This is a genomic window from Burkholderia cepacia (assembly GCF_001039005.1).
Lineage (GTDB): Bacteria > Pseudomonadota > Gammaproteobacteria > Burkholderiales > Burkholderiaceae > Burkholderia > Burkholderia theae.
Window position 1 is genome coordinate 1 of the sequence record NZ_LDWR01000100.1, and the last position, 40,514, is coordinate 40,514.

41 protein-coding genes are annotated in these 40,514 nt (G+C 67.4%); 20 read left to right on the forward strand and 21 right to left on the reverse strand.

Annotation, left to right across the window (positions count from 1 at the left end; genetic code table 11):
• Window positions 1-1,118 (forward strand): cytochrome-c peroxidase (locus VL15_RS37550; protein WP_048251966.1); only part of this gene is annotated, 1,118 nt, incomplete at its 5' end.
• A gap of 24 nt (window positions 1,119-1,142) precedes the next feature.
• On the opposite strand, the gene VL15_RS37555 is transcribed toward VL15_RS37550, so the two are convergent.
• The 4 genes from VL15_RS37555 to VL15_RS37565 are packed head-to-tail and all read right to left on the reverse strand — an operon-like array spanning window position 1,143 to window position 3,158.
• The gene (locus VL15_RS37555; RefSeq protein ID WP_048251967.1) at window positions 1,143-1,880 is read right to left on the reverse strand and encodes a class I SAM-dependent methyltransferase; all 738 of its coding nucleotides are present in this window, start codon (window positions 1,878-1,880) and stop codon (window positions 1,143-1,145) included.
• Window positions 1,877-2,059, reverse strand: coding sequence for a hypothetical protein (locus VL15_RS42415; protein ID WP_155420398.1), 183 nt, complete (start codon window positions 2,057-2,059; stop codon window positions 1,877-1,879). The genes VL15_RS37555 and VL15_RS42415 overlap by 4 nt, the downstream gene beginning before the upstream one ends.
• A gap of 32 nt (window positions 2,060-2,091) precedes the next feature.
• Window positions 2,092-2,544 (reverse strand): type VI secretion system amidase immunity protein Tai4, encoded by a 453-nt coding sequence (locus VL15_RS37560; protein WP_048251968.1) that lies wholly within the window; start codon window positions 2,542-2,544, stop codon window positions 2,092-2,094.
• Entirely contained in the window at window positions 2,541-3,158 is a 618-nt protein-coding gene (locus VL15_RS37565; RefSeq protein ID WP_230684618.1) for a type VI secretion system amidase effector protein Tae4, read from the reverse strand. Before VL15_RS37565 ends, VL15_RS37560 begins: the two co-directional genes overlap by 4 nt.
• Window positions 3,159-3,347: 189 nt before the next feature.
• On the opposite strand from VL15_RS37565, the gene VL15_RS37570 reads away from it, so the two are divergent.
• The 4 genes from VL15_RS37570 to VL15_RS37585 all read left to right on the forward strand — a co-directional run bounded on the left by VL15_RS37570 (window position 3,348) and on the right by VL15_RS37585 (window position 7,469).
• Window positions 3,348-4,058, forward strand: coding sequence for a GntR family transcriptional regulator (locus tag VL15_RS37570; RefSeq protein WP_048251970.1), 711 nt, complete (start codon window positions 3,348-3,350; stop codon window positions 4,056-4,058).
• Window positions 4,059-4,143: 85 nt separating this feature from the next.
• The gene (locus VL15_RS37575; RefSeq protein ID WP_048251971.1) at window positions 4,144-4,950 is read left to right on the forward strand and encodes an SDR family oxidoreductase; all 807 of its coding nucleotides are present in this window, start codon (window positions 4,144-4,146) and stop codon (window positions 4,948-4,950) included.
• Window positions 4,951-4,985: 35 nt separating this feature from the next.
• Entirely contained in the window at window positions 4,986-5,918 is a 933-nt protein-coding gene (locus VL15_RS37580) for a 3-keto-5-aminohexanoate cleavage protein (RefSeq protein WP_048251972.1), read from the forward strand.
• Between the two features lie 222 nt (window positions 5,919-6,140).
• Window positions 6,141-7,469 (forward strand): MFS transporter, encoded by a 1,329-nt coding sequence (locus VL15_RS37585; RefSeq protein ID WP_048251973.1) that lies wholly within the window; start codon window positions 6,141-6,143, stop codon window positions 7,467-7,469.
• Between the two features lie 51 nt (window positions 7,470-7,520).
• On the opposite strand, the gene VL15_RS37590 is transcribed toward VL15_RS37585, so the two are convergent.
• Window positions 7,521-8,843 (reverse strand): TIGR00366 family protein, encoded by a 1,323-nt coding sequence (locus tag VL15_RS37590; protein WP_048251974.1) that lies wholly within the window; start codon window positions 8,841-8,843, stop codon window positions 7,521-7,523.
• Between the two features lie 362 nt (window positions 8,844-9,205).
• Here VL15_RS37590 and VL15_RS42420 point away from each other — a divergent pair, with 362 nt between their 5' ends.
• Entirely contained in the window at window positions 9,206-9,721 is a 516-nt protein-coding gene (locus tag VL15_RS42420) for a hypothetical protein (protein WP_155420399.1), read from the forward strand.
• Window positions 9,722-9,875: 154 nt separating this feature from the next.
• Here VL15_RS42420 and VL15_RS37595 read toward each other — a convergent pair whose 3' ends face one another.
• Together VL15_RS37595 and VL15_RS37600 are read right to left on the reverse strand one after the other, a co-directional pair.
• Complete coding sequence (locus tag VL15_RS37595; RefSeq protein ID WP_048251975.1) at window positions 9,876-11,210, reverse strand: chloride channel protein; 1,335 nt, start codon at window positions 11,208-11,210, stop codon at window positions 9,876-9,878.
• Window positions 11,211-11,501: 291 nt separating this feature from the next.
• Window positions 11,502-11,963, reverse strand: a complete 462-nt coding sequence (locus tag VL15_RS37600) for a VOC family protein (RefSeq protein ID WP_048251976.1) — start codon at window positions 11,961-11,963, stop codon at window positions 11,502-11,504.
• A gap of 310 nt (window positions 11,964-12,273) precedes the next feature.
• On the opposite strand from VL15_RS37600, the gene VL15_RS37605 reads away from it, so the two are divergent.
• Together VL15_RS37605 and VL15_RS37610 are read left to right on the forward strand one after the other, a co-directional pair.
• Entirely contained in the window at window positions 12,274-13,416 is a 1,143-nt protein-coding gene (locus VL15_RS37605; RefSeq protein WP_048251977.1) for a porin, read from the forward strand.
• Window positions 13,417-13,646: 230 nt separating this feature from the next.
• Window positions 13,647-13,949: a DUF4148 domain-containing protein gene (locus tag VL15_RS37610; RefSeq protein WP_048251978.1), complete on the forward strand. Its 303-nt coding sequence runs from the start codon at window positions 13,647-13,649 to the stop codon at window positions 13,947-13,949.
• 98 nt (window positions 13,950-14,047) lie between these two features.
• Here VL15_RS37610 and VL15_RS37615 read toward each other — a convergent pair whose 3' ends face one another.
• Entirely contained in the window at window positions 14,048-14,995 is a 948-nt protein-coding gene (locus VL15_RS37615; protein ID WP_048251979.1) for a LysR family transcriptional regulator, read from the reverse strand.
• A 201-nt stretch (window positions 14,996-15,196) separates the two neighbouring features.
• Between VL15_RS37615 and VL15_RS37620 the strand changes: the two genes are divergently transcribed.
• Window positions 15,197-17,380 (forward strand): FUSC family protein, encoded by a 2,184-nt coding sequence (locus VL15_RS37620; RefSeq protein ID WP_048251980.1) that lies wholly within the window; start codon window positions 15,197-15,199, stop codon window positions 17,378-17,380.
• Between the two features lie 137 nt (window positions 17,381-17,517).
• The gene (locus VL15_RS37625; protein WP_047903348.1) at window positions 17,518-17,730 is read left to right on the forward strand and encodes a hypothetical protein; all 213 of its coding nucleotides are present in this window, start codon (window positions 17,518-17,520) and stop codon (window positions 17,728-17,730) included.
• Window positions 17,731-17,859: 129 nt separating this feature from the next.
• Here the strand turns inward: VL15_RS37625 and VL15_RS37630 are convergent, their stop codons facing one another.
• Both VL15_RS37630 and VL15_RS37635 read right to left on the reverse strand, forming a co-directional pair.
• Window positions 17,860-18,969 carry a P1 family peptidase gene (locus VL15_RS37630; protein WP_048251981.1) on the reverse strand — a complete coding sequence of 370 codons (1,110 nt, stop codon included), beginning with the start codon at window positions 18,967-18,969 and terminating at the stop codon, window positions 17,860-17,862.
• Window positions 18,970-19,033: 64 nt separating this feature from the next.
• Entirely contained in the window at window positions 19,034-20,440 is a 1,407-nt protein-coding gene (locus VL15_RS37635; protein ID WP_048251982.1) for an APC family permease, read from the reverse strand.
• A 124-nt stretch (window positions 20,441-20,564) separates the two neighbouring features.
• On the opposite strand from VL15_RS37635, the gene VL15_RS37640 reads away from it, so the two are divergent.
• A complete protein-coding gene (locus VL15_RS37640; protein ID WP_048251983.1) occupies window positions 20,565-21,365 on the forward strand; it encodes a helix-turn-helix transcriptional regulator in 801 nt (266 codons plus the stop codon).
• Between the two features lie 146 nt (window positions 21,366-21,511).
• Window positions 21,512-21,895, forward strand: a complete 384-nt coding sequence (locus VL15_RS37645; RefSeq protein ID WP_048251984.1) for a hypothetical protein — start codon at window positions 21,512-21,514, stop codon at window positions 21,893-21,895.
• Between the two features lie 29 nt (window positions 21,896-21,924).
• Here the strand turns inward: VL15_RS37645 and VL15_RS37650 are convergent, their stop codons facing one another.
• The 3 genes from VL15_RS37650 to VL15_RS37660 form a co-directional block, all read right to left on the reverse strand.
• The gene (locus VL15_RS37650; RefSeq protein ID WP_048251985.1) at window positions 21,925-22,776 is read right to left on the reverse strand and encodes a dienelactone hydrolase family protein; all 852 of its coding nucleotides are present in this window, start codon (window positions 22,774-22,776) and stop codon (window positions 21,925-21,927) included.
• Window positions 22,777-22,955: 179 nt separating this feature from the next.
• The gene (locus VL15_RS37655) at window positions 22,956-23,261 is read right to left on the reverse strand and encodes a hypothetical protein (protein ID WP_048251998.1); all 306 of its coding nucleotides are present in this window, start codon (window positions 23,259-23,261) and stop codon (window positions 22,956-22,958) included.
• A 188-nt stretch (window positions 23,262-23,449) separates the two neighbouring features.
• Window positions 23,450-24,889 (reverse strand): cytochrome P450, encoded by a 1,440-nt coding sequence (locus VL15_RS37660; RefSeq protein WP_048251999.1) that lies wholly within the window; start codon window positions 24,887-24,889, stop codon window positions 23,450-23,452.
• 87 nt (window positions 24,890-24,976) lie between these two features.
• Between VL15_RS37660 and VL15_RS37665 the strand changes: the two genes are divergently transcribed.
• The 5 genes from VL15_RS37665 to VL15_RS37685 all read left to right on the forward strand — a co-directional run bounded on the left by VL15_RS37665 (window position 24,977) and on the right by VL15_RS37685 (window position 29,856).
• Window positions 24,977-25,912, forward strand: a complete 936-nt coding sequence (locus VL15_RS37665; RefSeq protein WP_048251986.1) for a helix-turn-helix domain-containing protein — start codon at window positions 24,977-24,979, stop codon at window positions 25,910-25,912.
• A 218-nt stretch (window positions 25,913-26,130) separates the two neighbouring features.
• Complete coding sequence (locus tag VL15_RS37670; RefSeq protein WP_048251987.1) at window positions 26,131-27,015, forward strand: LysR family transcriptional regulator; 885 nt, start codon at window positions 26,131-26,133, stop codon at window positions 27,013-27,015.
• Between the two features lie 173 nt (window positions 27,016-27,188).
• A complete protein-coding gene (locus VL15_RS37675) occupies window positions 27,189-28,121 on the forward strand; it encodes an AEC family transporter (RefSeq protein WP_048252000.1) in 933 nt (310 codons plus the stop codon).
• Window positions 28,122-28,253: 132 nt separating this feature from the next.
• Window positions 28,254-29,186: a DMT family transporter gene (locus VL15_RS37680; protein WP_048251988.1), complete on the forward strand. Its 933-nt coding sequence runs from the start codon at window positions 28,254-28,256 to the stop codon at window positions 29,184-29,186.
• 295 nt (window positions 29,187-29,481) lie between these two features.
• On the forward strand, window positions 29,482-29,856 hold the full coding sequence (locus VL15_RS37685) for a hypothetical protein (RefSeq protein WP_048251989.1): 375 nt from the start codon (window positions 29,482-29,484) through the stop codon (window positions 29,854-29,856).
• A gap of 146 nt (window positions 29,857-30,002) precedes the next feature.
• Here VL15_RS37685 and VL15_RS37690 read toward each other — a convergent pair whose 3' ends face one another.
• The gene (locus VL15_RS37690) at window positions 30,003-31,520 is read right to left on the reverse strand and encodes a CoA-acylating methylmalonate-semialdehyde dehydrogenase (RefSeq protein ID WP_048251990.1); all 1,518 of its coding nucleotides are present in this window, start codon (window positions 31,518-31,520) and stop codon (window positions 30,003-30,005) included.
• A 49-nt stretch (window positions 31,521-31,569) separates the two neighbouring features.
• Window positions 31,570-32,928: an aspartate aminotransferase family protein gene (locus tag VL15_RS37695; RefSeq protein WP_048251991.1), complete on the reverse strand. Its 1,359-nt coding sequence runs from the start codon at window positions 32,926-32,928 to the stop codon at window positions 31,570-31,572.
• A 105-nt stretch (window positions 32,929-33,033) separates the two neighbouring features.
• On the opposite strand from VL15_RS37695, the gene VL15_RS37700 reads away from it, so the two are divergent.
• Window positions 33,034-33,984, forward strand: coding sequence for a LysR family transcriptional regulator (locus VL15_RS37700; protein ID WP_048251992.1), 951 nt, complete (start codon window positions 33,034-33,036; stop codon window positions 33,982-33,984).
• A 153-nt stretch (window positions 33,985-34,137) separates the two neighbouring features.
• Here VL15_RS37700 and VL15_RS37705 read toward each other — a convergent pair whose 3' ends face one another.
• From VL15_RS37705 to VL15_RS37715, 3 genes are read right to left on the reverse strand one after another with little or no spacing between them, the layout of a single operon-like run.
• Window positions 34,138-35,394, reverse strand: coding sequence for an MFS transporter (locus VL15_RS37705; RefSeq protein ID WP_048251993.1), 1,257 nt, complete (start codon window positions 35,392-35,394; stop codon window positions 34,138-34,140).
• A complete protein-coding gene (locus VL15_RS37710; RefSeq protein ID WP_048251994.1) occupies window positions 35,391-35,726 on the reverse strand; it encodes a hypothetical protein in 336 nt (111 codons plus the stop codon). Before VL15_RS37710 ends, VL15_RS37705 begins: the two co-directional genes overlap by 4 nt.
• Before the next feature lie 36 nt (window positions 35,727-35,762).
• A complete protein-coding gene (locus VL15_RS37715) occupies window positions 35,763-36,251 on the reverse strand; it encodes a MarR family winged helix-turn-helix transcriptional regulator (protein WP_419188712.1) in 489 nt (162 codons plus the stop codon).
• Between the two features lie 159 nt (window positions 36,252-36,410).
• On the opposite strand from VL15_RS37715, the gene VL15_RS37720 reads away from it, so the two are divergent.
• On the forward strand, window positions 36,411-36,902 hold the full coding sequence (locus tag VL15_RS37720) for a 2,4'-dihydroxyacetophenone dioxygenase family protein (protein WP_048251995.1): 492 nt from the start codon (window positions 36,411-36,413) through the stop codon (window positions 36,900-36,902).
• 83 nt (window positions 36,903-36,985) lie between these two features.
• Here VL15_RS37720 and VL15_RS37725 read toward each other — a convergent pair whose 3' ends face one another.
• Together VL15_RS37725 and VL15_RS37730 are read right to left on the reverse strand one after the other, a co-directional pair.
• Window positions 36,986-37,819, reverse strand: coding sequence for a hypothetical protein (locus VL15_RS37725; protein WP_048251996.1), 834 nt, complete (start codon window positions 37,817-37,819; stop codon window positions 36,986-36,988).
• Window positions 37,819-38,670, reverse strand: coding sequence for a class I SAM-dependent methyltransferase (locus VL15_RS37730; protein WP_048252002.1), 852 nt, complete (start codon window positions 38,668-38,670; stop codon window positions 37,819-37,821). The genes VL15_RS37725 and VL15_RS37730 overlap by 1 nt, the downstream gene beginning before the upstream one ends.
• Before the next feature lie 131 nt (window positions 38,671-38,801).
• Between VL15_RS37730 and VL15_RS37735 the strand changes: the two genes are divergently transcribed.
• Window positions 38,802-39,773, forward strand: a complete 972-nt coding sequence (locus tag VL15_RS37735) for a LysR family transcriptional regulator (protein WP_080971090.1) — start codon at window positions 38,802-38,804, stop codon at window positions 39,771-39,773.
• Window positions 39,774-39,801: 28 nt separating this feature from the next.
• On the opposite strand, the gene VL15_RS37740 is transcribed toward VL15_RS37735, so the two are convergent.
• Window positions 39,802-40,260: an MEKHLA domain-containing protein gene (locus tag VL15_RS37740; RefSeq protein ID WP_048251997.1), complete on the reverse strand. Its 459-nt coding sequence runs from the start codon at window positions 40,258-40,260 to the stop codon at window positions 39,802-39,804.
• Window positions 40,261-40,514 lie beyond the last annotated feature (254 nt).

Consider the following 40,514-nt stretch of genomic DNA (forward strand, 5'->3'; position numbering starts at 1 on the left):
CGTGCGCGTCGTGCCACAGCCCCGATCATGCGTATGGCCCGCCGAATGCGCTCGACGTGCAGCCGGGTGGCCTCGCGATGACGCAGCAGGGCTATCGCCCGCCGCCGTCGCTGATGTACCTGTACCGTCAGCCGAATTTCAGCATCGGCCCCGATGCCGGTGAAAACGACGCCGCGCCGAGCGTCGCGCAGCAGGCCGCGTCGGCGGCCGGCGTCGTCAAGGCGCAGAAGGTGGCCGGCACGTCGGCCGCGCCGCAGCTCGTGCCGCAGGGCGGGATGTTCTGGGACGGCCGCGCCGATACGCTGCAGCAGCAGGCGTTCGGCCCGCTGCTGAATCCGGTCGAGATGGCGAACGCGAGCATCGACGACGTCGCGCACAAGCTCGCGCAGTCGTCGCACCGTACGCAGCTCGAGCAACTGTTCGGCGCACGCGTGTTCGACAGCCCGCAGCTCGCGGTGTCGGAGGCGATGTTCGCGATCGCGCGCTACCAGGTCGAGGATCCGTCGTTCCATCCGTACGACAGCAAGTACGACCGCTGGCTCGAAGGCCGGGCGCGCCTGTCGCAGGCCGAGTTGCGCGGGCTGCGCCTGTTCAACGATCCGGACAAGGCGAATTGCGCGGGCTGCCACCTGTCGAAGCCCGGCAAGGACGGGCTGCCGCCGATGTTCACCGATTACCAGTACGAGGCGCTCGGCGCGCCGCGCAACAAGGAGCTGGCGCAGAACCGCAACCCGGCGTTCTACGATCTCGGCGTGTGCGGGCCGTTCCGCGACGACCTGAAGGATCAGACGCAGTATTGCGCGATGTTCCTCACGCCGACGCTGCGCAACTCGGCGACGCGCCATGTGTTCTTCCACAACGGCGTGTTCCACACGCTCGACCAGGTGATGGCGTTCTACAACGAGCGCAGCATCTCGCCGCAGAAGTTCTATTCGCGCGGCGCGGACGGCAAGGTCGACGAGTACGACGACATCCCGCCGAAATATCGCGCGAACGTCGACGTGACCGATGCACCGTTCGATCGCAAGGCGGGCGACAAACCCGCGATGACGGCGCAGGATATCAAGGATATCGAAGCATTCCTCGGCACGCTGAACGACGAGCCGGTGCGGCACTAAGCGCCGCTTGACCGCTGCGCCTCGTCAGCGGCGCGCGCGGATGCAAAGAAAGGCCGGCGCCAGCGACAGCGACAGCTCCGCATGGAGCCGTTCCGACGCGGCCTTCATCTCCGGCAGCGGCTTCGGTTCGACGAACCGGTCGAGCCGCCAGCCACCGTCGGCGACCGCGTTCAGGATGTCGGCGAGCGGTCGACGCCAGGCTTCGACATAAGGCCTCGGCTCGCCGAACCCCGACCAGTGGAAACCGAAGCGGCACGTGTCGAAATACGTGCCCTCACCGCGCGTGCGCTCGTCCATCCAGTCGCGCATCGGATGCGCCATCGAGAACACGAGCGTTGCACCGGGCCGCGCGACGCGCCGGAATTCGCGCAGCGTCGGCGCGAGATCGCGCACGTAGTCGAGCGCGAGCGAGCACAGCACCTTGTCGACGGCCTGGTCGGGCAGCCAGGCGAGCGGCGCCTCCAGATCCCCTTCCGCCACATCAACCGTAAGGCCCGCGCAGCGCGCTCTCGCGAGCGCGACCATCTCCGGCGTGACGTCGAATGCGCGCACGGTCGCGCCGTGGCGCGCGAGGTGCTCGCTGCAGATGCCGGGCCCGCAGCCGGCGTCGAGCACCGTCAGGCCGTCGACGTCGCCGAGCAGCGCCATCGTCGCCGGACGCTCGTAGAGTGCGTTATGCGCCTTGGTCGGCGCGATGTCCGCATAGCGTTGCGCGAAGCTCGCGTACGCGCGGCGGCCGGGGGGATCGTTGGGGGCGGTCATGCGGCATCTGTCTGCGGAATCCGGGAGTGTCGATTCTGCCCGATCGGATGGCGGATGGCGATCCGCAGCCGCGCACCGTCGGGAAAGGTTGTCGAGCGGCCGCGGCCGTTGTTCAGCGCGAAGCGGCACCCGATGACGCTTGCGGAAGTGGCCGATGCGGTGGGGATGACGACAAGCACGGCTCTATCTGCAAGCCAACGGCGCTTGTTCGCTATTGCGGCTGCCGCGGGTTCTCCGTCCGATAAGTACTGTTCGGGCGCAATACGAGTTGCTTCGCCGCGGCTTCCAGTTCCTTGCCGTGATACAGGTCGACGCACTTCAGGAAGTCGAACTTCACATCCCTGACTTCCGATTCGACAACCGGATTCCGGTAATCGCGTGCAAGATACTTCGCCACCAGCGCATGAATGACGTCCGGGGCGCGCTCCATGTCGTAGTAGGTCCAGTCGCGCAACGCACTGGTGCTGCTGCCGATATCCTTGCTCACGCCGGGCTCCTGCCGGTAAGCGGTCGCCAGACACTGCGCCAGCACCATGTCCTTGAAGTTCTGGATGTATGTCCGTGAGCCGGCCTCCGGCGAGGCTTGTGCCGTGTCCTTCGCTGAAACCACCGCGGGTTGAAGTGCAACGCACGTCAGCACGACCGCGATCCAAACTCCCCTCATGACAGACTCCAAAAATTCGCGCGATCCGTACGATACCGTGCGCCCGGCTCGTTGAAATAGCAGTGGTCGTAGCAGGTACGTCCATTGAACAGCGTGGCGTGCCCCTGCGCATCGCTCCACCCCGATACCTCGAACAGGATGACGCCCTGCCGGCCCGCCAGTGGCCCCCCGTTCGAAGGCGGGTATGTGACGCCCTCTGCCTTCCCCCACCGCTGTTCAAGAAAGCGAATCAAATCCCTGACACGAAAGAAGTATTGTCGATTGTCTCCGCCCGATACCGTTTGCCCGGGGATTCGGGGAATCACCGTGCCGGCCTCACCGAGGATGTAGCTCATCCTCACCGCGCACGTATTGCTCCATCGCTCCGTCGGGCTTGGATTGTTGACGTTCTTTTCGACATATCCGCCTATCACTTTCGCGACGCGCTCGCCGGAATTCGCCGGATCGTAGATTCGCTGGGATGCCGCCCAGGCGACGGTAAATGACGGTCGTTTCACTTTGGCTCCTTGTTGTTCCTTGTTGTTGAAATGAATTCGATCGGTGGAAACACATCGGAAAATCGCAGCTGCGCGCGTTTTCCGAATCCCTTCGAGGCCCTCGAACCCGAGCGTCATGATGCACGAATGGAAATGATTTTGTAAGAATTGCGGTGGCGCTGGCACGGCACTTCAATCCTCTCGCGTGACACTTCGTCCTCGTTTTCCCCGATCCCGTTCGCCTTGACTCCGTTCTGCCGATCGGCAACACTTCGCACCTATTAAGTGTGATCACAGATCGCAGATCAAACCCAGGAGAACCCCGCCGTGGCGCCTCGTATTGTCCCGCCCGCACTGAAAGCCATCGAGCAGGAAACGATGGCCGACAAGGTCTACCAGCAATTGCGCGAAGCGCTGATGAGCGGCCGTTTCGCGCCCGGCCAGGCACTGAGCCTGCGCAGCGTCGCGGAAGCCGTCGGCTCGTCGACGATGCCCGTACGCGCCGCGCTCACGCGGCTGCGCGCCGAACGCGCGCTGGTCGACGGCCCGAACCGCGCGCTCGTCGTGCCACCGATGACGCTCGACATGCTCGACGAACTGCGCGACGTGCGGATCGCGCTCGAAGGCTGCATCGCCGAGCGCGCTTGTACGCGGATGACCGACGCGCAGATCGCCGCCGTGCGCAAGACCTGCGAGACGATGCAGGCCCATGTCGAGGCCGGCCGCTCACGCGCTTACCTGCAGAGCAATTTCGCATTCCACAGCGCGATCTACGCGCACGGCGCGAGCGAAAACACGCTCGCGATCGTCGAGAACCTGTGGATGCGCGTCGGGCCGTTCCTCAACATGGTCGCGCTCGATATCCCGCACATGCGGCGCTCGATGGACGCGCACCGCGCGATCGTCGATGCGCTCGAACGGCGCGACGGCGCGGGCGTGCGGGCCGGCATCGCACTCGACATCGGCGGTGCCGCGCACGATCTCGCCGAGACGCTGCGGGCCGAACAGACGCCGCGGACCGTGAACGCGAAACCGTAGCGGCCGCTTGCCGCGGTCGCCCGATCGAGAGCGGCCGCATCCGCGCGGCCGCATCCGACAACATCAACGATGGAGACAACCCGGCATGACAGCTTCCGACCTGCTGAAACCCTATGACGGCCTGCGCGTTCTCGTGACGGGCGGTGCCTCGGGCATCGGTCTCGAGATCGCCGACGCGTTCGCGGAGTGCGGCGCGCGTGTGCATGTATGCGACGCGTCGCAAGCCGCGATCGCGGTGCTCGCCGACCGACCGCCGCGCACCGGAGCCGGCACGATCGGCGCGACGCTGGCGGACGTATCCGATCCGGCCGCCGTCGAACGCGTGTTCGCCGATGTGTCAGCCATGCTCGGCGGCCTCGACGTACTGGTCAACAACGCGGGCATCGCGGGCCCGACCGGCGGCATCGACGAGATCGACCCGGTGCAGTGGGAGCAAACCGTCGCGATCAATCTGAACGCGCAATTCCGGTTCGCGCGCCTCGCCGTGCCGCTGCTGCGTGAATCGAAGCACGGCGGCGCGATCATCGCGCTGTCGTCGGTCGCGGGCCGGCTCGGTTACGCGTTCCGTACGCCCTATGCGGCGACCAAGTGGGCCGTGGTCGGCCTCGTGAAGAGTCTTGCGATCGAACTCGGGCCGCTCGGCATCCGCGTGAACGCGATCCAGCCCGGCATCGTGCGCGGCCCACGGATGCGCCGCGTGATCGAGGCGCGCGCGCAGCAGCTCGGCATCGGCTACGACGAAATGGAACAACGTTATCTCGAGAAGATCTCGCTGCGGCGCATGTCCGATCCGGCCGAGATCGCCGCGACCGCGCTGTTCCTGTGCTCGCCGGGCGGGCACGGGATCACCGGGCAGGCGATTTCCGTCTGCGGCAACGTCGAAGTGCTCTGACGCCTCCTGCATCGCTCACCGAAAGGAATCCATCCGTGGCAAACGCTCGCAAAGTCATCATCACCTGTGCGCCGACCGGCGCGATCCATACGCCGTCGATGTCGCCCTACCTGCCCGTGACGCCGCACGAGATCGAGACGGCCGCCGTCGCGGCCGCGCAGGCCGGCGCAGCAATCCTGCACCTGCACGCCCGCAACCCGTCGGACGGCAAGCCGACGCAGGATCCGGCCGTGTTCGCGGAATTCCTGCCGCGCATCAAGGCGCAGACCGACGCGGTCATCAACCTCACATCGGGCGGCAGCCCGCACATGACGGTCGACGAACGGCTGCAGCCCGCACTGCATTTCCAGCCCGAGGTCGCATCGCTGAACATGGGCTCGATGAACTTCGGGCTGTACCCGATGCTCGAGCGCTTTCGCGAGCTGAAGCATCCGTGGGAACGCGAGCATCTCGAGAAGAGCCGCGATCTCGTGTTCAAGAACACGTTCGCCGACATCGAGACGATCCTCACGCGTTGCGGCGCGAACGGTACGCGTTTCGAATTCGAGTGCTACGACATCTCGCACCTGTACAACCTCGCGCATTTCGTCGATCGCGGGCTCGCGAAGCCGCCGTTCTTCGTGCAGAGCGTGTTCGGCCTGCTCGGCGGGATCGGCGCGCACCCGGAGGACCTGATGCACATGCGCCGCACGGCCGACCGCCTGTTCGGCGGCGACTACGTGTGGTCGATCCTCGGCGCCGGCCGCAACCAGATTCCGCTCGCGACGATCGGCGCCGCGCAGGGCGCGAACGTGCGCGTCGGGCTCGAGGATTCGCTGTGGATCGCGCCGGGCAAGCTCGCTGAATCGAGCGCCGCGCAGGTACTGAAGATGCGGCAGGTGCTCGAAGGCCTGTCGCTGGAGATCGCGACGCCGGCCGAGGCGCGCGCGATGCTCGCACTCAAGGGCGGCGACGCGGTGAATTTCTGATCGCCGGGTAGCGCCCCAACACCAGGACCCGCAAGCGCAGTGACAAGGCGCCGGCCCGAGTCGGCCGGCGCCAGGACGCCCATCATCGCCCCGCTCCGTTCGAGCGCCGCCGGCGCGGCTCCGTCGTCTGCCCATCCGCTGCGCGCGTCGCAGCGGCATCTGCCGAACGCGGCGCGCCGTGCTTGCCGTGCGCGCCGGTTCGCCTTTACCGGAGTCGTCCGCATGTCCACTCAACACGCTCAGGCCCTGCCCTCTGCCGCCGGCGACGCGAGCGCGTCGCTGAACCGGCTGCTGTTCCGCAAACTCATGCCGCTGCTGATCGCCGCGTACGTGATCAGCTTCCTCGACCGCACCAACATCGCGTTCGCCAAACACTCGATGGGGGTCGATCTCGGTATTTCATCCGCCGCATACGGGCTCGGCGCGGGTCTGTTCTTCCTGACCTATGCGCTCTTCGAGATCCCGAGCAACCTGATCATGCATCGTGTCGGCGCGCGCTTCTGGATCACGCGGATCATGATCACGTGGGGCACGCTGTCGGTCGCGATGGCGTTCGTCAGCGGCGAGACGTCGTTCTACGTGATGCGCCTGCTGCTCGGCGCCGCCGAAGCGGGCCTGTTCCCCGGCGTGATGTTGTACCTGACGTACTGGTTCGGTCGCGAGGAGCGTGCGCGCGCAACGGGCTTTTTCCTGCTCGGCGTGTGCATCGCAAACATCGTCGGCGGTCCGCTGGCCGGCGCGCTGATCGAACTCGACGGCACGCTCGGCTTCCACGGCTGGCAATGGCTGTTCGTCGTCGAAGGCATTCCGGCGATCCTGCTCGCGTTCGTCGTGTGGACGCGCTTGCCGGACCGCCCGAGCACCGCACCGTGGCTCTCGCCTGAAACCGGTCGTGCGCTCGAGCGCACGCTGGCCGCCGAACAGGATGCGGGCGTCGCCACGCACGGCGACCACGCGTTCGGCGCCGCGCTGCGCGATCCGCAGATCTTGCTCGCGATCTTCGTGTACTTCTGCCACCAGTTGACGGTCTACACGGTGATCTTCTTCCTGCCGGGCATCATCGGCGCGTCGGGGCGCTTCTCGCCGTTCGCGGTCGGGTTGCTGACCGCGCTGCCCTGGCTGGCCGCCGCGTTCGGGGCGGCGACGCTGCCGCGCTTCGCGCGCGAGTCGCGTCATGCACGCCGGATACTGTGCGCGGGGCTGGTCGTGATGGCGACCGGGATGGTCGGCGCCGCGCATACGTCGCCTGTCGCGGGGCTCGTCTGCGTGTGCGTGGCCGCGTCGATGTTCTTCGTCGTGCAGTCGATCGTGTTCACGTTTCCCGCGTCGCGGCTCGCCGGCAGCGCACTGGCCGGCGGGCTCGGGCTCGTGAATACGTGCGGGTTGCTCGGCGGCTTCGTCGGACCGACTGTCGTCGGTGCGATCGAACAGGCAACCGGCAATGCGAAGAACGGGCTGACGCTGCTTGCGGCCGCGCTCGTCGTCGCGGCGTTTGCGAGCCTCGCATTGCGTCACGGACACGAGCGTTCCGAAGCGCGGTCGCACGGTTGACGGCCGGCGCGATGCAGGCGTCGAATCCCGCCCGCATCGCGCCTTGCTTCGTCAGAACAGATACATCCCCGCGACAAACACCACGCCCGAGAACAGCAGCGTCGTCACGCAATACCCCATGATGTCGCGCACGCCGAGCCCGGCGATCGCCAGCGCGGGCAGCGCCCAGAACGGCTGCGCCATGTTGGTCCATGCCTCGCCGTATGCGATCGCCATCGCGGCCTTGCCGAGATCGGCGCCGAGCGCCTGCGCGGCCGGCATCACGAACGGGCCCTGCACGACCCAGTGGCCGCCGCCCGACGGCACCGCAAAATTGATCACGGCCGAGCTCAGGAACGCGAGCAGCGGGAACGTATGCACGTTCGCGATATCGACGAACCATTTCGTGATCACGCCCGCGAGCCCCGAGTGATCCATCAGCGCCTGGATGCCTGCATAGAACGGGAACTGGATCATGATCCCGGATGCGCCGCGCGCCGCGCCGGCCACCGCGCGCGCATAGGCCATCGGCGTACGGTGCAGCAGGATGCCGGCCGCGAGGAACGCGAGGTTCACGGTGTCGATGTCGAGCGCGAAACCCTTCTGCACGAAACGCAGCACGAGAAATGCCGCGCACAGCGCCGCGACGAAGACCGACAACACGCGGCTCTCCTCCAGCCGTTCCGCAAACGTCGCGTCGGGCCCGAGCTGGCGTTCGACGCTCGGCGGCTCGGCGAGCAGCGCCGGATCGACGCTGACGACGTCGCCGGGCTTCGGCATCATCATGCGCGCGAGAAACGGCAGCATCACGATCAGACCGATCGTGATGAACGCGTTGTAGCCGGTGAAGATCGTGTGCGACACGGGAATCAGCCCGATGGTCTTCTCCATCGGATTGCCCTTCGTGGCCGCGACGAGCGGGACCGAACCCGACAGCCCGCCGTGCCAGCTCAGGAAGCCCATGTAGGCGGACGCGACGAGCAGCCGGTAATCGCTGCCGGCCACGCGGCGAGCGACTTCGCGCGCGAGCATCGCACCGAGCACAAGACCGAAGCCCCAGTTGATCGCACAGGCAAGTGCGCCGACGAACGCGACGAGCATCACGCCCTGCCCCGGCGTGCGCGCGGTGCTCGCGAGCGCGACGAGCATGCGCTTGACGGGCGGCGAGCTCGCGAGCGCATGACCCGTGACGAGAATCATCACCATCTGCATCGAGAACGCGAGCAGGTTCCAGAAACCCGAACCCCACATCGTCGTGAGCTGCACCGGTGTATTCGGCGTGAGGCTGAACGCGAGCGCGAACGTGACGATGGTCAGCAGGATCGCGAAAATCAACGGGTCGGGCAATACGCGGTGAACCACCTGCGTGAAGAAGCGGGAAATGCGCTGAATCAAGTTGTGCTCCTCGTTTCCTGATAGGGACGTCCGCGCGTGTCGTTGTTGGTGGGTGCGCGGAAACGCGCGGATTCTTGCACAGAACCGAAGAGTTTGCTTTGATGCGCGCGCCGGTATTCGCTGTAGGACATCGTCCAAAACGATGTCGGCAATACCCGCCGATCGTGCGTGGGTGTTTCGGCCTCGAGCCGGTGAGGTCCATTGGACTGCGGCGCAATCATTTCGTCACAGGCGATCTGGATCGAGCGCAATATCTCAGCCTGTGACGGGTTCGCAATCCGGTCGGGTGGTTCGCTTTCAGCCTGACATGCGGTCCATGCGCAATGTAAGTTGATGCGCTTACCCTTTGCGACGGAAACGCCATGTCATCAGATCGCCCCTCTTTTCCGAAGTCATACGCGTACTCGCAAGACGCATATCTTCCACCTGGGCATGACGGCGCCATCCCACCCCCGCGAACGGTTCATTCCGGAAACCGCGAACAGTACGTTCCGCCTGCGCTCGGCGGGCTTCAACGCCGCAACAGCAACCAGGCATCGGCGGCTTTTGCAACGCAGGCTCCGCAGGGACATGCGCTGATCACCGGGACCAATGCGGAATTGGTAGAGGAATTCAAAAGAAGAACGGGCGGGAAATATCACACCCACCAAAGCATCGTTCGCCACTTGGGCCGGTGGCTTGAGCAGAATGGGCTGGGCACGCTTGCCGATATCCTCAATTCTCCATATTCAGCGTATGGAAACGATCAAGTGCGCGACTGGCTCAATCTTCCTACCGATCAGAACCCCTACGGGAGTGCCAGTGCCCGCGGCAACCACGGAGGAGGAGGCGGCGGCGCTGTCACGGCGTTCCGGAGAGCGTTCGGGAGGGACGATTGAACGGTTCTGTCGCCATAACGGCGGACGGATGTGCGTGATAGGTGAGTGCCATTTTTCGCCTGCATCCGGGCTTGCCGAATCATAGGCATGACCTCGATGCGCGACACCATGATGTGCGCGCGCACCGAAAATCCTTGAAGCCCGGCATCCGTTGTCAGTGCGTCGCCGCCGCGCGTTCGCTGACCATCGCAACCGCACTCGCCCGCCCCTCGGCCAGCCGCTGCGCGAACCGGTACGCGACGAGCGAGCCGGCCACGGCAAGCAGCATCGGCACCAGGCTGTCGTGATCCGCGCGCGTGAATTCGAGCAGCAGCACGACGGCCGTGATCGGCATCTGCATCGACGCAGCGAGAAACGCAGTCGCGCCGACGAGCGCGCATCCGCCGATCGACGCGCCCGGCCACACGAGGCTCCACAGCCCGCCGAGCACGACGCCGAGCAGCGCGCCGTTCGCGAGGCCCGGCGTCAGCAACCCGCCCTCCGCGCCGGCCCGCAGGCTGCCGGCCTCGATCAGCACCTTCAGCACGAGCAGCGCCGCAGCGAGGCCGATCGTCAGCGTGCCGTCGAAGCCCAGCGATGCCGGGCCCTTGCCGTTGCCGAGCAGTTGCGGAAACCGCATCGCGAGCACGCCGATCACCGCGAAGTTGACGAGCGCGAACACCGGCAGCCGCCAGTCTTTCGGCGCGTTCGCCCGCGCTCGGGTCGTGAGCCGCACGAAGCCGTACGCGGCGAAGCCGAACAGCGGCCCGCAGACGATCGACCATGCGACCAGCGGTGTGCTCAGCGCGAAGGCCGGCACCGTGTACTGATGTTCGTTGCCGAGGCCGATCCACGCGACGGCTGCGGCAATTGCCGACGTCACGACCGCGACGATCAGCGCGCGCAGTTCGAACGTACCGAGCAGCACTTCGAGCACGAAAATCGCACCGCCGAGCGGCACGTTGTAGACCGCCGCAAGGCCCGCGCCGGCGCCGCACGCGACCATCAGCCGGCAGTCGTCGGGCGTGAGCCCAGCTTGATGCGCAAGCCGCCCGGCGAGCAGCGAGCCGATCTCGCGCGGCGCGACTTCGCGGCCGAGCGGCGAGCCGAGCGCGACGGTCACGATCTGCAGCAGCGCGTGAATCGTCGTGCTGACGAACGGCATCCGCGGATCAGCCGCGCGCACCGCGCGGCGGATGCTGACCAGCGGCCGGCCGTACCGGTAAAGCGCCCACCAGCCGCCGCCGGCAACGATCCCGCAGACGATCAGCACCGCGAGCCGGCGCAGCGGATCGGCGCCGGTCACGCCGGTGAGGAAGCTCTCGGTGCCGATTACGTGCGCGACGCTGTAGCCGTACGCAACGTGCTGGATCGCATGCAGCAGCAGCGCGAGCAGCATGCCGCCGAGGCCCGCGCCGACGCCGGTCAGGATCGTGACGACGGCCACGCGCGCGAACGGGCTGGCAGGCGGCGGAGAGGATGCGGGAGCGGACGGGAGATCGAGGCGCATGGGGTCGGCGAACGGGGATCGAAAAGACGGCGCGCAACACGCGCGCCGTCGTCAGGACCGCATCGTAGGCCTGAGCCTCTCATGAGACAAACGTATTTTTCGAATCGACTCATGCGTTTCTAGAATACTCGGTGGCAGACAGCGGTTGGCCGCCCACCTCCCGCATCAACCCGGATACGTGACGCGCTCCGGTTCGCGCCGAATGATCAACTTCGACTGCCTGCGCACGTGCTGGATTCCGTGGCCGTGCGATCCGATCGACGAGCATGGATAGGCAACACGCGTCGCGCTTCAGGACCAGCCTTCGAACGTCAGGCCGGTTTCGGCGGCCGCTTGCTCGGGCGTCACGTCCCGCACGTGCTGGCCGAACGTCCACACGTGTTGCTCCGGATCGCGTGCGCGATACGTGCGGTCGCCATAGAACTGGTCGGCCGGTTCCTGCAGGATTTCCGCGCCGGCCTGCCGCGCGTGTTCGCAATGCGCGTCGAGGCCGTCGGCAAGCTGCACGTGCACGCTTTGCGTGTTCCTGCCGCCGATCTCCTGCGGGCTCGCGACGAAATCGGCCCAATGCCCGCCGATCATCACGACGCCGCCGCGATGCGTGAGCTCCGCATGCGTGACCTGGCCGTCGGGGGTACGGACGACGACGCCGCGCGCGAATCCGAACGCGCGCTCGAGCCATTCGAGTGCGGCATTCGGATCGCGGTAGTACACGGCGACGCTGATCGGCGGATGGCGGTCGGGCTGGGACATCGTGTGTCTCCGGTCGTGGGCGCGAGCGACTCATTCTCCGCGCGTCGGCCGTGCCGATCAACCGCCGCGCCCCGCCCCGCGCATGTTGCAACGACACGACAGCCGGCGCGCATCGATCGGATGCCGCCCGTGCGCGATCGCGCAAAAACAGCCGGCGTCCGGCGCGCTCGGCGCGTCGTGTCAGTTATGTGAAGGACTCTTGCCAGATCCGGAAAGGTGCGCTCGCAACGTCAGGCGGCCTTGAGCACGCAGTGCATTCCTATACTTGCGCCGATCTTTTGACCCCGGTCCCACACGCAGGAGCCTTTCCATGAAAAAAACCTTCATCGCCGGCGCATGCACCGCCGCGCTGTTCGCCCCGCTCGCCCACGCGCAAAGCTCGGTCACGCTGTACGGCCTGATCGACGCCGGCATCGCGTACACCAACAACGCGGGCGGCGCATCGCTGTGGCGCCTGAGCACCGGCACGATCAACGGCAGCCGCTTCGGCCTGCGCGGCACCGAGGATCTCGGCGGCGGCGTGAAGGCGTTGTTCGTGCTGGAGAACGGCTTCAACGCGAACAACGGCGCGCTCGGCCAGGACGGCAAGCTGTTCGGCCGCCATGCGTATGTCGGCCTGAGCGGCAATGGCTACGGCACGCTGACGCTCGGCCGCCAGTACGACACGATGGTCGACTTCGTCGCGCCGCTGTCCGCGACGGCCGGCGACTTCGGCGATGCGGGCTTCGCGCATCCGTTCGACAACGACAACCTGAACCATTCGCTGCGCATCAACAACGCGGTCAAGTACACGAGCGACACGGTCGCGGGCTTCAAGGCCGGCGCGATGTACGCGTTCTCCAACTCGACGAACTTCAGCGCCAACCGCGCATACAGCGTCGCGGCGAGCTACACGAACGGCCCGTTGAAGCTGGCCGGCGCGTACCTGCAGATGAACGGCACGAAGGGCTCGACGAGCGCCAGCCCCGGCGCGACCGATTCGGCCGAGGCGAAGAGCGTGAACCAGGGCGGCTGGTCGATCGGCTCGGACCGCATGCGCACGTACGGCGGCGGCATCAGCTACGTGTTCGGCCCGGCGACCGTCGGCTTCGTCTATACGCGCTCGCAGTACGACAACACGGGTTCGTTCGGCTCCACCGGCCAGATCGCGTTCAACAACTACGACGTCAACGTGCGCTATGCGGTGACGCCGGCGGTCAGCCTCGGCGCGGCCTACGTCTACACGGACGCCAGCGTGTCGAACCCCGACAGCAAGCACGGCACCGATCCGAAGTGGCACCAGGTCGACCTGCAGGCCGTGTACAAGCTGTCGCGCCGCACCGACGTGTACGCGGAAGCGATGTATCAGCATGCGTCGGGACGCGGCTACCAGGCGTTCATCAACGGGTCGGGCGGCGCGTCGAGCACGCCGAACCAGATCGTCGGCGCGATCGGCATGCGCACGCGGTTCTGATTCGCGTGGCGCAGCGTTGCCCGCCGGCTATGAACCCGCGTTCGCAGGCGGGTTCGTTAGCCGCGGGCGACTCGCGCCATTGTCCTTGCGCCAATGTTGTTCCATCTGGAAGGCAGCCTGCCTGGAATCGGGGTTTTTACGCGCGCGGGCGCTGCGTAGACTGCCATCGAAGGTCGGGGCCACGCATCGCGCGTCGACCCGGCCACCTACCCCGTACCCAGGAGAAACTCGTGAAATCGCTCGTCGTTACCGCCGCCGCTGCCGTCCTGCTTGCCGCACCGGCCCTGTCGTTCGCCCAGTCGGCAAAGCCGCCCGTCACGCGCGCGCAGGTGCTGCAGGAACTGATCGATCTCGAGTCGGTGGGCTTCAACCCGGCGCGCGGTGAAGTCGGCAACTATCCGGAGGACATCATGGCGGCGCAGGAGCGGCTCCAGACGAAGCGTCTCGCGGAGCAGAAAGCCGCGCAGGCCGCCTACGGCCCGGCCGGCGAGCCGGCCGCCGAATCGGGCGCGGCGGCGAAGCCCGCGCTTTGATGACGTGACGAAGCGCCCCTCCCGCGTGAATGATGTGCCGCGAGCGAGGCGCGAGTCGCTGTTCCTTGAAGAAGAAACCGGTGGCGCGCCGACGTGCGTCAGGCGGCCTGTGGTTCGCGGTCGATCGCGTTCAGCATGTCGACGTCGCGCGCGATCATCCCCGGCACCTGCGCGCGCAGCATCTCGACCCAGGTCCGGACCTTCGCGTCGACGAAGCGGCGCGACGGATACAGCGCATACACGTTCATCTTCTGCAGGATATGCGCGGGCAGCACGCGCACGAGCGTGCCGTCGTGCAGCGCGTCGATCGCCGAGTACAGCGGCAGCATGCCGATCCCGATGCCGTCGCGGATCGCGAGTGCGAGCGATTCGGCCGTATTGGTCTGCACCGGCCCGGCGACATGGATCTGCTCGACGCCTTCGGGCCCTTCGAGCACCCACTCATGCGTCGGGAACGCCGGCGTGCACAGCGTCAGGCACGCGTGCGCGGCGAGATCCTGCGGACGGGTCGGCACGCCGTGCCGTTTCACATAGTCGGGCGACGCGCACAGGATGCTGAACGTCGAGCCGAGCAGGTGCGACACGAGTTCCGAATCGGGCAGCGACGACGCGGTCACGACGGCCATGTCGCTCGTGCCGTCGAACAGATCGGGCATGCGCTGCGACAGCGACAGCTCGATCGACACGTCCGGGAACTGCGCGTGATAGCGCGTCAGCGCGGGCAACACATAGTGATGGCCAACACTCGCGAAGCTGTGCATGCGCAGCACGCCGGACGGGCGCTCGTGCGCACAGCTCGCCTCTTCTTCCGCGCGATCAACGTCGGCGAGGATCTGGCGGCAGCGCCGCAGATAACTTTCGCCGGCCGACGTCAGCGCGAGGCGGCGCGTCGAGCGATTCATCAGACGGGTGCGCAGGCGCGCCTCGAGCTCGGACACCGCGCGCGACATCGCGCCCGTCGTCGAATTCAGCGATTGCGCGGCGGCGGTGAAGCTGCCCGTCTCGACGACGCGCGTAAACACCCGCATGTTCTGTAGCGTATCCATTCCTGTGAGCAACCTGTAGCGGAGCCGCTATTTTCCTCCACGGGATGCGACAGATTGTTACGTCGGGTGCAACTATCGTTTCCCCGCAGCCGCGTTAATACGCGGGCGCCGCACTCCTACAATCGGCGCCTCACCAGTCGAACGGACCCGTTCGGACAGGCCGCGGCACCGTGCCGGGCGACGTATGGGCCCCCTCTTTTCATGAAGCCACAACCTGCGATCGAGCGACCTTCCATCGAACCGGCACGATGGAGGACATGGCTCGATCCGCTCGGCGATGCGGCGCGCGACTGGGCCGCCAGCGACGGGCTGATCTGGCTGCACCTCGCGAAAACCGTGCTCGCGGCACTGCTGGCGATGGGCATTGCGATGCGTCTCGAGATGTCGCAGCCGCGCACGGCGATGACGACCGTGTTCGTGCTGATGCAGCCGCTATCGGGGATGGTGTTCGCGAAGAGCTTCTACCGCGTGCTCGGCACGGCGGCCGGCCTCGTCGCCGCGCTCGCGCTCGGCGGGCTGTTCGCGCAGCAGCCCGAGCTGTACATGGCCGGCCTCACGCTGTGGATCGGCGGCTGCATCGCGCTCGCGGTGCGCAACCGCCACTTCCGCTGGTACGGGTTCGTGCTCGCCGGCTACACGGCCGCGCTGATCGGCCTGCCGGCGGTGATGACGCCGCAGACGCTGTTTCAGTCCGCACTCACGCGCGCCGCGGAAGTCGCGCTGGGCATCGCGTGCTCGGGCGCGGTCAGCGCGCTGATTCTGCCGCTCAGCTCCGCGAAGGCGCTGATGCGCTCGCTGAGCGCGCGCCATGCGACGTTCGCGGCCTTCACGGTCGGGGCGCTCGCAGGCGATGTCGCACGCGGCGATTTCGAGCGGCGCTTCGCCGATTTCGTCGACGATATCGTCGGCTTCGAGGCCAACCGCGCATTCGCGTCGTTCGAGGATCCGCACATCCGCGCGCGCAGCCGCCGGCTCGCGCGGCTGAACAGCGAGTTCATGAACGCATGTACGCGGCTGCACGCGCTGCACCAGCTCGTCAAGCGCCTGCGTGCGAATGGCTCGGACGCAGTACTCGACGCGCTCGCGCCGCACGTCGACGCACTCGCACTGCGGTTCGCCGCGCTGCGCGACGAGCGGCAGCGCGGCAGTGCGCCGGCCACGGGCGCGCTGCTCGACCTGCGCCGCTTTCACGGCGCGCTGCCGAAGGCCGCGCGCGCGTCGCGGCGGAACCTCGAGGACCATGCGGCCGGCGGGCTGCTCGACTTCGATACGGCGATCGAGCTGCTGTACCGCTTCATCGGCGAATATCTCGGCTACGCCGATACCTACGCGTCGCTCGACCAGGACGATCACGCGTTCGAGCGCTCGGTCACGCATTACGCGGTGAAGACCAATTCGTTCTTCGTCGGCTTCGCGTTCCTGCGCACCGTCGTCGCCGTCGGTGCGATGAGCGCGTTCTGGATCGCGTCGGAGTGGCCGAGCGGCTCGCTCGCGGTGATCGCCACCGCGATCGCGTGCGCGCTCAGCTCGACGTCGCCGCGCGCGCCGAAGTTCGTCGCGCAGATGAGCGTCGGCGCGGCATTCGCGACCGCCGTCGGCTACCTGTTCCTGTGCTACGTGTATCCGAACATCGACGGCTTCCCGCTGCTGTGCGCGACGCTCGCGCCGGTGCTGGGCCTCGGCGCGTTTCTGGCGATGCGGCCGGGCCTGTCCGGTTACGGAATCGGCTTCGCGGTGTTCTTCTGCCTGCTCGCGGGCCCCGACAACGCGATCGCGTATACGCCCGAGGTGCTGATCAACAACGGGCTGGCGATCGTCGTCGCGATGCTCGTATGCTCGCTGGTGTTCGCAGTCGTGTTTCCCACCCACATGCCGTGGCTCACGGGCCGGATCGCGCACGACCTGCGTCGTCAGGTCACGCTTGCGTGCGAAGGCGCGCCGGACGGCCTCGCGCAACGTTTCCAGTCGAGCACGCACGACCTGATGGCGCAGTTGCGCATGCTGCTCGTGCGGCGCACGCGGCAGCATCGCGACGCGTTGCGCTGGATGCTGTCGACGCTCGAGGTCGGCCACGCGGTCATCGACCTGCGCGACGAACTGCACGCGTTCTGCGCATCGAAACCGCCGCAGACGCTGCGCTGGACCGGTTCGATCGATGCGGTGCTGCACGAACTGCCGCGCTTCTTCGACGATCCGACGCCCGGCCATCACGCGCGCACGCTGAAATCGGTGAATCTCGCGATCCGCACGGCGCAGCACACGCTGCAGGCGTGGTACGCGGTGCCCGACGCGCGCCGCAGCATGCAGCGGATCGTCGGCTGCCTGCACTTCATGCGCAGCGCGCTGCTGGACAAGGACGCGCCGTTCAACCGGCACCGGCACTGAACATCGGTGCGTGCGCAACGGGATCCTTGTTCCGATTGGAAATAAGCTCTACAGCCGCGGTGATTAATCTTTAAGCAGTGCGAGCCTATAGTTTCCTCACTGCCAGCGAGACTGGCATCCACCCAGGAGAAACCAAAATGAAGCCGCTGCACCTCGCCCTCGTTGCCCTGTCGCTCACCGCTGCTGTCGCCCACGCGCAGCCGGCGCCGGCAGACGTCGCACAGCAACAGGCGAACCGCGCCGAAGCCGTCAAGGCCGCCGGCCGCGTCGATCGTGCGCAATCGAAGCAGGAAGACCCGAACGCCTGTGTCGGCCCCGTCAGCTTCTGCAACATCTACTTCGGCAGCTGAGCGTGACGCCGCGTCGTCACGGCCAGGCCCGCATCGCCCGCATCGACTCCGCGGGCGGGCGGCGTGCCGGTCGATCGCCGCATCGCCGCCCCGCCTCACGCCGCTTCGATTGAAGCGGCGCTTGCCGTTTCAGGCGCCGCGCCCCGACCGCCAGCCTACTTCCCGCAACGCATCCAGCAAGCGCGCCGGCCCGAGCCCTTCGACCCGCGCACCGCGCGACTCGACGTCGCCGCCCGCGACCAGCGCATTCACGATCGCTTCCTCCACCGCTTCCGCCGCCGCGACGAACAACGCGGAAATATGGTCGTTGTTGACCATCTTCACGCCCGTGGTCGGTGTGCCCTTGCTGCCGTAGTTCGCCGCCGGCAGGCCGTCATTGCCCGTTGCGAACGCAAGGAAGATGTCGCCGCTCGAATCCTCCGTGCCGCCGCCGACGCGCGCGAGCCCGACGCTTGCGCGCTGCGCGAGACGCGTGCACTGATGCGGCAGCAGCGGCGCGTCGGTCGCGATCGTGACGACGATCGAACCCATGCCGGCCTCGCCGGTCGCGTCGGGTGCGCGGAATGGCGAATGCACGTGCCGCAGCACTTCGCCGACCGGGTAGCCGGCCACGCGCAGCATCTCGCGCACGCCGTAGTTCGCCTGCACGAGCGCGCCGACGGTCCAGCCGCCCGCGTCGGCCGCGACCACGCGCGACGCGGTGCCGATGCCGCCCTTGAACTCGTGGCAGATCATGCCGGTGCCGCCGCCCACGCCGCCTTCGGCGACCGGCCCCGACTGCGCGGCGGCCAGCGCACGCTGCACGTGCGCGGCGTTCACGTGCTGCCCCCAGATGTCGTTCAGCAGCCCGTCGTAGGTTTCCATCACGACCGGCATGCACCAGTACACGCGGCCGGCCGCCGCTTCACGCTCGTTCGCGACGAGCGCGTCGCGCACCGCGCCGACGCTGTGCGTGTTCGTATAGGCGATCGGCGTCGTCAACAGGCCCGCCTCGCGAATCCATTCGAGCCCCGTCGCGTCGCCGTTGCCGTTCAGCACGTGCACGCCCGCGAAGCACGGCGAATCGTGCGCGGCGCCCGCGCGCGGCTCGATGACGGTGACGCCGGTGCGGATCGATGCGTCGCCGTTCTCGACGTTCAGCGTGCAATGTCCGACCCGCACGCCCGGTACGTCCGTGATCGCGTTGAAGCGGCCCGGTGTGCCGAGTCCGATGCGGATGCCGAGATCCCTCATGCGCATGATGCAATTCCTCCAGTCTTTCAATGGTTCGGTATATCGGTGCTGCAAGGTGTCGATCCGGCGCTCAGAGCGCGCGGAATTCCTCGCTGTGGCGCGCCCAGACGACATACATCACGAGCGCGGCGACCAGCAGCCCCGCGATGATGATCAGGTCGGTCGGCTTCGTCGCCGTCGCCAGTGTCGTGTAAAGCGTGTACGCGGCGCCCGCCACCGCGACGAGCGGCGTCACGGGCCACAGCGGCATCCGGTAGTGATGTTCGACGTCGCGGCGCACGAACCGGCTCGCGAGCGCGGCCAGCCCGACGACCAGATAGATCAGCAGCAGCAGGTCGACCGTGAACGCGGTCAGCTCGTCCAGGCTCGACACGAACACGAGCCCCGCCGACGGCACCGCGAGCGCGATCGTCGCGAGCCACGGCGATTCCAGGCGCGGATGGATCGTCGAGAATGCACGGTTGCAGGTGCGCGACCAGAGCGCGTGCCGGCCGCTGCTGTACAGCAGGCGGCCCATCGTGATCACGATTGCGATGATCGCATTGAACACCGACAGGAAGATCCCGGCGCTGACCACGCGCGACACGGCCGGGTTGCTGAGCGAACGCACGACATAACCGATCGGGTCGGCACTCTTCGTGAGTTCGGTCAGCGAAGGCGCACCGAGCACGATCGCGGTCAGCGGCACCAGTTCGACGACGAGGATCACGAGCAGCGAATAGATCACGGCCTTCGCGACGTTGCGGTTGCCGCCACGCAGGTCTTCGGCAAGGTAGGCGGCGGAGCCGAAGCCGTTGTAGCAGAAGATCGCCGTGCCGATCGCGGGCACGATGGCTGCGAGCGTCGCCGGCACGAGCGCGTTGCCGCTCGCGACGACCGGCGCGATCAACACATCGGCGCCGCGATGCAGCGCGCCGAACCCGAGCCCCGCGATCAGCATCAGCACGCCGATCTCGACGACCAGGAACGCGCCGGTGATCCACGCGTTGGTCTTGATGTTCAGCATGCCGAGCAGGTAGCTGAGCAGCACGATCGTCAGCGCGACCGACTGGTTGCTGAAGTGCGTGCCGAGCGCGTTGTTCAGGTACGGCGCGGCGCCGCTTGCGAGCACGGCCGGGATGAACACGCTGACGGACAGCACCGTGATGAAGGTCAGGTAGCCCGGCAGCGTGCCGAACACGCGCTTGGCCATCACGTACTCGCCGCCCGCGCTGCGGTGCGCGGCGCTGAGCTCCGCATAGCAGAGCGCGAACGCGAGCGCGAGCACGCCGCCGAGCAGGAACGACAGTACGGCGCCGCTGCCGGCCTGCTGGATCGCAAACGGCGCGATCACGAAGATCGAGCTCGCGGGCGTCACGCCCGACACGGTGATCATCACCGCATCGCGCACGCTGAGCGTCTGCGACAGCGCGCGCGGCGCGTCTTCCGTTGCAGGCGCCGCTTGCAGCGTGCCCGTCGATTCCGACATCATCGCCATTTCGTTCTCCTGTGCTGCACTTTTTTGAACGCCCATACTCGGGCCCGACTGATTGCGTGGCAGTCTAGGAAGCCAATTTCAGGACCGCTATTCCCCCTTCGTGTTACGCCTTTCCGGTGGTGGTATGGATCGTCTCTTTTCCGAAATCGCGATGCACCAGGCGCTTGGCCGCGCAATCGATCATCTCGGCCAGCCGCGTTTCTGGCGGTTCCTGGTGCTGCTGCTCAATGAAATGGCGCCGTTCGACAATGCGCTCGCGACCGCGATCGGCCGCGACGGCGTGCCGCTCGTGCTCGACGAATACGACACGGGCGGCACCGACACCGCATCGCCGGTGCCGCTGTACCTGAACGGGTTATATCTGCTCGACCCGTTCCTGCAGGCCGCTCACGACGGGCTCGCCGACGGCTGTTACCGGCTCGAGGAAGTCGCGCCCGACCTGTTCCGGCAGAGCGAGTATTTCCTCAGCTACTTCCGCGATGCGGTCGGCGACGACGAGATCCAGATCCTGGTGCGGCCGAACCCCGACACGCTGCTGTCGCTGTCGCTCGGCGCGGCCGCGCGCTTCGATGTCGAGCCGCTCGGCAAGCTGACGGCTGCGATGCCGTGGGTGCTCGCGACGATCCGGCAACACTGGCGGCTGGTGGGTGACACCGCGCGCGTGACGCCCGACACCGATCTCGGCGTGCGCGTCGAGCAGGCGCTCGCGCGCTTCGGCGCGGGTGTGCTGACCGATCGCGAGATGTCGATCGCGAGAATGGTGCTGCGCGGCAATTCGTCGAAGGCGATTGCGGAGCGGCTCGCGATTTCGCCGGAAACGGTGAAGGTGCACCGGCGGCATCTTTACGCGAAGCTTGGTATCTCGTCGCAGCCCGAGCTGTTTTCGCGATTCATCCAGGCGCTAGGGGAAGACGCGGCGGGATGAGCGCATCGACACATCGATAAAGACGGATGGCAGCGGGCGCGGATTCGTGCAATATCCGTGAATCGCCGCATGCCGTGGTCATCCGTTGACGCACATACGGGTGTTCCGTCGACAACGAGACTGCCCGGAAACAGGAATCCCGATTCATGTCGCTCATTCCGCTCGTCGGACTTGGCTGGTTGTTTCTGTGTGCCATCAGCGCCGCATCGATCGTGCTCGTGCCACCGCTGCTGCTGGTCGCCTGCCTGATGGGAAAAGATGTCTGGTCGATCCTGACGCGCGGCCGGCTGCAGTTCGCGTTCCTCGCCTACCTGGGTTCCGCGCCGGTGCCGGCGGTCTTCACGTTCCTGCTGGAAGCCGGTGCCGCGGTCGGGAGTGCCGGCGGCTCCGCGTCCGACGCGTTGAAAGCGTGGAACGAAAGAGCGTTCTTCATTTTCGTCGGCGCGGCCGCGCTGTGCGGGCTGCTGCTGTTGCTGCGGCCCAGGAGCAGGACTGCCGTGAACGTCGAGCCGTCCCGGCCTGCGCAATAGTCGAAGGGCAAGCGCGCCGGCCAACCCGCTCAGTTCTCGAGCAGGTGCGCGCTGACGTATTCGACCACCCGTTGCTGCGCATCCGCCCGCGCCACCGGCTCCGTCCCTTCGATCGGCACCACGCCGGCCTTCGTCGTAAAGGCAGGCATCGCATGCACAGGCATGTCCGGCCAGTCGAAGTCGTGGTACGCGCCGGGATACGCATGAAACGTTGCCTCCGTACCGGGTGCGACCGAGTCGAATAACGTCTTGCACGGGGCGTACGGCGTCCACACGTCCTGCTCGCCGATCAGCACCAAAAGCGGCACGGTGCTTTGCCACACGGCACCCTGTGCCTTCACGTTGCAGCTTGCCGGATAAAACGCCACCGCCGCGCGGAAATCGCCATCCGGCAGCAAGGCGGGCCGCGCCGGGCTCGACGCACGGATCGCGTTCAACAACGTCCCGCCGCCCAGCGACCACCCGACGACGCCGATGCGATCGGGCTGCACGGTATCGAGCGACTGCAGATACTTCAGCGCCCCATACGCGTCGAACGGCCGCGCGCGATAAATCTCACCGACGAAATGCGCAGGCGCGCACATCTCGCCGTGATTGCGCGGACTGAAGCTGTCGACTTCGAGCACTGTGATGCCGGCCGCGTTGAAGCGGGACGCCCAGTCGCGCTCGCGCGAATAGATCTTGCCGGATTTCGCGAACATGCCCGAACAGCCATGCAGGAACACGAGTGCGGGATGACGGCCGGCGCCGGGCGCGGGGAACAGGTAGCCGTCGAGCATCGTCGATGGCGGGCCGTCCGTCGACGGAAAGTGAACGACCGTCTGCGCACTCGCGATCGCGGACGCGCAACCCAGCACCACGGACAACAGCAGCTTGCGCATCGGACGCTCCCGATTGGTCGGATGGCACGACAACGCAATCGAGGCGGTGCCGGTTGACACGCTCGGCCGGACGGCGCTCCGCGCCCTGCCCGCGACAGTGAAACGTCAGCTTCGCGGGGCGCGGCGCCCCGTTTGCCACCGCTGTGCGCGACGCGTTCAGCACCTCGCACAGCGTCCTGCTACTTCCACTTCGCGCCGAGTTGCGCGAGCCCGGCGTTCCGGAGATCGTCCGGCAGCATCACCACGCGGAACTCGCAGTCTGCATTCAACATCAGGAACCACGGCTCCGCGAGCGCCGGAATCTGCGACGGGTCATCCAGATTGACGATCACGACCGCTCCGCGCCCGCCGTTCTGCTCCGTGAAATACACGGCCTCCGGCCTGACTGCTTCGAGTATTCGCGAGATCACGTCGCCGACGCTGCCGTCGCGCACCAGCGTGTTGAACGGCTCGTGAGGGATTCGTATGTTGAGAAGCATGCGCATGACCATCCTCCTTGGGCTCCGCCCGGCTTGGGCCCTTCAAGCATAGGTGCTGCGCGACGCCGCGCCAGTGGCGCCGCAAGCAATTGCCGGCACGCATTCACATTCCGACGATTCGATGACACCGCGTCGCGCGAACGGCAATCGCTCGCGCGATGCAGGCCGGGTCGAATCGACCGCTCATGCCCCCATCATGCGGAGACCGCATCGGCCGTCAGCCCCGTCGGCGCGATCGCCAGATGCAACGCCCGCTCCGGCCGCAGCGTCACGTTCAGCACCTCGCGCGGCGGCGTCATGCCGGGCGGCACCGACAAGACATAGCGCTGCAGGATCATTGCGGCCACAACCGTCATCTCCGTCATCGCCAGATGCTGTCCGAGGCACACGCGCGGGCCGGTGCCGAACGGCATGTACGCGCCGCGCGGCAGCGCCGGCGCATCGTCCGCGAAGCGCTCCGGACGAAACGCATCGGGCTCCGGAAACCATCGCGGATCGCGCTGCATCAGTTGCAGCGGCAGCATGAACAGCGTGCGCGCGGGAAACTGCCATGCGCCCAGCGTGATCGGCCGCGCTGCGCGACGGCTGATCAGGATCGGCGCGGACGGATACAGCCGCAGCGTTTCGTCGAGCGTCTGCGTCAGGTAGCGCAACGATGATCGCGTCTCGGCCGACGGCGCGCGACCGCCCAGCACGCGGGACACCTCGTCGCGCGCGGCGGCTTGCACGGCCGGATTCGTGGCCATGCACCAGGCCCACCAGGTCAGCGCGCCGGCCGTCGTCTCGTGGCCGGCCAGGAACGCCGTCACGCATTCGTCGTGCACGGCCTGCAGCGGCCATTTCCGCGCATCCGTCCGATGCAGCCGCAACAGACGCGACAGCAGATCGTCGGGCCACGTATGCTCGGGCCGGTCGAGGCGCGCATGCAGTTGCCGGTCGATCAACTCGTTCAGCACCGCCATCGCCCGCACCTTGGCGCGCTTCCACGGCACCCAGTCCGGCGTGCTCGCCGGTACGTAGAACGCCGCGTTGGCCGCCGCGCTCACCACGCGCACCGCCTCCTCGGCCGCGCGCGCATCGTCGCCGATCGTTTCGGAGAACATCGTGCGCATGATCACGTCCATCGCCAACGACGTCAGCGCGCTTTCGATCGGCCAGTCCGGATCGCGTGCGGGCCACTGCGCGAGGGCATGACCGGCCGTCGCCGCGATCGCCGGAACGAACGCCTGAACCGGCTTCGGCATGAAGTTCGGCTGCAGCGCATGCCGTTTGTCGCGCCACGCATCGCCCTCGGCGACCAGCACGCTGTGGCCGTGGACCTGCGCGAAGACGCGGATCGCGCGCTCCCAGCGCCCGAGCGCATCGTGATGCGTGACCAGCAGCTCGCGCACGAGCGCCGGATCGGTCACGACCACCGCGTGCTCGGGCCATACGCGCAAGTGCACGACGTCGCCGAACTCACGCTGCCAGCCGGCCAGCGTGCCGATCAGGTCGCGCGACATCGCGCGCAGCAGCCCCCACCCCGTCAGGCCGGCGCGCGGCCCCGGCGGCCATACGCCGGGCGGGTGAAGCACGGGCGCCGGCGCAGCGGTGCCCGCATGGAATGGACATTGGGAAGAGGTTTGTGTGTTCATGCGACGGATTGTCCGCAGCGGTGAGCCGGCGGTCTTGAACGCAAACGACATCGACACGCATCCGGACGGTCCCTATACTCCGGCGTCATGTTCTCCGGACCGCCATCGATCCCGCTGTCATGCCCCGATCCGCTTGCGCGCGCACCTCGTGTCGCGAGCGGCGGGCGATCGCCGCATGGGCGGCTGCATCCCGCACCGGCCGCGCTGCAGGGCGCGGTGGTCGCGATCGTCCTGTACGACACGCGCGGCTTCGTGTTGAACGACGCGCAGCGGCTCTCGCACTTTCCGGCCACGCCGCTCGTGTGCGTGTCGTGGTACCGCGATCTCGACGCCGGCTTCGTCGCACGCACGGCCGATGGCCCGCAATGGCGCCCATTCGGCGCGGCGGCGACGCTGTCGGGCAGCCATTCGGCCCCCACCGTCGCGTGGGCGCCGACGGGCGGGCTGATCGGCATGATCTGTTTCACCGCCGATGCGGCGCGGACGCTGTTCGGCGTCGAGTTGCCGGACATCCACGACCGCGTGCTCGACGCGCACGCGTGCCTCGGCCGCGACTGGCACCCGCTGCTCGATGCGCTGATCGGCGCGGATCGCGACGCCGACGTGCTGGCGGCGATCGATCGCCATCTCGCGCCGCGCTGGCAGGCGCTGCGGCCCGCGACGCCGCTATCGTCGCTCCGCAACGCGGGACGCAGCTGGGTCGAGCGCCTCGCGCTGCAGGCGCGCGAATGGCGCGGCACGCACAGCCCGCGTCAGGTCGAACGGCGCATCAAGACCTACAGCGGCCGATCGCTGCGCGAATGGCAGGCGCTCGTCAGGACCGAAAGCGCGTTCTTCGCGGCGCGCGACCGGTTCGAAGCCGGTGCCGCGTTCAACTGGGCCACGCTGGCGCTGGACGAAGGATTCGCCGATCAGGCGCACCTGAGCCGCGAGGTCAAGCGCATCACGGGCTTCTCGCCGAGCGAATTCACGCAACGCTTCATCGACGACGAATCGTTCTGGATGTATCGGCTGTGGGTGTGACACGATGGCGGCCGGGTTCCGAAGCGTCGTCCTGACCTTCATCGATAGTCGAAGCGAACGCGGATCGGTACAGCGCCAGCCGTCTCGCTGAACCTGCCCCGCCGTTACTTGTACTACTCGCCCCGGTTGCCCGTTTCGACCCGCACGGGCATGATGGGCGCGAACCATCCGCCTGCCTGCCGTCCGTTGCCCGTCCGGCTTCCCACGTCACTTCGTCCATGTCACTACGCGCATTCAGAACGCTGGTCGCGATCGCCCGATACCGGACCTTCGCGCGCGCCGGCGAAGCCATCGGGCTCACGCAATCGGCAGTGAGCCTGCAGATCAAGACGCTCGAAAGCGAATACAACGTGCAGTTGTTCGACCGTTCGCGCCGGCAGCCGGTGCTGACCGAGGCCGGCAACATCCTGCTCGCGCAGGCCGAGCAGGTGCTCGCGATGGTCGACCGAATTCCCGATGCGTTGAGCGACGAAAAGAAGCTTGTCGGCCGCCTGCGGATCGGCGCGATCCAGACGGCGCTGTCCGGCCCGCTGCCCGACGCGCTGCTCGCGTTGCGTGATGCGCATCCGTCGCTGCGCGTGCACGTGTCCGCCGGCATGTCGGCCGAACTGGCGAACCGCGTCGCGGCCGGCGAACTCGATGCGGCCATCACGACGCGCCCCGTGCGCCCGCATCCGGCCGAACTGACGTGGACCACGCTGTACGAGGATCGCTTCTGGCTGCTGGCACCGCCTGAATATGCGGAACGCGACGCGGGCACGCTGCTCGACGCGCTGCCGTTCATCCGCTTCGACGCGCAGGCGTGGGCCGGCCGCATGATCGCTGCCGAGCTGCGCCGCATCGGCGTGCGTGTGCGCGAAGAGATGGTGCTGGACAGCGCGGAAACGATCGCACGCATGGTGGCGCGCGGGCTCGGCGCGGCGATCGTCGCGCTCCCCGATGCGACGCTCGCGCGCCTGCCGCCCGTCACGCGCTTGCCGTTCGGCCAGCCGCAGATGGGACGCGCGGTCGTGCTGCTCGAACACCAGTCGCGTCCGGCCGAGCGTTTCGCGCGTGCGCTGGCCGCAGAGGTCACCGCGTCATCAATGAGAATTTCTCATTGAACACCCGATAATTAACAATTATTCCTGTTACTTGCGCGTGTTAACTTGGCGGCATCGTCACTCTTTCGATTGCGTGTCGCCATGTTGCCCGCCGGATGGATTTCCGCCTCGATTCGCCGCACTGCCTGCCGGCCGCTCCGCGCGTCCCACCCGGCCCGCATGAAGGCACGCCGATGATCGGCCCGATCCTGCTCGCGCTGGCGCCGGTCGCGCTGCTGGTCGCGTTCGGCCACGGCCTGCGCCGTACGGGTTTCATCTCCGAAGCGTTCTGGCCGCAGGCCGAGCGGCTTTGCTACTACGTGCTGCTGCCCGCGCTGTTCGCGGACGGCCTCGCGAACGCGCGACTGCAATCGTTGCCCGTTTTACCGCTCGCGGCAGCGCTGGTCGGTTCGACCGCGCTCGCCGCGGCGCTTCTTCTGCTGGTCCGCCGGTTCGTCCGGGTCGACGGCGCCGGCTTCACGTCGGTGTTCCAGGGCGCCGTGCGCTTCAACAACTACGTCGGCACCGCGCTGGCGGCCGGGCTGTTCGGCGCGCAAGGCATCGCGCTCGCCGCCGTGTGCGTCGCGGCGATCGTCCCGACCGTCAACCTGATGTGCGTGCTGGTCTTCGCGCGCTACGGCGACACGCGGCTCGGTGCGGCGGCGCTCGCGCGTCAGATCCTGTCGAATCCGCTCGTCGTCGCATGCACGCTCGGGATCGCGATGCAGGCCGGCGGCGTCGCGTTCCCGGCCGCCGTCGAGCCGGCCGTGCGCGCGCTCGGCGCCGCATCGATGCCGCTCGGCCTGCTGTGCGTGGGTACCGCGCTGAAATTCGATGCGGCCCGCGCATGGCTGCAGCCGGTCTGCGTCGCGTCGGCATTCAAGTTCATGGCGATGCCGCTCATCACGCTCGCGGCCGGCCGCCTGTTCGGGCTCGGCGATGCGGCCCTGACCGTCGCGCTGCTGTTCCAGGCGCTGCCGACCTCGTCGGCGTCGTACATCATGGCGCGCCAGCTCGGCGGCGACGCACCGCTGATGGCCGGCATCACCGCGTTCCAGACGATCGCGGCAGCGCTCGCGATGCCGGTCGTCCTGACGGTGCTCGCGTCCGCGCCCGCGTTTCGCTGACGACGCCGCACCGGCACCCGACCACACCTCCCCTGAATCAGCCTGCAGGCCAGCCAGCGCGCGGTTCGGCATCGTCAGCCGCGCGCGGTCGCGCACGCGTTGCCGCAGGCGCTTTTCGAGAAACCCCGTCACATGAACGCTCCCGCCCCACCCGCCGGCATCGTCGCCACCCGGCCGAACGCGGCCATCTACGTGAAGCTCACGCTCGTCGCGCTGTTCTGGGGCGGCACGTTCATCGCGGGCCGGATCCTGGCTGCCACGATGTCCGCGACCTCGGCGGCCACCGGCCGCTTCGCGATCGCCGCGCTGCTGCTGGTCGTGCTGACGTGGAAGATCGAAGGCGGGCTGCCGAAGCTGAACGGCCGCCAGATCGTGACGACCTTCGGACTCGGCGCGACCGGCATCTTCCTGTACAACGTGTGCTTTTTCGCGGCGCTCGCGCGGATGCCGGCCGGTCGCACCGCGCTGTTCGTCGCGCTGAATCCGGTCGCCACCGCCGTGCTGCTGTCGGTTGTCGTGCGCGAACGCCTGTCGCTGTCGCGCTGGGCCGGCATCGCCGTCGCGCTGTTCGGCGCGCTGATCGTGATCAGCCGCGGCGAATTGCTGCGCGTGCTGACCGATCTCGGCAATACGTTCGGCGCCGGCGAGCGCTACATGCTGTGCGCGGTATTGAGCTGGGCCGCCTATACCGTGATCGGCCGGCGCGCGCTCGATGGGCTGTCGCCGCTGGCGGCCACGACGTATGCGGCGCTGTGGGGTCTTGGATTGCTGCTCGTCGCGCACCTGTTCGGCTCGCACGCGAGCAACGGCACGCCGCTGACGTGGCAGGCCGTCGCGTCGATGATTTACCTCGGCGCCATCGGCACGGTGGTCGCGTTCGTCTGGTATTCGCAAGGGATTCGAGAACTCGGGCCGGCCCGCGCCGCCGTGTTCACCAATCTGGTGCCCGTGTTCGGCGTGCTGCTGTCGGTCGCACTGCTCGGCGAACCGCTGTCGCCGTCGATGCTGGCCGGCGGCGCACTCGTGGTCGTAGGCGTCGCGCTGGCCAATCGCGCGCGGCGCTGACGCGTTGGCCTGCGCGCCGGCCGGGCTCGGGGACGGATGCCGAATCCGGAATCGCGACGGCATTCGCTGCGCCGTCGTGCGACACCTGCACCCGGCCGATACGCACCCCGTTCTACTCGCAGCCCTGCCAAAAACCGCCTATCGTGAATGTAGCGCCCCGTTTGCCGCCATCCGACCCTGCGTCGCTCGCGCCGGCGGCGACGGCACCGCGTTCCGGCACCATTCATCGCGATCCTGGCGCACGCTCGCCCGTGCGCGCGACCGCGGCCGCCCACCGGACTACCAGGAGGCACACATGAAAGCCGTGTTGTTCGTCAGTTCCGTCCTGCTTGCCATTGCATCTGCTTCAGCCTCGGCCCAAGGTTCAATCACGAAAGTCGAAAACGGCGCGCTCGTCGCCGCGAACGGAATGACCGTCTACGTATTCGACAAGGACAAGCCCAACGCCGGCACCAGCGCCTGCTCGGGCCAGTGCGAATCGTTCTGGCCGCCGTACAAGGCCAGCGCGACCGACGTTCCGGCCGGGCCCTACACGATCGTCAAGCGCGACGACGGTAGCCCGCAATGGGCGTACAAGGGCAAGCCGCTGTACTTCTTCTCGAAGGACATGAAACAGGGCGACCGCAACGGCGACAACTTCAAGGACATGTGGCACGTGGCCACGCCGTAAACGTTGTTCCGCCGACTTTCGCACAATCGGCGCGGACGTAACAAAGCCCACCCGGATCGTCGATCGGGGCGGGCCTTTGCACCCTTGCGCCAGCCGTATTGCATCGCCCGCCGACGGGCGGACGATACATGCAGCCGAAATGTGCGTCAGCGGTTCGACGGGAAGCTGAACACCGTCCCTTCGCGCACGCCGGCCGACGGCCAGCGCTGCGTGATCGTCTTGCGCTTCGTGTAGAAGCGCACGGCGTCCGGGCCGTACGCGTGCAGGTCGCCGAACAGCGAACGCTTCCAGCCGCCGAACGAGTGGTACGCGACGGGCACCGGCAGCGGCACGTTGATGCCGACCATGCCGATCTGGATGTTGTCGCTGAAGTAGCGTGCGGCCTCGCCGTCGCGCGTGAACAGGCACGTGCCGTTGCCGTATTCGTGCGCGTCGATCAGCGCCATCGCCTCGTCGAGCGACTTCAGCCGGATCACGCCGAGCACGGGCCCGAAGATCTCGTGCTGGTAGATCGGCATGCCGGGCTTCACGTTGTCGAACAGGCACGGGCCGAGGTAGTAACCGCCGTCGTGGCCGTCGACCTTCACGCCGCGGCCGTCGACGACGAGCGTCGCGCCCGCCGCCACACCCGCTTCGACGAAGCCCGTCACCTTCTCGAAATGCTGCTGCGTGACGAGCGGGCCCATGTCGACGCCCGCGCCGTTGCCGGGGCCGACCTTCATCTTCTCGATCTCGGCCTTCAGGCCCGCGACGACCTTGTCGCCCGTCTCGTCGCCGATCGCAACGACCAGCGGAATCGCCATGCAGCGCTCGCCGCACGAGCCGTATGCGGCGCCCATCAGCGCGTTCACCGCGTTGCCGATGTCGGCGTCCGGCATCACGACCGCGAAGTTTTTCGCGCCGCCGAGCGCCTGCACGCGCTTGCCGTGCGCGCAGCCGGTCGAGTAGATGTATTCGGCGATCGGCGTCGAGCCGACGAAGCTCACGGCCTTCACGCGCGAATCGGTCAGGATCGTGTCGACCGCTTCCTTGTCGCCGTTCACGACGTTCAGCACGCCCGGCGGCAGGCCGGCCTCGACCGCGAGCTCGGCCATGCGCAGCGTCGACGACGGCGTGCGCTCGGACGGCTTCAGCACGAACGTGTTGCCGCACGCGACGGCCATCGGCCACATCCACAGCGGCACCATCACAGGGAAGTTGAACGGCGTGATGCCGGCGACGACGCCGAGCGCCTGGAACTCGCTCCACGAATCGATCGAGGGGCCGACGTTCTTGCTGTGCTCGCCCTTCAGCAGCTCGGGCACGTAGGTCGCGTATTCGACGTTCTCGATCCCGCGCTGCAGTTCGCCCATCGCATCGGCGAGCACCTTGCCGTGCTCGGCCGTGATCAGCGCGCACAGCTCGTCGGCGTGCTCCTCGAGCAGCGTCTTGAAGCGGCTCATCACGCGTGCGCGCTTCAGCGGCGGCGTGTTGCGCCACGCCGGGAACGCGGCCTGCGCGGACGCGATCGCGGCTTCGACGGTCAGCTTGTCGGCGAGCGCGACGCTCTTGTCCGATTCGCCGGTGGCCGGGTCGAACACCGGCTGGACGCGGCTGCCGCCGTCGACGCGCTTGCCGTCGATCAGGTGGCCGAGGGTGGAAGTCACATTGCTGTCGTGTTTCATCGTTCAGGCTCTTTCGTGAATTCGGTTGTCGCTTGGGGCGAGCCGTGGCTCAGTCCACTTCGTTCAGTGCGTCGGACAGCGCGTTGATCAGGTTGTCGATCTCGCGCTTCTCGGCGATGAACGGCGGCGCGAGCTGGATCGTGTCGCCGCCGTAGCGCACGTAGAAGCCCTTCGCCCAGCAACGCATCGCGATCTCGTACGGGCGCCGTGCCGGTTCGCCCGGCAGCGCCGCGATCGTCAGGCCGGCCGCGAGGCCGTAGTTGCGGATGTCCGTGATATGACGCTGGCCTTTCAGGCCATGCACGGCCGCCTCGAAATGCGGCGCGAGCTCGCGCACGCGGCCCACCGCGTCCTCCTTCACCAGCAGGTCGAGCGCCGCGACGCCGGCCGCGCACGCGACCGGATGCGCCGAATACGTGTAGCCGTGCGGGAACTCGAGCATGTACTCGGGGCCGCCGGCCGCCATGAACGTGTCGTAGATCTCCTTGGTCGCGATCACGCCGCCGAGCGGCTGCACGCCGTTCGTCACCTGCTTCGCGAAGTTCATGATGTCCGGCGTCACGCCGAACGCGTCGGCGCCCGTCATCGCGCCGGCACGGCCGAAGCCCGTGATGACTTCATCGAAGATCAGCAGGATGTCGTGCGCGGTACAGATGTCGCGCAGGCGCTTCAGATAGCCCTTCGGCGGCACGACCACGCCGGCCGAGCCGGAGAACGGCTCGACGATCACGGCCGCGATGTTCGATGCGTCGTGCAGCGCGATCAGCTCGAGCAGGCGGTCGGCCAGCTCGGCGCCGTGCTCGGGCATCCCGCGCGAGAACTTGTTTTCGGCGAGCTGCGTGTGCGGCAGGAAATCGGCGTCGAGGCCCTGGCCGAACAGCTTGCGGTTCGGTCCGATCCCGCCGACCGAAATGCCGCCGAAGTTCACGCCGTGGTAGCCCTTCTCGCGGCCGATCAGGCGCGTTTTCGTGCCCTTGCCCTTCGCGCGCCAGTAGGCGCGGGCCAGCTTCAGCGACGTATCGGCCGCTTCCGAGCCCGAACCCGTGAAGAACACGTAGTCGAGGCCAGCCGGCGTCAGGTCCTTGATCTTGTTCGCCAGCTCGAACGACTTCGGATGACCGAACTGGAACGCCGGCGCGTAGTCGAGCTGCGCGACCTGGCGGCTCACGGCTTCGACGATTTCCGTGCGGCCGTGACCGAGGCCCGTGCACCAGAGGCCCGACAGGCCGTCGAAGATCTTGCGGCCTTCGCCATCCGTGTAATACGCGCCCTGGCCCGACACGATCATGCGCGGGTCGGCCTTGAACTGGCGGTTGGCCGTGAACGGCATCCAGTGCGCGTCGAGCCATGCGGCGTCGGTGCGGATGGTCGTGTCGTCCTGCTGCGCGGCGGTGGTGATGTCGGTCATGTCGGTCGGCGCGGCGCGCCCCTCCTTCTTGTGATGATGTTGCGCATTGTCGGGAGGCCAATTAGTCTCTTCAATATCGCAATATCAATGTTCACTTGCGCAACTATGCAATCAAAGCAACCGAAGAGCCGCGCGCTGCTCGGGCAGCTCAGCGACATGGATCTCCGCCTGCTGCGGGTCTTCAAGGGCGTCGTGCAATGCGGCGGGATGGCGGCGGCCGAACTGGAACTGAATATCGGCATCTCGACGATCAGCCGGCACGTGAAGGATCTGGAGACGCGCCTCGGCCTCGTGCTGTGCCGGCGCGGCCGCGCGGGCTTCACGCTGACGCCCGAGGGGCAGACGGTGTACGAGGAGACGTTGCGGCTGCTCGCGTCGATGGAGGCATTTCGCAGCAGGATCGACGGCATTCACGACCGGATGGGCGGAGAACTGCACATCGCGGTATTCGACAAGACGGCCACCAACGCGAACGCGCGCCTCGGCGACGCGATCCGCCAGTTCGCCGACGAGGCGCCGGACGTCGCGCTGAACCTGCACGTCGCGTCGATCAACGAGGTCGAGCGCGGGATCATCGACGGCAGCTATCAGGTCGGGATCATTCCCGCGCACCGCAATTCGGGCAGCCTCGTGTATTCGGAGCTGTTCGACGAACGGATGCTGCTGTACTGCGGCCGCCAGCATCCGCTCTACGACGCGCCGCACGGCAAGCTCACGTGGACTACGATCCGCAACCACGCGTTCGCGGGCCTAGGCTTCCATTCGCCGAACATGGAACTGAGCCATCGCGCGAAGCTCACGCGCAGCGCGACCGCGTCGGACCAGGAGTCGATCGCGACGCTGATCCTGTCCGGCCGTTATCTCGGCTTCCTGCCCGACCATTACGCGGAAAGTTTTGAAACCAAGGGGCTGATGCAGCCGATCGCGCCGCACCGGTTCAATTACCGGTGCCGGTTCGTGAGCCTGCTGCGCCGTTCGCCGCGGCCGTCGCGAGCCGCGTTGCTGTTCCAGTCGTGCCTGGAAGCCGCGCATGCGGCGGCCCGGCCGGCGGCGTAGGCGGCGCACGCGGGGAATCCGGTTCACGTCGGTACGCCGTGCAGATCGCGCAGGCAGGACGCTCGGCATGACGATTGGCGCCATGCGCGCGCACGCCGGCATCGAATATGGGACGGACGGGCGCAGCCGCGCCTTCATCTCCGCCCTGCTACGTCACGCGCGTTCGCCCTGGTCGGCCGCGCCGCCTGTGCGCAGCCTGGCCCGGCTGCGCTTCACGAAATGCGTCGCGACGAGCGCGGCCGCAAAGCCGGACGCCGCGCCGACGCCGAGCGCCCAGCGCGGGCCCAGATGGTTCGCGACCCAGCCCGCCACCGGCGCGCCGATCGGCGTGCCGCCGAGCGCGACCGCGAGGCGCAGTGCCATCACGCGGCCGCGCATCGCCGGCTCGGTGGATAGCTGCATCAGGCTGTTGGTCGAGTTCATGAAGGTGATCGCGGCGATCCCGGTCAGCACGAGCGCGGCGGCGAACAGCCAGTAGCTCGGTGCCAGCGCGGCAAGCGTGCAGCCGAGCCCGAACAGCGCCGCGCCGAACCACAGATGCCGGAACCGCGGCTGTTCGCGGCGGGCCGCGAGCAGCGCGCCCGTCACGGTGCCGACCGCCATCATCGACGACAGGACGCCGAAGCCGCGCGCATCGACGTGGAACACGCTGGCCGCCATCGTCGAAATGAACAACTGGAAATTGAGCCCGAACGTGCCGATCAGGAACAGCATCACGAGGATCGCCTTCAGGTCGTCGCGCCGCCACACATACCGGAACCCGTCGAGCAGCCCGCTGCGCGAGCGGCCCGCCCGCACGTTCGCGCGCAGTTCGTCCTCCCGAAGCAGCGACAACGACGCCAGCACCGCGAAGAAACTGAGCCCGTTGGCGAGGAACGCCCAGCCGGTGCCGATCGACGCGATCAGGAACCCGGCCGCCGCCGGGCCGATCATCCGCGCCGCGTTGAACGACGTCGAATTGAGCGCGACCGCGTTCGCCAGCTCGCGGTCGCCGACCAGTTCCGCGACGAAGGTCTGCCGCACGGGCGCGTCGAACGCCGCTGCGCAGCCGAACAGGAACGCGAAGATGTACACATGCTCGAGCCGCACGACACCGGTGACCGTCAGCGCGCCGAGCACCAGCGCCAGCACGCCCATCAGCCCCTGCGTCACCATCAGCAGCTTGCGCTGGTCGAAGCGGTCGGCCGCATAGCCGGTCCACGGCAACAGCAGCAGCTGCGGCCCGAACTGCAGCGCCATCACCGTGCCGACCGCCGATGCGTCGTGATGCGTGAGCTGCGTGAGCACGAGCCAGTCCTGCGCGGTGCGCTGGATCCACGTGCCGATGTTCGACACCAGCGCGCCGATCGCCCACACGCGGTAGTTGAAACTCCGAAGCGAACGGAACACGCCTGCCGCCGGCACGCTCATGACCGCTCCCGTTCCGGATCGTTGCCGCCGTGCAGCGCGCCGAAGTGCCGTGCCAGGAACAGGCCGAGCGCAAGAATGCCCAGGCCGAGCGCGGCCGCGTCGGCCGTCGCGTTCAGGTCGAACTCGCCGACCCGGCGGACCAGCGCATAGCCGATCGCGAGATTGACCATGCCCCACACGACATTGACGGTGGACGACGACAGCCCGCGGCCCGGCGGATTCGCGAACGGCGTCTGGAACGGCTCGCCGCGCAGCCCGCTGACGAGATGCGGCACGGCGTTCGCGAGGAACGCGCCGCCGAAAAAGTACGACACGAAATGCAGCAAGTTCATGTTCTGGCTTTCCTCCCGCCGGGCGGGTCGATGGGGTTACGGGCGCGCCGCTTCCTGGAATTCCGCGAGCCGCTGCAGCAGCTTCACCGCCGACGCGAGTTCGGCCTGTTCCCGCGCCGACAACTGCGCGTGCAGCGCGCGGAACAGCCAGTCGTCCTTGGCCGCGCGGTTGGCCTGCAGCACCTTGCGGAAACCGGGCGTGAGCGCGATCAGCGTCTGCCGGCCGTCGGTCGGATCGGCCGCGCCGCTGACGGCGCCCATCGTTTCCAGCGCCGCCACCGTCACGCGCATCGACTGCGGGCGCACGCTTTCTGCGCGGGCAAGCGCAGACACGGTCGCGGGACCGTCGCGGTCGAGCCGCAGCAACACCGATCTCTGGGAAGACGTGAGGTCGTTCGGGTGGGTCTGCTCCCGCATCCGCCGCATCAGCTTGCCGACCGAGATGCGGAGTTCGCCGGCGAGACCGGCCAGAGGGAGCGTTTCGGGGGACGAGGATGGCGTGTTCATGACGCGATGATAGTCCATATACAGAAAAACTGTACAGTTTTACTGTATATCTCGACGCGCAGCCAACGCGTGTCCGCAGCGGCCCGAGAATCGGAGACGAACGCGAAACGTCGCGTTCGGCCGCGCGATCCGGCTCTGCGATAATGCGGGCTCCCCATTTCCGCACTACCGCCCGCCATGACGCAGCCTTCCGCCCCGCTCGCCACCGACCTGCCGCCGATCTCGTGCCTGCCCGGCGACGCGCTGCCATGGCTACCGATGAGCGCCGACCTGCCGGGACTGGCGATCAAGTACCTGCATATCAACGCGGCCGAGGACACGCTGACCGCGCTGCTGAAGATGCCGGCCGGCGGCACGCTGCCGCGCCACCGTCATGACGGCGAGGTGTTCGTCCATACGCTGCAGGGCGCGTGGCGCTACCGCGAATACGACTGGGTCGCGCACGCCGGCTCGACGGTGCTCGAACCGGCCGGCTCGGTGCATACGCCGGAAACGCTCGGTGCGCCTGGTGAGGACGTGATCACGCTGAACGTGATGCGCGGCGATCTCGTGCTGCTCGACGACGACGGCCGCGAAACCGCGCGCGAGAATTGCCGTGTCGCGCTGCTGCGCCAGCGCAAGCATGCGCGCACGGCGCCGGACGACGCCGTGGCGTTCGTGACGCGCTGACGTCAGGCGGAGTCGGATCCGGCGATCGGAGCATGCACACCCGGCGTCGAAATACCGGGGCCGCGCCGTATCGCCGAACGGGCTTAGACAGCGGACCGCCGGATCAACTGGCGCAGCGACAGCGCGTGCAGCAGGATCGAGGTCGGCACCACGAACGCCGGGGTCAACACATCCGGATAAACGCCGGCGCCGATGCTCGGCACATTCGGAACGATCAGCTGGAACCGTCCGGGCGACGTGATCATGCCCAACGTGATCGCGATGGCGAAATCCGCGAGGCCGAAGAGGTTCCACATGATCGCCGCTTTCCGACCCTCGGCCGTGCCGGTCGCGACGGCGATGGCCGCCGGCACGGCGAACACGCCGGTCAGCACGTCGCCGATTCCGGCCGGCAACGCAAACACGCCCGGCATCCCGCCATGCAGCCACGCGGCGAGCGCCCAACCGCCGAATACGCGGTAAAGCTGAAGCGCGACGAGCCATGTCGCCGGCATCGCATCGAGCACCTGCCCGACCCGCCGCGACAACAGCAACAGTGGCGCGCCGATCAGCACCGGCAGAACGATCGCCAACGGCAGCAAAGGCGGCGCGTCCGGCGAGCCCGCGCGGAACGTGCCGTCGATGGCCGCGCTCCACGCGACAGCGAACCAAAGCGTGTACGGAATCATGACCGCAAGCCAGGTCGTGCTGCGCTGGCCCGGCGTCAGGCCGGTGCGTTCGAGGCCGAGCCATAACCCGATCGCAACAATCGCATGGACCGTCAGTTGGTGCGCGGTAGCCGGAACGCCGCTCGCCGGGATGGCCGGCTGCCAGTAGATCAGGCCGAGCCACACGACCGTCAGCGGTACGATCCAGAGCAGGCCGCGCCAGGCAGCGCGCGACGGAACGATACCGGCAGGAAAAGGAGCGGTTGTCATCAGCGGGCCTCCATGCGGCTCGGGGTATGCGTTGCGTCGGCCTCGAACACCGCGGTGAGAATGCCGACCCGGCCTTCGACGAGATTGCGTCCCAGGTTCGCGAACAGTTGCGCGAAGTCCGGCCCCAGCACGATCCCGAGATTCGGCGACGGCGGCGGCCCGGACGCGCGTCGTCGGGCGATCCACGCTTTGGCGGCCTCCGTGTCGTCTTGCCATGTCAGCGTGCGGAAACCGGCTGCCTCGATGGCCTCGCGTGTTGCATCGGCCGTCATCAGGAAGCTCGTGGCCGGGGTTCGCGCCCACGGAACGGGATAGTGCAGTTCGTTGCCGTTGGCGACGACGTCGTACGTCGCGAATTTGCCATCGGGCTTCAGCACGCGCCGGATCTCCCGGTAAAGCCGTGCGCGATCGGCGATGTTCATCGCCACATGCTGCAGCAACACGACATCGAAACGGCCGTCGTCGAACGGAAGGTCCAGCGCGCTGGCGGTACGAAACGACACTTGCCCGCTCTGCCCGGTGCGCTGCGCGAGATACCGTGCGGCATCCACGAACGGCTCGCTGAGGTCGATGCCCGTCACCCGGCAGCCACGGGTTGCAGCCAGCACGCGAGCCGGCCCGCCGATGCCCGAACCGACGTCCAGCACCGCCGTGTCGGCAGTGATCCCGACCAGTTCGGCAAGCTCGTCGGTAGCAGCCAGCCCGCGCGTGTGAAACTGGTCGAGCGCGTCCAGTTGCCGCGGTGTGAACAGTTGATTCTCCGGTCCAAGCGCCGTGAGTGCGGCTTTCAGCCGCTCGGTCAGGCCGGTCGCGCGATAGTGCTCGCGCACGCCATCCAGTGCATCGTTCATGGTGAGTTCCTCCATGGTTTCGAGCAGATCGTTTCGGGCTTGCGTACCGAGATCGGCGCGATGCCTCGTCTGCATGTGCAGGTGTACCATGGCCGCTGGCGAGCGACTATTCATCACAATGTTGATGGGCCATGAAGCAGAACTTCACAGTCAGGCAAGGCGCGCTCGACGGCGTGGAAGCGTTCCTCAGCGTTGCCCGGCATCGCAGTTTTCGCCGCGCGGCCGCCGAACTCGGCGTGACGCCGTCGGCCGTCAGTCAGGCCGTGCGTGTGCTTGAAGAACGCATTGGCGCCGCACTCTTCATCCGCACCACGCGCAGCGTCGGCCTGACCGAAGCCGGCGAACGGTTTCTGTCGCGTGCCAAGCCGGCGTTCGAAGAGCTCGTCGCCGCCGGCGAGGTCGCACGCGATCTCGGCCAGCGGCCCACCGGACTGTTGAGACTTTCGGTGCCGCGCGCGGTGGTGCCGATCCTGCTGGAACCGCTGATTGCCTCCTTCTGCCGCGCGTATCCCGAGATCGAAGTCGAGATTGCCGCGAACGAAGCGCTGGTCGATCTCGCGGCGGAAGGGTTCGACGCCGGCATCCGCCTGGGCCAGTTCGTCGACGCCGACATGGTCGCGGTGCCTTTGACGCCCCCGTTCCGTCTCGCCATCGTCGGCAGTCCGACCTACTTCGCAGGCCGCGGCCGTCCCGAACGCGTGGACGATCTGCGCGAACATGCATGCTTACGATGGCGGAGATCCAGCGGTGCGATCGCGCCGTGGTCATTCAACGACAACGATCGCGAGATCGAGGTCGCCGTATCGGGCCCGTTTATCGCACATGATTTTCCTACCCTGCTGGGTGCGGCAGTCGAAGGTCTGGGCCTGGCGCAGCTACCTGAGCCGATGGTCTCGGAAGCGCTGAAAGCGGGAACCCTGGTGCACGTGCTGGAGCCGTTTGCGCCGGTGAGGCCGGGCGTGTTTCTCTACTATCCGGGCCGCCGGCAGATCATGCCGAAGCTGCGCGCGTTCATCGATCACGTAAAGAACCACCCGCCAGGTCCCGGCAAAGTCGTGGCGCATCTTGCACCGGGGCGCGCAGGACCGAGGAAAAACGGATGATGTTTTCTTGAATGATTGCTATGCGCGATCAGATGTCACGCGTGCGCGGGATGACGACCGCCTGGCCGTGCAGTGTGCCGTCGGCGTCGAGTAGTTGCCACAGCGTGGCTTCCTCGATCATGAAGCGCTGGCCTGACTTGGTGACCCGCACGCCCTTGTAGCCCGCCTCGTAGCCGAGCCGCTGTACGCGTGCGAGGAATTGCTCCCGCTCCTCGCGATTCGGGGCCTCGGCTGAAAGTCGGGACGGCAGTCGGGTGATTTCATCCCAGCTATACCCAAACCGGCGCTGCGCGGCCTTGTTGCCGTAAATAAAGAGCGGGTCAGGATCGGTGTTGTGCGCGAGTACCGCGAACGGCGCACGCTCATAGAGCCATTCGGTAGCTTCGACCACGGGCATGGCCTGAGGCACCAGGGGACGGCCAAGCAGCTGGGCATAGCTGTCGGCAAGGAGCTGATAGAAAGCTGGATTGCTGTGGAGTGGGATCATCTAAGACATCTCGACGGAGATCGTAGGGCCCGTCTGCGCGACTGTGGTGGCGCTCACGATACCGCATCTGCAGGCTAAGGTTCCTTGTTTCCCTGCGTCCAGCGGCGGCGGAGAGCGGTGATTGATCAATCGGCCGGAAAATGGTGCGACGCGGGCATTCCACTGTCCGAGGTACGCAAGCGGTCATGGACCGCTCGTGGTCGGTAGCCGTCGGCCACGATCGGCGCTTCCCGACTGCGGATTCAACCGGTCGA

Bases quoted from the DNA above. Each gene is read 5' to 3' on its own strand.
- VL15_RS37555 (WP_048251967.1), bottom strand. From the start codon at position 1,880: ATGACCGCCCCCAACGATCCCCCCGGCCGCCGCGCGTACGCGAGCTTC.
- VL15_RS37560 (WP_048251968.1), bottom strand. From the start codon at position 2,544: ATGAGGGGAGTTTGGATCGCGGTCGTGCTGACGTGCGTTGCACTTCAA.
- VL15_RS37565 (WP_230684618.1), bottom strand. From the start codon at position 3,158: ATGACGCTCGGGTTCGAGGGCCTCGAAGGGATTCGGAAAACGCGCGCA.
- VL15_RS37575 (WP_048251971.1), top strand. From the start codon at position 4,144: ATGACAGCTTCCGACCTGCTGAAACCCTATGACGGCCTGCGCGTTCTC.
- VL15_RS37585 (WP_048251973.1), top strand. From the start codon at position 6,141: ATGTCCACTCAACACGCTCAGGCCCTGCCCTCTGCCGCCGGCGACGCG.
- VL15_RS42420 (WP_155420399.1), top strand. From the start codon at position 9,206: ATGTCATCAGATCGCCCCTCTTTTCCGAAGTCATACGCGTACTCGCAA.
- VL15_RS37595 (WP_048251975.1), bottom strand. From the start codon at position 11,210: ATGCGCCTCGATCTCCCGTCCGCTCCCGCATCCTCTCCGCCGCCTGCC.
- VL15_RS37600 (WP_048251976.1), bottom strand. From the start codon at position 11,963: ATGTCCCAGCCCGACCGCCATCCGCCGATCAGCGTCGCCGTGTACTAC.
- VL15_RS37605 (WP_048251977.1), top strand. From the start codon at position 12,274: ATGAAAAAAACCTTCATCGCCGGCGCATGCACCGCCGCGCTGTTCGCC.
- VL15_RS37615 (WP_048251979.1), bottom strand. From the start codon at position 14,995: ATGGATACGCTACAGAACATGCGGGTGTTTACGCGCGTCGTCGAGACG.
- VL15_RS37620 (WP_048251980.1), top strand. From the start codon at position 15,197: ATGAAGCCACAACCTGCGATCGAGCGACCTTCCATCGAACCGGCACGA.
- VL15_RS37625 (WP_047903348.1), top strand. From the start codon at position 17,518: ATGAAGCCGCTGCACCTCGCCCTCGTTGCCCTGTCGCTCACCGCTGCT.
- VL15_RS37630 (WP_048251981.1), bottom strand. From the start codon at position 18,969: ATGCGCATGAGGGATCTCGGCATCCGCATCGGACTCGGCACACCGGGC.
- VL15_RS37635 (WP_048251982.1), bottom strand. From the start codon at position 20,440: ATGGCGATGATGTCGGAATCGACGGGCACGCTGCAAGCGGCGCCTGCA.
- VL15_RS37640 (WP_048251983.1), top strand. From the start codon at position 20,565: ATGGATCGTCTCTTTTCCGAAATCGCGATGCACCAGGCGCTTGGCCGC.
- VL15_RS37645 (WP_048251984.1), top strand. From the start codon at position 21,512: ATGTCGCTCATTCCGCTCGTCGGACTTGGCTGGTTGTTTCTGTGTGCC.
- VL15_RS37650 (WP_048251985.1), bottom strand. From the start codon at position 22,776: ATGCGCAAGCTGCTGTTGTCCGTGGTGCTGGGTTGCGCGTCCGCGATC.
- VL15_RS37655 (WP_048251998.1), bottom strand. From the start codon at position 23,261: ATGCGCATGCTTCTCAACATACGAATCCCTCACGAGCCGTTCAACACG.
- VL15_RS37660 (WP_048251999.1), bottom strand. From the start codon at position 24,889: ATGAACACACAAACCTCTTCCCAATGTCCATTCCATGCGGGCACCGCT.
- VL15_RS37665 (WP_048251986.1), top strand. From the start codon at position 24,977: ATGTTCTCCGGACCGCCATCGATCCCGCTGTCATGCCCCGATCCGCTT.
- VL15_RS37670 (WP_048251987.1), top strand. From the start codon at position 26,131: ATGTCACTACGCGCATTCAGAACGCTGGTCGCGATCGCCCGATACCGG.
- VL15_RS37675 (WP_048252000.1), top strand. From the start codon at position 27,189: ATGATCGGCCCGATCCTGCTCGCGCTGGCGCCGGTCGCGCTGCTGGTC.
- VL15_RS37680 (WP_048251988.1), top strand. From the start codon at position 28,254: ATGAACGCTCCCGCCCCACCCGCCGGCATCGTCGCCACCCGGCCGAAC.
- VL15_RS37685 (WP_048251989.1), top strand. From the start codon at position 29,482: ATGAAAGCCGTGTTGTTCGTCAGTTCCGTCCTGCTTGCCATTGCATCT.
- VL15_RS37690 (WP_048251990.1), bottom strand. From the start codon at position 31,520: ATGAAACACGACAGCAATGTGACTTCCACCCTCGGCCACCTGATCGAC.
- VL15_RS37695 (WP_048251991.1), bottom strand. From the start codon at position 32,928: ATGACCGACATCACCACCGCCGCGCAGCAGGACGACACGACCATCCGC.
- VL15_RS37700 (WP_048251992.1), top strand. From the start codon at position 33,034: ATGCAATCAAAGCAACCGAAGAGCCGCGCGCTGCTCGGGCAGCTCAGC.
- VL15_RS37705 (WP_048251993.1), bottom strand. From the start codon at position 35,394: ATGAGCGTGCCGGCGGCAGGCGTGTTCCGTTCGCTTCGGAGTTTCAAC.
- VL15_RS37710 (WP_048251994.1), bottom strand. From the start codon at position 35,726: ATGAACTTGCTGCATTTCGTGTCGTACTTTTTCGGCGGCGCGTTCCTC.
- VL15_RS37715 (WP_419188712.1), bottom strand. From the start codon at position 36,251: ATGGACTATCATCGCGTCATGAACACGCCATCCTCGTCCCCCGAAACG.
- VL15_RS37720 (WP_048251995.1), top strand. From the start codon at position 36,411: ATGACGCAGCCTTCCGCCCCGCTCGCCACCGACCTGCCGCCGATCTCG.
- VL15_RS37725 (WP_048251996.1), bottom strand. From the start codon at position 37,819: ATGACAACCGCTCCTTTTCCTGCCGGTATCGTTCCGTCGCGCGCTGCC.
- VL15_RS37730 (WP_048252002.1), bottom strand. From the start codon at position 38,670: ATGAACGATGCACTGGATGGCGTGCGCGAGCACTATCGCGCGACCGGC.
- VL15_RS37735 (WP_080971090.1), top strand. From the start codon at position 38,802: ATGAAGCAGAACTTCACAGTCAGGCAAGGCGCGCTCGACGGCGTGGAA.
- VL15_RS37740 (WP_048251997.1), bottom strand. From the start codon at position 40,260: ATGATCCCACTCCACAGCAATCCAGCTTTCTATCAGCTCCTTGCCGAC.